At 69.1% G+C, this 57,671-nt stretch carries 43 protein-coding genes and 2 tRNA genes (1 of these 45 only partly in view); 19 read left to right on the top strand and 26 right to left on the bottom strand.

All coding sequences use genetic code 11. The annotated features are described in order from the left end of the window. The 3 genes from J2T21_RS16725 to J2T21_RS16715 form a co-directional block, all read right to left on the bottom strand. Positions 1–685, bottom strand: the 5' portion of a protein-coding gene (locus J2T21_RS16725; RefSeq protein WP_307582868.1) for an ABC transporter ATP-binding protein. Its footprint begins 107 nt before the window's first position; 685 of the gene's 792 nt are visible here — the first part of the coding sequence; the start codon lies at positions 683–685; its stop codon lies beyond the left edge, outside the window. After that, positions 678–1,604, bottom strand: a complete 927-nt coding sequence (locus J2T21_RS16720) for an ABC transporter permease (protein WP_071213137.1) — start codon at positions 1,602–1,604, stop codon at positions 678–680. The genes J2T21_RS16725 and J2T21_RS16720 overlap by 8 nt, the downstream gene beginning before the upstream one ends. 96 nt (positions 1,605–1,700) lie before the next feature. Beyond that, positions 1,701–2,708, bottom strand: a complete 1,008-nt coding sequence (locus J2T21_RS16715) for an ABC transporter substrate-binding protein (RefSeq protein WP_307582865.1) — start codon at positions 2,706–2,708, stop codon at positions 1,701–1,703. 415 nt (positions 2,709–3,123) lie between these two features. Between J2T21_RS16715 and hrpA the strand changes: the two genes are divergently transcribed. After that, positions 3,124–7,146, top strand: a complete 4,023-nt coding sequence (gene hrpA / locus J2T21_RS16710; protein WP_307582864.1) for an ATP-dependent RNA helicase HrpA — start codon at positions 3,124–3,126, stop codon at positions 7,144–7,146. Between the two features lie 147 nt (positions 7,147–7,293). On the opposite strand, the gene J2T21_RS16705 is transcribed toward hrpA, so the two are convergent. From J2T21_RS16705 to J2T21_RS16695, 3 genes are all read right to left on the bottom strand, one after another. After that, the gene (locus tag J2T21_RS16705) at positions 7,294–7,722 is read right to left on the bottom strand and encodes an HIT family protein (protein WP_307582862.1); all 429 of its coding nucleotides are present in this window, start codon (positions 7,720–7,722) and stop codon (positions 7,294–7,296) included. Continuing rightward, positions 7,719–8,879 (bottom strand): NAD(P)-dependent alcohol dehydrogenase, encoded by a 1,161-nt coding sequence (locus J2T21_RS16700; protein ID WP_373458061.1) that lies wholly within the window; start codon positions 8,877–8,879, stop codon positions 7,719–7,721. The genes J2T21_RS16705 and J2T21_RS16700 overlap by 4 nt, the downstream gene beginning before the upstream one ends. Positions 8,880–8,945: 66 nt before the next feature. Further along, entirely contained in the window at positions 8,946–9,803 is an 858-nt protein-coding gene (locus J2T21_RS16695) for a sulfurtransferase (protein WP_307582861.1), read from the bottom strand. Positions 9,804–10,047: 244 nt separating this feature from the next. Between J2T21_RS16695 and J2T21_RS16690 the strand changes: the two genes are divergently transcribed. Then, the gene (locus tag J2T21_RS16690; protein ID WP_307582882.1) at positions 10,048–11,070 is read left to right on the top strand and encodes a PLP-dependent cysteine synthase family protein; all 1,023 of its coding nucleotides are present in this window, start codon (positions 10,048–10,050) and stop codon (positions 11,068–11,070) included. Positions 11,071–11,125: 55 nt separating this feature from the next. Here the strand turns inward: J2T21_RS16690 and J2T21_RS16685 are convergent, their stop codons facing one another. Next, the gene (locus tag J2T21_RS16685; RefSeq protein ID WP_307582859.1) at positions 11,126–11,806 is read right to left on the bottom strand and encodes an MBL fold metallo-hydrolase; all 681 of its coding nucleotides are present in this window, start codon (positions 11,804–11,806) and stop codon (positions 11,126–11,128) included. 241 nt (positions 11,807–12,047) lie between these two features. Between J2T21_RS16685 and J2T21_RS16680 the strand changes: the two genes are divergently transcribed. After that, the gene (locus J2T21_RS16680) at positions 12,048–12,485 is read left to right on the top strand and encodes a Fur family transcriptional regulator (protein ID WP_307582858.1); all 438 of its coding nucleotides are present in this window, start codon (positions 12,048–12,050) and stop codon (positions 12,483–12,485) included. 84 nt (positions 12,486–12,569) lie between these two features. Here J2T21_RS16680 and J2T21_RS16675 read toward each other — a convergent pair whose 3' ends face one another. The 6 genes from J2T21_RS16675 to J2T21_RS16650 form a co-directional block, all read right to left on the bottom strand. Beyond that, positions 12,570–13,073, bottom strand: a complete 504-nt coding sequence (locus J2T21_RS16675) for a cupin domain-containing protein (RefSeq protein WP_307582856.1) — start codon at positions 13,071–13,073, stop codon at positions 12,570–12,572. A 106-nt stretch (positions 13,074–13,179) separates the two neighbouring features. Further along, positions 13,180–14,058, bottom strand: coding sequence for a metal ABC transporter permease (locus J2T21_RS16670; RefSeq protein ID WP_307582854.1), 879 nt, complete (start codon positions 14,056–14,058; stop codon positions 13,180–13,182). A gap of 5 nt (positions 14,059–14,063) precedes the next feature. Next, the gene (locus tag J2T21_RS16665; protein WP_307582853.1) at positions 14,064–14,927 is read right to left on the bottom strand and encodes a metal ABC transporter ATP-binding protein; all 864 of its coding nucleotides are present in this window, start codon (positions 14,925–14,927) and stop codon (positions 14,064–14,066) included. Beyond that, the gene (locus J2T21_RS16660; protein WP_307582851.1) at positions 14,917–15,876 is read right to left on the bottom strand and encodes a metal ABC transporter solute-binding protein, Zn/Mn family; all 960 of its coding nucleotides are present in this window, start codon (positions 15,874–15,876) and stop codon (positions 14,917–14,919) included. Before J2T21_RS16660 ends, J2T21_RS16665 begins: the two co-directional genes overlap by 11 nt. Positions 15,877–15,944: 68 nt before the next feature. Then, positions 15,945–17,012 (bottom strand): hemolysin family protein, encoded by a 1,068-nt coding sequence (locus tag J2T21_RS16655; RefSeq protein WP_307582849.1) that lies wholly within the window; start codon positions 17,010–17,012, stop codon positions 15,945–15,947. Then, positions 17,009–18,388: a hemolysin family protein gene (locus tag J2T21_RS16650; RefSeq protein WP_307582848.1), complete on the bottom strand. Its 1,380-nt coding sequence runs from the start codon at positions 18,386–18,388 to the stop codon at positions 17,009–17,011. The genes J2T21_RS16655 and J2T21_RS16650 overlap by 4 nt, the downstream gene beginning before the upstream one ends. A gap of 482 nt (positions 18,389–18,870) precedes the next feature. Here J2T21_RS16650 and J2T21_RS16645 point away from each other — a divergent pair, with 482 nt between their 5' ends. The 3 genes from J2T21_RS16645 (at position 18,871) to J2T21_RS20890 (ending at position 23,576) form a co-directional block, all read left to right on the top strand. After that, a complete protein-coding gene (locus tag J2T21_RS16645; RefSeq protein WP_307582847.1) occupies positions 18,871–22,650 on the top strand; it encodes a multifunctional oxoglutarate decarboxylase/oxoglutarate dehydrogenase thiamine pyrophosphate-binding subunit/dihydrolipoyllysine-residue succinyltransferase subunit in 3,780 nt (1,259 codons plus the stop codon). A gap of 141 nt (positions 22,651–22,791) precedes the next feature. After that, a complete protein-coding gene (locus J2T21_RS16640) occupies positions 22,792–23,397 on the top strand; it encodes a GDSL-type esterase/lipase family protein (protein ID WP_071213123.1) in 606 nt (201 codons plus the stop codon). Positions 23,398–23,501: 104 nt separating this feature from the next. Continuing rightward, the gene (locus tag J2T21_RS20890) at positions 23,502–23,576 is read left to right on the top strand and encodes a 50S ribosomal protein bL37 (protein WP_370664980.1); all 75 of its coding nucleotides are present in this window, start codon (positions 23,502–23,504) and stop codon (positions 23,574–23,576) included. Positions 23,577–23,740: 164 nt separating this feature from the next. Here J2T21_RS20890 and rsrA read toward each other — a convergent pair whose 3' ends face one another. Together rsrA and J2T21_RS16630 are read right to left on the bottom strand one after the other, a co-directional pair. Then, positions 23,741–24,007, bottom strand: coding sequence for a mycothiol system anti-sigma-R factor (gene rsrA, locus J2T21_RS16635; RefSeq protein ID WP_071213122.1), 267 nt, complete (start codon positions 24,005–24,007; stop codon positions 23,741–23,743). Further along, positions 24,007–24,660: a sigma-70 family RNA polymerase sigma factor gene (locus J2T21_RS16630; protein ID WP_307582844.1), complete on the bottom strand. Its 654-nt coding sequence runs from the start codon at positions 24,658–24,660 to the stop codon at positions 24,007–24,009. Before J2T21_RS16630 ends, rsrA begins: the two co-directional genes overlap by 1 nt. Before the next feature lie 367 nt (positions 24,661–25,027). On the opposite strand from J2T21_RS16630, the gene aroA reads away from it, so the two are divergent. The 6 genes from aroA (at position 25,028) to J2T21_RS16600 (ending at position 30,039) form a co-directional block, all read left to right on the top strand. After that, the gene (aroA, locus tag J2T21_RS16625; protein ID WP_307582841.1) at positions 25,028–26,353 is read left to right on the top strand and encodes a 3-phosphoshikimate 1-carboxyvinyltransferase; all 1,326 of its coding nucleotides are present in this window, start codon (positions 25,028–25,030) and stop codon (positions 26,351–26,353) included. Positions 26,354–26,357: 4 nt separating this feature from the next. After that, positions 26,358–27,461 (top strand): ribosome small subunit-dependent GTPase A, encoded by a 1,104-nt coding sequence (rsgA, locus tag J2T21_RS16620; protein WP_307582840.1) that lies wholly within the window; start codon positions 26,358–26,360, stop codon positions 27,459–27,461. Between the two features lie 116 nt (positions 27,462–27,577). Next, entirely contained in the window at positions 27,578–28,378 is an 801-nt protein-coding gene (gene hisN / locus J2T21_RS16615; RefSeq protein WP_307582839.1) for a histidinol-phosphatase, read from the top strand. Beyond that, entirely contained in the window at positions 28,378–29,019 is a 642-nt protein-coding gene (locus J2T21_RS16610) for a metal-dependent transcriptional regulator (protein ID WP_307582838.1), read from the top strand. The genes hisN and J2T21_RS16610 overlap by 1 nt, the downstream gene beginning before the upstream one ends. A gap of 22 nt (positions 29,020–29,041) precedes the next feature. After that, entirely contained in the window at positions 29,042–29,602 is a 561-nt protein-coding gene (locus J2T21_RS16605; protein ID WP_307582836.1) for a fluoride efflux transporter FluC, read from the top strand. Then, a complete protein-coding gene (locus J2T21_RS16600; RefSeq protein ID WP_307582833.1) occupies positions 29,599–30,039 on the top strand; it encodes a CrcB family protein in 441 nt (146 codons plus the stop codon). The genes J2T21_RS16605 and J2T21_RS16600 overlap by 4 nt, the downstream gene beginning before the upstream one ends. A 67-nt stretch (positions 30,040–30,106) precedes the next feature. Here J2T21_RS16600 and J2T21_RS16595 read toward each other — a convergent pair whose 3' ends face one another. From J2T21_RS16595 to J2T21_RS16575, 5 genes are all read right to left on the bottom strand, one after another. Continuing rightward, the gene (locus tag J2T21_RS16595) at positions 30,107–31,348 is read right to left on the bottom strand and encodes a YrdB family protein (RefSeq protein WP_307582831.1); all 1,242 of its coding nucleotides are present in this window, start codon (positions 31,346–31,348) and stop codon (positions 30,107–30,109) included. 569 nt (positions 31,349–31,917) lie between these two features. Then, a tRNA-Met gene (locus J2T21_RS16590) sits at positions 31,918–31,991 on the bottom strand. Between the two features lie 250 nt (positions 31,992–32,241). After that, positions 32,242–32,315: transfer RNA gene (locus tag J2T21_RS16585), tRNA-Met, on the bottom strand. Between the two features lie 108 nt (positions 32,316–32,423). Beyond that, entirely contained in the window at positions 32,424–35,345 is a 2,922-nt protein-coding gene (locus tag J2T21_RS16580; protein WP_307582829.1) for a UPF0182 family membrane protein, read from the bottom strand. Positions 35,346–35,630: 285 nt separating this feature from the next. Beyond that, complete coding sequence (locus tag J2T21_RS16575) at positions 35,631–36,803, bottom strand: YlbL family protein (RefSeq protein ID WP_307582827.1); 1,173 nt, start codon at positions 36,801–36,803, stop codon at positions 35,631–35,633. Between the two features lie 209 nt (positions 36,804–37,012). Between J2T21_RS16575 and J2T21_RS16570 the strand changes: the two genes are divergently transcribed. Then, entirely contained in the window at positions 37,013–38,533 is a 1,521-nt protein-coding gene (locus J2T21_RS16570; RefSeq protein ID WP_307582825.1) for a zinc-dependent metalloprotease, read from the top strand. A 110-nt stretch (positions 38,534–38,643) separates the two neighbouring features. On the opposite strand, the gene J2T21_RS16565 is transcribed toward J2T21_RS16570, so the two are convergent. Then, positions 38,644–39,351 carry a M48 metallopeptidase family protein gene (locus J2T21_RS16565; RefSeq protein WP_307582823.1) on the bottom strand — a complete coding sequence of 236 codons (708 nt, stop codon included), beginning with the start codon at positions 39,349–39,351 and terminating at the stop codon, positions 38,644–38,646. 215 nt (positions 39,352–39,566) lie between these two features. On the opposite strand from J2T21_RS16565, the gene J2T21_RS16560 reads away from it, so the two are divergent. Beyond that, a complete protein-coding gene (locus J2T21_RS16560; protein WP_307582822.1) occupies positions 39,567–40,625 on the top strand; it encodes a ThiF family adenylyltransferase in 1,059 nt (352 codons plus the stop codon). Positions 40,626–40,723: 98 nt separating this feature from the next. Here the strand turns inward: J2T21_RS16560 and J2T21_RS16555 are convergent, their stop codons facing one another. Further along, on the bottom strand, positions 40,724–42,871 hold the full coding sequence (locus J2T21_RS16555; protein WP_307582820.1) for an ATP-dependent DNA helicase UvrD2: 2,148 nt from the start codon (positions 42,869–42,871) through the stop codon (positions 40,724–40,726). A gap of 3 nt (positions 42,872–42,874) precedes the next feature. Beyond that, positions 42,875–43,840 (bottom strand): NAD(+) diphosphatase, encoded by a 966-nt coding sequence (gene nudC / locus J2T21_RS16550; protein WP_307582818.1) that lies wholly within the window; start codon positions 43,838–43,840, stop codon positions 42,875–42,877. A 223-nt stretch (positions 43,841–44,063) separates the two neighbouring features. Here nudC and J2T21_RS16545 point away from each other — a divergent pair, with 223 nt between their 5' ends. After that, positions 44,064–45,551, top strand: coding sequence for a phosphotransferase (locus J2T21_RS16545; protein WP_307582816.1), 1,488 nt, complete (start codon positions 44,064–44,066; stop codon positions 45,549–45,551). A gap of 145 nt (positions 45,552–45,696) precedes the next feature. Here J2T21_RS16545 and J2T21_RS16540 read toward each other — a convergent pair whose 3' ends face one another. From J2T21_RS16540 to J2T21_RS16530, 3 genes are read right to left on the bottom strand one after another with little or no spacing between them, the layout of a single operon-like run. Beyond that, positions 45,697–49,272 (bottom strand): ATP-dependent helicase, encoded by a 3,576-nt coding sequence (locus J2T21_RS16540; RefSeq protein ID WP_307582814.1) that lies wholly within the window; start codon positions 49,270–49,272, stop codon positions 45,697–45,699. Beyond that, positions 49,269–52,736, bottom strand: a complete 3,468-nt coding sequence (locus J2T21_RS16535; RefSeq protein ID WP_307582810.1) for an ATP-dependent helicase — start codon at positions 52,734–52,736, stop codon at positions 49,269–49,271. Before J2T21_RS16535 ends, J2T21_RS16540 begins: the two co-directional genes overlap by 4 nt. 8 nt (positions 52,737–52,744) lie before the next feature. Continuing rightward, complete coding sequence (locus J2T21_RS16530; RefSeq protein ID WP_307582808.1) at positions 52,745–53,188, bottom strand: MGMT family protein; 444 nt, start codon at positions 53,186–53,188, stop codon at positions 52,745–52,747. 119 nt (positions 53,189–53,307) lie between these two features. Between J2T21_RS16530 and J2T21_RS16525 the strand changes: the two genes are divergently transcribed. The 4 genes from J2T21_RS16525 to J2T21_RS16510 all read left to right on the top strand — a co-directional run bounded on the left by J2T21_RS16525 (position 53,308) and on the right by J2T21_RS16510 (position 57,061). Further along, positions 53,308–53,988, top strand: a complete 681-nt coding sequence (locus tag J2T21_RS16525; RefSeq protein ID WP_307582807.1) for a 3'-5' exonuclease — start codon at positions 53,308–53,310, stop codon at positions 53,986–53,988. Between the two features lie 413 nt (positions 53,989–54,401). Next, a complete protein-coding gene (locus J2T21_RS16520) occupies positions 54,402–55,394 on the top strand; it encodes a methionine ABC transporter ATP-binding protein (RefSeq protein WP_307582805.1) in 993 nt (330 codons plus the stop codon). A 3-nt stretch (positions 55,395–55,397) separates the two neighbouring features. Next, a complete protein-coding gene (locus J2T21_RS16515) occupies positions 55,398–56,078 on the top strand; it encodes a methionine ABC transporter permease (RefSeq protein ID WP_307582803.1) in 681 nt (226 codons plus the stop codon). Positions 56,079–56,209: 131 nt separating this feature from the next. After that, positions 56,210–57,061: a MetQ/NlpA family ABC transporter substrate-binding protein gene (locus tag J2T21_RS16510; RefSeq protein WP_307582802.1), complete on the top strand. Its 852-nt coding sequence runs from the start codon at positions 56,210–56,212 to the stop codon at positions 57,059–57,061. Positions 57,062–57,671: the final 610 nt, after the last annotated feature.

Raw genomic sequence — 57,671 nt, 5'->3', positions numbered from 1 at the left:
GGATGATCTGCCCGTCGTGCATCATGATCAGCCGGGACCCCAGGCGCAGGGCCTGCTCCATGTTGTGCGTGACCATCAGCGTGGTCAGCTTGTGGCGTTCGACGATTTCCTCGGTCAGACGGGCCACCAGGGCGGCACGCTGCGGGTCAAGGGCAGCGGTGTGCTCGTCGAGCAGCAGGATCTGGGGACCGGAGAACGTGGCCATGAGCAGGCTCAGCGCCTGGCGCTGGCCGCCGGAAAGCAGCCCGACCTTGGCCTTGAGCCGCTTCTCCAGCCCGAGTTCCAGGGAGCGCAGCTCCTCGACGAACTGCTCGCGCTTGCGCTTGTTCACCCCGGGGTTCAGCCCGCGGAACTTGCCCCGGCCCAGGGCCAGGGACATGTTCTCCTCGATGGACATGTTCGGCGCGGTGCCGGCCATCGGATCCTGGAAGACCCGCCCGATGTACTTGGCGCGCGCGTGGTCCGGAAGCCGGGTGACTTCCTTGCCGCCGATGCGCACGGTCCCGGAGTCCGGCTGCAGCTTGCCGCCGACCATGTTCAGCACGGTCGACTTGCCCGCTCCGTTGGAGCCGATCACGGTGACGAACTCGCCCGAGGTCAGTTCCAGGTTGATGTCGCGCAACGCCTTGCGTTCGTTGACGGTGCCGGGGAAGAAGGTCTTGTTCAGGTTGCTGATCTCAAGCATTGGTTCCCACCTCTTCCTTCACGCCGTTGGGCTGCACGGCCTTGCCGCGGATGCGGATGCGGTTGGCGAACTTTCCGAAGCCCTTCCATTGCGGCAGGATCAGCGCGACGACCACCAGCACCGCGGAGATCAGCTTCATGTCGTTGACTTCCAGGCCGGCGTTCAGTGCCAGCTGGATGACCAGCCGGTAGACGACCGAGCCGAAGACCACGGCCAGGGCCGCGATCCAGATGAACTTCTGCCCGAAGATGGCCTGGCCCACGATGACCGAGGCCAACCCGATGAGGATCACGCCAATGCCCATGCCGATGTCGGCGAAGCCCTGGAACTGGGCGATGATGGCGCCGGAGAAGCCGACCAGGCCGTTGGAAAGCGCCAGGCCCAGGATCTTCTGGTTGTCGGTGCTCACCCCGAAGGACCGGATCATTTCCTCGTTGTCGCCGGTGGCGCGCATGGCCAGCCCGACGTCGGTGCGCAGGAACCAGACGATGAGCGCCACGGCGACCAGGCATCCGGCGAACATCAGCCCGACGGAGGTCCAGGTGCCCAGCAGCTGGTTTTCGCGCATGAAGGACAGGACGGTGTCCTCGCCCAACAGCGGGGTGTTGGCCTTGCCCATGATGCGCAGGTTGATCGAATACAAGGCGATCATGGTCAGGATGCCGGCCAACAGGCCATCGATCTTGCCCTTGGTGTGCAGCAGACCGGTGATGACACCGGCGAGGCCGCCGATGAAGAAGGCGAGGATCGTGGCAATGAACGGGTTGATGCCATTGACGATCGATATGGACGCGACTGCCGCGCCGGTGGTGAAGCTTCCGTCGACGGTCAGGTCGGGGAAGTCAAGTATGCGGAAGGTCAGGTAGACCCCGAGTGCCATGATCGCGTAGATCAGGCCTAGTTCAACCGCGGTGATCATGGGTGGATCCTTGCGTTTCGAGTGTTGGGTTAATGGCGGTGGCCGGTCGGGGTTGACCGACCGGCCACCGGTGGTTGGACCGTGTTGCGGTCGTGTTTACTTGTAGGTTTCCGCTGCTTCGGAGAGCATGTCTGCCGGGAAGGTCAGGCCGATCTTCTCCGCCGCGGTGGTGTTCAGGTAGAGCTCGACCTTGGTGATGGTCTCCACCGGCATGGTCTCCGGCTTGGCCTCGCCCTTGAGCAGCTTCACGGCCATGGCCGCGGTCTGCTCGCCGAGCTTCTCGTAGTTCAGGCCGTAGGTGGCGGTCGCTCCGCGCTTGACGGACTCGCCGTCGGCGGAGATCACCGGGATCTTCTTGTCCTGTGCGGTCTGCAGCAGGCCTTCGAGTGCCGATACCACGGCGTTGTCGGTCGGGACGTAGAACGCGTCGACGTTCAGGCCCGAGGCTGCCTGCTGGACCTCGGAGGAAGCCGAGATGGCCTTCTCCTCGATGGTCAGGCCCAATTCGGCTGCGGCGTCCTTGGCCCACTGGACCTGGACGCCGGAGTTGACCTCGCCCGAGGAGTAGACGATGCCCACGGTCTTGGCGTCGGGCTTGATCTTCTTGAGCAGTTCGAGCTGTTCCTTGACCGGGTTCTTGTCCGAGGTGCCGGTGACGTTGGCACCGGGTGCCTCGAGGCTGGAGACCAGCTTGGCTTCCAGCGGGTCGGTGACCGCGGAGAAGAGCACGGGGATCTTGGTGATCGACTGGGCGGCGGCCTGGGCCGTCGGGGTGGCGATGGCCAGAACCAGGTCCATGTCCTTGTCGGAGGCGAACTTGCCCACGATCGAGGTGTTGGTGGCCTGGTCGGCCTGGGCGTTGGCGAAGTCGTACTTGACCTTGTCATCGCCCGTGTAGCCGGCGTCCGCCATGCCCTTTTTGAAGCCCGTGACCACGGCGTCCAGCGACGGGTGGGACACGTATTGGGCGATGCCGATCGTGACCGGGCCGGCGGCTTCGGAGGAGCCGGTGGCCTCGGGGGTGGTGGATCCGCCGCATGCGGTGAGCACCAATGCGGTGGCAGCCACCCCGGCTGCGATCTGTACGGACTTGATGAATTTCATTATGTTCCTTTCACGACGTGCGAGTGTCATTCCCGGTGCGCCGTCAGGGCCGCACCAAGGGGTTTTCAGGATTAGCCCAACCTCGGCCGATCGGCAGGAAGTTCTCCTCATGAATTCCTTTGATACTACATGTGAACCTACTCACATTTCTTCCATCTGGTAGGAAATGCAAGACAAACCATCGATCATTCATCTTGTCGTCGTGCATCTTTCATGGAAAGTCCCTGCGAATCAGACAATTGGTATCCCTGTGACTTGAGAATCAGACGGTACCGTGGACAAAGCCGTTTTTTGACACTAGACACACACCGAGATGGCCCGACAACCCGGGATTTGCGGCCCGCCCTGCGCGCCGCGGACACCGGGTCCGCGCCCGGAGGATTCGCCGGTGGCACTGGCATAGACTTGGGTCATCATGGCCCTGACGATTTCCTATCCCGAAGCCCTGCCCGTTTCCGCCCGCCGCGACGACATCATGAAAGCCATCAAGGGCAACCAGGTGGTCATCGTCGCCGGCGAAACCGGCTCCGGCAAGACCACCCAGCTGCCCAAGATGCTCCTGGAGCTGGGCCTTGGCGAGAAGGGCATGATCGGCCACACCCAGCCCCGCCGCCTGGCTGCCCGCACCGTGGCCGAACGCATCGCCGAGGAACTGGGCACGACCATCGGTGCCGAAGTCGGCTTCCATGTCCGTTTCACCGGCGAGGTCTCCCGCTCCACCAAGGTCAAGGTGATGACCGACGGCATCCTGCTGGCCGAGATCCAGCGCGACAAGCTGCTCAAGAAGTACAACGCGATCATCATCGACGAGGCCCACGAGCGCAGCCTCAACATCGACTTCCTGCTGGGCTACCTGCGCCGGATCCTGCCCAAGCGGCCCGACCTGAAGATCGTCATCACCTCCGCCACCATCGATCCGCAGCGCTTCGCCGAGCACTTCGCCGCACCCGGGCCCCAGGGCGAAGAGCCCGTTCCGGCACCCGTCATCGAGGTCTCCGGGCGCACCTTCCCCGTCGAGCTGCGTTACCGCCCGCTGAACCCGGCCGACGGGATGGACGAGGACGAGCTGGACCCGGACTCCCAGGTCGAGGACCGCGACCCGCTGGACGCGATCGCCGAGGCCGTGGACGAACTGGCCAAGGAGGCCCCCGGGGACATCCTGATCTTCTTCCCCGGCGAGCGCGAGATCCGCGACGCCGCCGAGGTGCTGCGGGCCCGCGTGCAAACCAACCGGCGCCTGGCCGGCACCGAGATCCTGCCCCTGTTTGCCCGGCTTTCGCTGGCCGAACAACACCAGGTGTTCAAGCCGGGACGCAACCGGCGCATCGTGCTGGCCACCAACGTCGCCGAGACCTCCCTGACGGTGCCGGGCATCAAGTACGTCATCGACACCGGCACCGCCCGCATCTCGCGCTATTCCCACCGCACCAAGGTCCAGCGCCTGCCCATTGAACGGGTTTCGCAGGCCAGCGCCAACCAGCGCTCGGGCCGCTGCGGGCGCGTGAGTGACGGCATCGCCATCCGCCTGTACTCGCAGGAGGACTTCGAGACCCGCCCCGAGTTCACCGACCCGGAGATCCTGCGCACCAACCTGGCCGCGGTGATCCTGCAGATGAGCTCGATGGGCGTGGTGCGCACCGCGCGCGACGTCGCCGACTTCCCCTTCGTCCAGCCGCCGGATGCCAAGTCGATCAACGACGGCGTGGCGCTGCTGCGCGAGCTCGGCGCCCTGGACACCGGCACCGAGGCCACCATCACCGCCATCGGCAAGTCGCTGGCGCAGCTGCCGGTCGACGTGCGCCTGGGCCGGATGATCGTGGAGGCCGGGAACCGGGGATGCGCCAAGGAGGTCATGGTGCTCGCCGCGGCCCTGTCCATCCAGGACCCGCGCGAGCGCCCCAGCGAGGAAACCGGCAAGCGCGAACGCGCCGCCGAGATGCACAAGCGCTTCACGGACGCGAAGTCGGACTTCTCCTCGCTGCTGAACCTCTGGCGCTACCTGCAGGACAAGCAGAAGGAGCTCTCCTCCTCCGCCTTCCGCCGGCTGTGCAAGAACGAATTCATCAACTACCTGCGCGTGCGCGAATGGCAGGACCTGTTCACCCAGCTGCGCCAGCTCGCCAAGCCGCTGGGCATCACCATCTCCCCCGAGCCGGTGGATGCCGCCGCCAACGAGGACGCCATCCACATCTCGCTGCTGGCCGGGCTGCTGGGCCATGTGGGCTCCTGGGACGAGCGCAAGCGCGAATACGTCGGCGCCCGCGGCACCCGGTTCTCCGTGTTCCCGGGCTCCGCGCTGTCGCGCAAGAACACCGAGTGGGTCATGGCCGCCGAGCTGGTGGAGACCTCCCGGCTCTGGGCCCGCACCGTGGCGCGCCTGGACCCCAAGTGGGTCGAGGAGGTCGCCGGGGAGCTGCTCAAGCGCAGCTACTCCGAGCCGCACTGGTCCCGGAACTCCGGCGCGGTCATGGGATACGAGAAGCTCACGCTCTTCGGGCTGACCATCGTGCCGCGCCGCCGCATCCAGTACTCGCGCGTTGACCCGGAGCTCTGCCGCGAGCTGTTCATCCGCCACGCGCTGGTGGAGGGCGACTGGAAGACCCACCACAAGTTCTTCGCCCGGAACCGCCGGGTGCTCGAGGACATCGAGGAGCTCGAGACCCGGATGCGCCGCCGCGATTTGCGCGTGTCCGACGAGGACCTCTTCGAGTTCTACGATGCCCGCCTGGGATCCGAGGTGCTCTCCGAGCGGCACTTCGACCGCTGGTGGAAGGCCGCCCGGCACGAGGACCCCACGCTGCTGGACTTCAACCCGGAGGACATGCTGGCCGCCGATGCCACGGAATTGGACGAGGCCGCCTACCCGCGCAGCTGGCGCCACGGCACCCTGGACCTGGATCTGGTCTACGAGTACAACCCGGCCGCCCGCGCCGGGGAATCCGACGGCGTCTCGGTGCGCGTGCCGGTGCTCTTCCTGAACCAGCTGGACCCGGTGCGTTTCCGCTGGCTGATCCCGGGGCTGCGCGTCGAGCTGGTCACCGCGCTGATCAAGTCGCTGCCCAAGTCCATCCGGAAGAACTTCGTCCCGGCCCCCGACGTGGCCCGCACCGCCGTGGCCGTGCTGGAGGCCGACTTCAACCCGGAAACCGACGACCTGGCCACCTCCCTGGAGTTGGTGCTGCGCCGGCTCAAGGGCGTGGTGATTCCGCCCGGGTCCTGGAACTGGGACGCGCTGCCGCCGCACCTGCGCTTCACCTTCACCGTCATCGACGCCGAGGCGAAGATCCTGGACGAGTCCCAGGAGCTGGCGGTGCTGCAGCAGACCCTGGCGGCGGCCAACCGCTCGGCCCTGGCCCGCTCGCTGGGCATCAAGCCCGGTGCCGCGCTGCCCTCCGCGGCCGCCTCCGGCAACGCCTCCGGCAACGCCTCGGGCCGCGCCCCGGGTGCTGCATCGGCTCCGGCACGGGGCACGGCCGGCAACGCGAAGGTGCGCGGGCAGAAGTCCGCCTCGCGTCCCGGCGGAGCCACGGCCGTGGCCACCACGGTGTGGGAACGCAGCGGGCTGACCGAGTGGGACACCGGGCTCGGCCTGGCCGGGACCATCACCGAAAAGGTCGTCACCGAGGTCGCCGGGCAACAGGTCACCGCCTACCCGGCACTGCTGGATACGGGCACCGACGTGCGCCTGACGGTCTTCCGCAACCGGGCCGAGCAAATGGCCGCCCACCGCACCGGGGTCATCCGGCTGCTGCTGCTCAAGGTCCCCTCGCCCTCCCGCTACGTCCTTGACCACCTGAACAACACCGAAAAGCTGGTCTTCACGCAGAACCCGCACGGCAGCGTCGAGGCCTTGATCCGCGACTGCACCATGGCCGCGGTGGACAAGCTGGTTCCGGCCGCCCTGCCCTTCACCAAGGTGGCGTTCGACGCCCTGTACGAGAAGGTGCGCGCGGAGTTGATCGACACGGTCTTCACCGTGACCGCGATCGTGGAGAAGGTGCTTTCCGGGACCCGGCGGATCAACAAGGACATCAAGTCCGCCTCCTCGCTGGCCCTGGTCAATGCGTTGAACGACGTGAAGTCCCAGCTCGAGCAGCTGGTCTACCCGGGGTTCGTGGCCAGGACCGGCTACGCGCAACTGGCCCAGCTGCCGCGCTACATCTCCGCCATCGAGAAGCGCCTGGAAAAGCTCGGCACCGGGCACCTGGCGCGGGACAACGCCGCGACCCTGGACATCCAGTCGCTGGAGGACGAATACGATGCGGCCCTCGGGCAGTTGGTCCCCGGTGCCCGCACCCCGGCGCAACTGGCCGCGGTGAAGTGGATGCTCGAGGAATACCGGGTCTCGCTCTTCGCCCAGGAGCTGGGCACCGCCTACTCGGTGTCCGCCAAGCGGATCCGCGCGGCCATGCGCGAGGGGCTGGCCGCGGCCAAGTAACTGCCGGACGGCAAAGCGGTGGACGACAAAGGCTGCCCGGTTCGACCACGTGGTCGAACCGGGCAGCCTCCTGTGCGTTACGGGTGCCGGCCGCAGGAACCAGCCCCGGGCGCCGGTCCCCCGGACATCGGGCCGCGGCCTCAGGCCTCAGGCCTCGGGAACCAGGTCCCCGTGGCCGTCCTCGCGCAGCGCCGCCCGCAGCTTGGCCGCGTTGGCATCCATCCTGGCGGGATCCGGGTTGGTGTCTGCCCGTGCCAGGTCGAAGTCGGCCAGCGAGTTGGTCGGCCACACGTGCACATGCAGGTGCGGGACCTCGAACCCGGCAATCATCAGCCCTGCACGCTCGGAGGCGAAAGCGCGAACCTGGGCGCGGCCGATCTTGCCCGCCACATCGACCAGGTGTGTCATCAATTCGGCCGGGGCCTCGGTCCACTTGTCGAGTTCTTCGCGCGGCACCACCAGGGTGTGCCCGTGCGTGATCGGCCCGATGGTCAGGAACGCGACGCAGTGCTCGTCCTTCCAGATGAAGCGCCCGGGGATCTGGCCGTCGATGATCTTGGTAAACAGCGTGCTCATGCACCCTCCATGTGGTCGTTGCCGCGCAAGGTGGCGGCATCCAGGACAAACCTGTACTTCACGTCGGCTGCGACCATCCGGTCCCACGCCTCGTTGATGTGCTGCGCCCCGGTCAGCTCGATCTCGCACGCCACCTGGTGTTCGGCGCAGAAGTCGAGCATTTCCTGGGTCTGCGCGATCGAGCCTATCAACGACCCGGTGTAGCTCAGCCGTTTGTGGACCAGCTCCCGGGTGTCGAACCCCGGCATCGGGCCATCGGGCAGCGAGAGCTGGACCAAGGCGCCGTCGCGGCGCAGCGCCTTGAGGTAGGGGCCCACCTCGTGCGGGGCCGAGACCGTGTCGATGAGAAGGTCCAGGGTGTCGCGGATCCCGCGCAGCGCGGCCGCATCCAGCGTGTCGATGACCGTGTGTGCGCCCAGGGCCAGCGCCGAGTCGTGCTTGGCGTCCCCGCGGGTCAACACGGTGACCTCGGCGCCCATCGCGACGGCCAGCTTCACGGCCATGTGCCCCAGCCCGCCCAGGCCCAGGACCCCCACGCGGCTGCCGGGCCCCACGTTGTGGTGGCGCAGCGGCGAGTAGGTGGTGATCCCGGCGCAGAGCAGCGGTGCGGCCGCGGCCGGATCCAGCGCCGCGGGGATCCGCAGCACGTAGCCGGCGTCCACCACGATGCGCGTGGAGTACCCGCCTTGGGTGTATTCGCCGGTGCGGGCGTCGTGCCCGCCGTAGGTTGCCACCGACCTGGTGCAGAACTGCTCCAGGCCAGCGCGGCATTCCCCGCATTCGCGGCAGGAATCCACCAGGCAACCGACCCCCACCCGGGTGCCGACGTCCAGGTCGGCGACCGCGTTGCCGGTCTGCGAGACGATGCCGACCATCTCGTGCCCGGGAACCAGCGGCAGCCGCTTGGTGCCCCATTCCCCGCGCCCGGTGTGCACGTCGGAATGGCACAGCCCGCAGAATTCGATCTCGATGACCACGTCGCGCGGACCGGGTTCGCGGCGGTGGATCAGCATGGGCACCACCGGCCCGCCGGCCCGTGCGATGCCCAGCGCCGGCACCGCCTCCGGGGCCATGGCCGCGGCCGGGACCCGGCTGCGTTCGCGCTCGTGCAGCCTGGCGGCGGTGTCAAGGGGCGGGGGCTTCGGTCGACCAATCATGCTTCGAACCTACCGCGGCCCCGGGCCCGGAGCCAGCGGCCGCGCTTCACGCCGGGATCCGGCCGGTCACGGGGTGGTGCCCGTGGCGGCCGGCCGGGCCGGATCGGCGCTGTACTGCGACCATGACCCGGGGTAGAGCGCCGCGCGCACTCCGATGGTTTCCAGCGCGAGGACCTGGTGCGCGGCGGTGACGCCCGAGCCGCAATATGCCGCAATATCCTGTGAGCCGGCACCGGGCTGCACGCCAAGCTCCCCCAGGGCCGCGGCCAGCGGGCCAGGTGCCAGCAGGTGCCCGTCGGCCCCCAGGTTCTCGGTGGCGGGGCGGCTGCGTGCCCCGGGGATGTGCCCGGCGCGCGGGTCGATCGGCTCGACCTCGCCCCGGTAGCGCTCCGCGGCGCGGGAATCGAGCAGGATCCCGTGTCCCGGGAACGCGGCGGCCGCATCGATGTCGATCACCGGCATGTGCCCCCAGCCCAGGCGGACGTTGCCCGGGGCCGCGGTGTTCCTCCCGGTTTCCAGCACGTGCCCGGCGGCTTCCCACCCTTGGACTCCCCCGTCCAGCACCCGGACGTCGGCGGCACCACCGTGGCGCAGCAGCCACCAGCCGCGGGCCGCGGCCAATCCGCCGGTTCCGTCGTAGAGCACCACGGTCGAATCCTCGTTGATGCCCCAGCGGCGGGCGGAGGCGGCAAGGTCGTGCGCCTCGGGAAGCGGGTGGCGGCCGGCTCCCGGCGCGGGAGGTGCCGAGAGCCCGGTTTCCAGGTCGACGAAGAGCGCACCGGGGATGTGCCCGGCCTCGTAGTGTTCCCGGCCGTGCGCATCGCCCAGCGCCCAGCGCACATCCAGCAGCACGGTGTCGGCCCCGGATGCCAGCAGTGCGGCCAGTTCCCCGGCCCGGATCAATGTCTTTCGTTCCTCGCCCATGTGCGGCGGTGTCCCTTCGCTTGCGGCCTCGGCCCGTGGGCCCCTCGTGGGATCCAGCCTAGTTCCCCGCCCGCGCCCGCCGTCCGCCGTCCGCCTTCCGCCACGGGCGCGCGTCGGGCGCCGCGCCACACGGCGGTTCGGTAGGCTTGCTCGGGTGGATACAACGCCTTTGATTTCGCTGCCCCGCCCCTCCGGAACCCGTGACTGGGTCGATGCGGCGGTACGCACCATCGAGGCCGAGTCGATGCGCTCGGCCGACACCCACCTGCACAAGCTCGAGCTGCCCCGGCAGTGGGGCATCGAGATGTACCTGAAGGACGAGTCGACGCACCGCACCGGCAGCCTCAAGCACCGGCTGGCCCGCTCCCTGTTCCTCTACGGCCTGGTCAACGGGTGGATCACCGAGGGCACCACGATCGTGGAGGCCTCTTCCGGGTCCACCGCGGTCTCCGAGGCGTACTACGCCAAGCTGCTGGGCCTGCCGTTCATCGCGGTGATGGCCGCGGGAACCTCCCCGGAGAAGATCGCGCTCATCGAGGCCACCGGGGGCTCCTGCCACCTGGTCGATGACCCCTCGGACGTGTATGCGGAATCCGAGCGGCTGGCCGCGGCCACCGGAGGCCACTACATGGACCAGTTCACCTACGCCGAGCGGGCCACGGACTGGCGCGGGAACAACAACATCGCCGAGTCGATTTTTCAGCAGCTGGCGATGGAGGAGCACCCGGTGCCGTCCTGGATCGTGGTGGGCGCCGGAACCGGCGGCACCTCGGCGACCATCGGCCGCTATGCCCGCTACCACCGCCATGCCACCCGCCTGGCCGTGGCGGACCCCGAGGGCTCGGCATTTCTGCCGGCCTGGAAGGCGGCGGTTTCCGGCGGCGACGCGGGTGCCGCCACCGGCACCGCCAGCCGCATCGAGGGCATCGGGCGGGCCCGCCCGGAGCCCAGCTTCGTGCCGGGGGTCATCGACTTCATGGCCACGGTGCCCGATGCCGCCTCGGTCGCCGCGATGCGCCACCTGCAGGACTTTGCGCACCTGTGCGCGGGGCCCTCGACCGGGACCAACCTCTGGCTGGCCTGGCAGGTCGTGGCGAACATGCTCGCCGCCGGCGAAACGGGGTCGGTCGTCTCGCTGCTGTGCGACAACGGGGAGCGCTACGCGACCTCCTACTACGATGCCGGCTGGCTCAAGGCCGCCGGGCTGGACCCGGAACCCTACGCGGGCCGGATCGAACGCCTCCTGGAAACCGGCCGCTGGGAGTAGCCGCCCCGCGGCCGGACCAAGGGAGCAGCCATCCGGGGACACGGGACTTCCCGGGTCAGCGCCGCCCCAACGCCACCGGGGTCTCGTTGGGGATCCTGCGGTAGCCCAACCCGTGCTCCGCGGCGACCCGGCCCAGGTGCCCGTCCACCAGGGACAGGCCGCGCTCGTTGAGCAGCCCGTCGTGGATCGGGATGTTGTCCGCCGCGTTGACCATGGCCAGGAACTCGATGGTCTCCCCGATCTTCGCCCACGGGGCATGGGCCGGAACCAGCAGCGTTCCCACCTCGATCCCCTCGGGCACCTGGTAGCTGTCGCCCGGGTGGTAGAGCGTCCGGTCGATGAAGTAGCCGATGTTGGCCACGACCGGCAGCGAATGGTGGATCACCGCGTGCATCCCGCCGTGCGTGGAGATCCCCATCCCCGCGGCCTCGAAGACCTCGCCCGGCCCGAGCCCGTGGATCCGCGCCGCGGCATCGGGAACCGACGCCTGGGTGGCGGCGGCCAGCACGGACGCGGCCAGTGCCGCCGGTCCGTGGAAGGCCAGCTTCGCATCGCGGCCCATGGCCGCCACCACGGCTTCCACGTCCAGGTGGTCGGCGTGCACGTGGGTGGCAAGGATGGCCTCGGCCCCCTCAAGCGCCCGCTCCAGCGGCGAGAAGGTTCCCGGGTCGATGAGAAGCGACCGGCCCCCGGAACTGACGCGGATGCATGAATGGTTGAACTTGGTAATCTCCATGGCCCCAGCCTAGGCAGGCTGCGCGGGTGCTGCATAGGGGCCCGTGCTTCGCACCGCGGGACCCGTGGATGGCCGGCCGCCCCGCGGTGCCGGGCGCGGAACCACCCGGCGTGCGGGCCCGCTGGTAAACTCAAGGTGTCCGATCGGGGCGTGCCCCGGGCGCTGTTCTTCAGCCGGTCAGCCGGCCCGAGGCGCGCAGCGTGCGGACGCAGTGCCCATCTTTCAAGGAGTGCTCCAACACATGACGAATCCTGCGACCACGCGGCGAGGAACCGAACAGCGGGTGACCAAGCAGCGCCTGGCAGTGAATGCCGCCCTGGGCCAGGTCGATGACTTCGTGACGGCACAGGAACTGCACCGCTGGCTGCTCGACGAGGGCGACAAGGTCTCCCTGGCCACCGTCTACCGGCTGCTGCTTTCCATGGCGGAGGACGGGTTGGTCGACGTGCTGCGCAACAACGAGGGCGAGGCGATGTACCGCCAGTGCGTCATCGAGCACCACCACCACCACCTGGTGTGCCGGACCTGCGGCAAGGCCGTCGAGGTCGAGGCGCCCGCGGTGGAGAAGTGGGCGGCCCGGGTGGCCGAGGAGAACGGCTTCACCGAACCCACCCACACCGTGGAGATCTACGGGCTGTGCCCGGCCTGCTCGGCAAGCCAGGCTGCCGGGACCAGCTAGCTCCGCAACCCGCCGCCCCGGCGCCGCCGGGGACGTCCCCCGTTGTCGTGCCGGTTCCCGCAAGCCGGGAGACCCGGATCCCGCTCAGGTCTCCGGGGCGGCAAACGGCGAGGGACCGAGGATCTCGATGCCCCCGTTGCGCCGTGCGGATTCCATGACCCTGCCGAAATCGACCTCGCCGGTGCCCGGATCGCCGTCTTGAAGCGGCACGCTGGCCTCCAGGTAGAACGCCTGGCAGACTCCGGGGGTGTGCAGGCACAGCACCCGCGTTCCGTCCCGGGTCACCTTGAACGCATGCGGCATCCCCCGCGGCGCCATCACCAGGCCGCCGGCACCGATCCTCGTTTCCCGGCCGTCCAGGTGCATCACGATCTCGCCGCTGAGCACGATCATCGTTTCATCCGACTCCGGATGCGTGTGCAGGGGCGTGTCCTTGCCCTTCTGAAGCCGGTCCTCAAAGAGCAGGAAGGCGCCCGCGGTCTGCGCCTCGGTGGCCTTCCAGATGTGAACCCCGCCGCCGGAGAACCAACGGCGTTCCCCCTCCCCGGGTTGGCGGATGATGGCTTGCAGTTCCTTGTTCGTGTCCACGGGACTCGCCTCGTTCACTGATGTGGCACCGGATTCGGGGCCCGAATCCCACGACAAGACTGGGGTGCCGCAGCCGCGGAGTCAACACCTCTTCCCTCCCCGGGCCTCAGGCGGCCATGGCCGCCATCTTCTCGGTGTGCCGCACCTTCTCCCGGCGCCAGGCGATGAGCCGGCACACCACGTAGATGAGGAACGAGATCGTGGTGACGTAGGGGCTGATCGGCAGCGACCCGGCCAACGCCAGCAGGATGCCGCCCACCACCGACGTCATGGCGAAGGCCACCGAGAGGCTGACGGTGAGCACTGGGTTGGAGGTCACCCGGATGGCCGCCGCGGCCGGGGTGATCAGCAGGGCCAGGACCAGCAGCGCGCCGACCACCTGGATCGACAGCGCCACGGCCAGGCCGAGGACCACCATGAATGCGACCGAGAGCCGGCCGGCGGGGACGCCGCGGGCCGCCGCCACGGCAGGGTCCACGGAAATGAAGGTCAGCGGGCGCCACATGGCCACCAACGCCACCATCACGATGAGGGAGCACACCGCCAGCACGCCCAGCTGGACGGTGTCGACGGCGACGATCTGCCCGGTGAGCAGCCCGAACTTGTTGGCGCTGCGGCCCTGGTAGAGCGCCAGGAACAGGATCCCCAGGCCCAGCCCGAAGGGCATCAGCACCCCGATGATGGAGTTGCGGTCCTTGGCCGCGGCGCCCATCAGGCCCAGCACCAGCGAGGCCAGCACCGATCCGATTAGGGATCCGACGACCACGTTGGCGCCGATGAGCAGCGCGAACGCGGCCCCGGCAAAGGAAAGCTCGGCGATGCCGTGCACCGCGAAGGCCATGTCGCGCAGCATCACGAAGATGCCGATCATCCCGCCCACCAGGCCCAGCAGGGCCCCGGCGATCAGCGAGTTGGAGACCAGCGGCAGGATCTCGGCGTAGTCTTCGAAGCTGAAGACGGTGCTCCAGATCTCGGATAGGTCCATGGTTCCTAGGCTCCTTGAAGCGGGTGCGCGCGATGCTGCGGGTCGGCGTGGGTGACGGTCTCGGGCATGCCGACGACCACGATGCGGCCGTTGGACTCGAAGACCTCGATGGGGCTGCCGTAGAGCTCGGAGAGCACCTCGCTTCTCATGACCTCCTCGGGGGTTCCCACGTGGAAGCGCCCTCCGGCCAGGTACAGCACCCGGTCCACGTATTGCAGGATCGGGTTGATCTCGTGGGTCACGAAGACCACCGCGGCGCCGTGGTCGCAGGCCTGCCGGTGGATCAGTGAGGAGATGGCCTGCTGGTGGTGCAAGTCCAGCGAGAGCAGCGGCTCGTCGCAGAGCAGCAGCCGCGGGTCGTCGGCCAGCGCCTGGGCGGCGCGCAGGCGCTGCTGCTCGCCCCCGGACAGGACCCCGACCGGGCGCTCGGCGTAGGACGTGGCGCCGACCAGTTCCAGCAGCTCGTCCACGCGCTTGCGCATCTTCGCCCGGCCCAGCCGGATGCCCCACTTGTGCCCGTCGATGCCCAGGGCGACCAGGTCGCGGGCGCGCAGCGGGGTGTTGTCGTCGAAGGATCGCTGCTGCGGGATGGTGCCGACCTGCCGCGACCCGCGGGTCGCGGGCCGCCCGGCGACCTCGACGGTGCCGGAGGACAGTTCCTGCAGGCCCATCAGGGTGCGCAGCATGGTGGTCTTGCCCGACCCGTTGGGGCCCAGCACGGCCAGGAACTCGCCCGGGGCGATGTCCAGGTCCAGCCCGTCCCAGAGCAGGCGGTTTCCGAAGCGCAGTGAGGCGCCGCGCAGGCGCACCACCGGTTCGGGTGCGGGTTTGGCCGGGGCGCCCGGCGCGGGGCTGGGGCTAGCGGCCAAGGGCCACCTCGAGTTGCTGCACGTTCGATTCCATCCAGGTGATGTAGTTGAGCCCGTCGGGCAGGGTTTCGGTCAGATCCAGCACCGGGACCCCGGCGGCCGTCGCCAGCGCGGCCACCTTCTCGGTCTGCGGCCCGGAGGTCTGGGTGTTCAGGGCCAGCACCGCGAACTCGTGCGATTCGAGCCCCTGGGCCAGCTGCCTGAGCAGCAGCGGGGGCACGTCCTCGCCGGCTTCCATCGCGGCACTGACCCCGGCGGGGGTTCCGTCGACCATCCCGGCTTCGGTGAGCAGGTAGAAGCCCAGCGGTTCGGTCATCGCGAACTTCTTGCCCTGGGCGGTGGCCCGCAACGTGTCGATGCGCCCGGCCAGCGCATCGATGCGCTTGTCGAAGGCGTCGGCCGCGGCGGTGAACCGGGCCGACTTGCCGGGCAGGAGCTTGGAGTACTCGGCGGCCAGGCCGCGGGCCAGCGCGCCGACGGTGTGCACGTCGAACCAGACATGCTCGTTGCCCTGCGCGTGGTCGTGCCCGGCATGGTCCTGCGCGGTGGGCGCGGCTGCGCCGGCGGCCTCGCCGTGCCCAGCCTGGAAGTCCACCGCGTGGATCATCGCGCCGTCGGGAAGCGAAAGGCCCTGGGCCAGCGCGTCCATGAACGGGTCATATCCCCCGCCGTTGGCGATGACGACATCGGCCTTGGACACCGCGAGCTTGTCGCGGGCGGTGGCCTCGTAGGAGTGCGGGTCCTGGGAGGTCTTGTCCACCAGGGCGCCCACGTGCACGTCGGACCCGCCGACCGCGCGGGCCACGTCGGCATACACCGAGGTGGATGCCACCACCTCAAGCACCGCCTCGCCGCCGGGTTGCGCGCCTTGGCCCCCCGGCGCGGTGGCGCAGGCGGAAAGCAGCAGGAGGCAGGCGGCGGCGGCGAGGGCGCGAAGTGGTGTGTTCATGCGGTGGGTACGGGACCTTTCGGGGAAAACCAGCAGACCCAGACTATCTCAATTGCGAGTCATTCGCATTATTGGGCGCTGCGGTTTTCCCGGCGGATGCCGCGCTTCTGGTTCTGGTCGTCGATTTCCCCGACCAGTTGCTCCAGCACGTCCTCGAGGAACAGGATCCCCAGGGTGGCGCCGGTTCCGTCGACGACACGGGCCAGGTGCTTGCCGTCGGCGCGCATCTGCTCCATCGCATCCTCGATCTCCGCGTCGCCGGCCACCACGCCCATGGGGCGCAGCTCGATGTCGGTGACCGGTTCGCGGTACCGCTCGTCGGGCAGCGCCATGACGTCCTTCATGTGCCAGTAGCCCACGAATTCCCCGTCCCGCGCGATGACGATGCGCGAGAAGCCGGTCCGGCCCACGGTGCGCTCGAACTCCTGCACCGTGGTCCCCTGCTCCAGGGCGACGACCTGGTCGCGGCCGACCATGGTGCCGGCGGCGGTGAGGTCGGAGAACTCCAGCGCCTTGCGCAGCATGATCGCGTCGTCGGCCTCCAGCGTGCCGTAGCGCGCCGAGGAGGCGATGATCGAGGCCACCTCGGCGGCGGTGAACGCGGAGTTCACCTCGTTCTTGGGCTCGATGCCCATCAGGTGCAGGAAGCGGTTGGCGATCCAGTTCAGCGAGACCACGATCGGGTGCACGCCAACCGAGAGCCACAACAGCGGCCCGGCCAGCAGCAGCACCGCCTTGTCGGCCATCGACACCGAGATGTTCTTCGGCACCATCTCGCCGAAGGTCACGTGCAGGAAGGTGACGATGAACAGGGCCAGCAGGAAGGCGATGGTCCCGGCCAGCGCCTCGGTCAGGCCCAGGAACTGCAGCGGCACCACGAAGAGGTGGTGGATGGCAGGTTCGGCGACGTTCAGGATCAGCAGCGAGCACACGGTGATGCCCAGCTGGCACACCGCGAGCATGATGGAGACCTGCTCCATGGCCTTCAGCGCACGGATGGCACGCTTGTCCCCGGCGTCGGCCAGCGGTTCGATCTGGGAGCGGCGGGCCGACATCACGGCGAATTCCGCCGCGACGAAGAACGCGTTGCCCAGCAACAGGACTATCAGCCAGAGCAGGCCGGAAATATCGCTCATGCCCGTCCCCCCACTGCTTCGTCGGGGCTGGGGGCCGAGGCGGCGCTCGAGGCGCTGGCCGACCTGGAATCCCTGGAAGGCTGCGGCGGACGCGGCACGAAGTGCAGTTCCGCGACGCGGCGCTTGTCCAGCGCGGTGACGGTGAAGGCGCCGCCCTCGGTGTCGACCTCGTCGCCGAGGAACGGGATCCGGCCCAGTTCGGCCATCACGAACCCGCCCACGGTTTCGTAGGCGGCGTCGTCGGGGATCTCGACCTCGCCGATGAGCTCGTTGAGCTGGTCCGGGCGGAACATGCCCGGGATCATCCAGGAGCCGTCGGGCAGTTGGCGCACCTCGGGCCCCGCGGAGTCGTGCTCGTCGGCGACTTCGCCGACGATTTCCTCAATCAGGTCTTCCAAGGTGACCATTCCGGCGGTTCCGCCATATTCGTCAAGCACGATCGCCATTTGCAGGTTTGCGCCGCGCAGCTGCACCAGCAGCGTGTCCAGGTGCACGGTTTCCGGGACGAAGATCACCGGGGTCTTGTTTTCGCCGACCTCCTTGCCGGCCCGCTTGTCGCGCGGGATGGCAATGATGGTCTTGACGTGGCACACGCCCTTGATCTCGTCCGAGGAGCCGTCGGTGACGGGGAAGCGGGAGTACCCGGTCTGCTTGGCCAGCTCGATGACCTCCTGGACGTGGGCGGTGTGGTCGATGGTCTGCATCCGGGTGCGCGGGGTCATCACGTCGGCGGCCGAGCGTTCGGAGAAGCGCACGGTGCGGTCGACGAAGAGCGCCGCATCCTTGTCCAGGGTGCCCAGTTCCGCGCTGCGGCGCACCAGCGAGACCAGCTCGGCCGGGGAACGCGCCCCGGAGATCTCCTCCTTGACCTCGAGCCCGAACAGGTGGAGGACCTTGTTGGAGAAGCCGTTGAGCAGCACGATGGCCGGCTTGAAGACGGCGGTGAAGATCAATTGCGGCCGGGCGAGCGCGCGGCCGATGTCGAAGGCCTTGGCGATGGCCAGGTTCTTCGGGACCAGTTCGCCGATGACCATCGACAGCAGCGTGGCCAGCAGCATCGCCACGACCAGGGACACCGGCACTGCGGAGTCCCCGAGCCCGAGGGCCAGCAGCGGGCCCTGGAGCAGCTTGCCCACCGATGGTTCGATGACGTAGCCGGTCAGCAGCGTCGTCAGGGTGATGCCCAGCTGGCAGGAGGAAAGTTGCGTGGAGAGCGACTTGAGGCAGTGCAGCAAGGCAATGGCCTTGGTGTCCCCCGCATCCACTGCTTCCTGCACGTTGGCCTGGTCGAGGGCGACGAGGGAGAATTCGACGGCGACGAAGAAGCCGGTGCCCAGGATCAGCAGCAGGCCAAGGGCCAGCAGCAACCATTCCATCTAGTGTTTCACCGCCCCGCCGGCGGGGCGGATTCGGGGGGCGGAAACGCCGCGGCCCGGAAACCTAGGGTGTGTGCGCCGGCAACAAGAAGGCTCCGATGGGGAGACCGAACTGGGCGAGCAATGACATGTATGGCCGGCACCGCGTGATTTCACGACTGGCCGGCACAGAGAGTGGCTGTCCATAACAATGCCAGTGTATCTGAACCGCGACTTGAGCACATGCGCCGTTCCCCGGGTCCGGCACCCGCTCGCGCCGTCCCCCCGCTGCCCCGAATCGTGCACCGCGGGCCCCGGGTGTGAGCCCGGTCGCTTGAATCGCCGTTCGGCGCGCCACGCATGTGATAACCGGCTCATTGGTTCCCATCCGGCGCGGATTAGTCACTAGACTACTTAGCAGGTCTAGAACTATGCCCTCGTGACGGGTTTCCGCTCGAAGGCGCTTGGACAAACGGAAATACAGGGAGAAGAGGCGTAATACCGTGCCAGATCAATCGCACCACCGACTCACCGAAGAGTTCGGCGGGAACGAATGGCTAGTCGATGAGCTGTACCAACAGTTCCTCAAGGACAAGAACTCGGTAGACAAGAAATGGTGGGACATCTTCGCGTCCCTCAATTCGGATCAGGCCGCCGCACCCCCGGCAGCGGAGGTTCCGGTCGCTGCGACCCCGGCACCGGCTGCCCCTCCGGCCGCACCGCGCGCCGCAACTCAGGCCCGCGTCGTTGACGTCACCGGCACCATGCCCAGCGCCTCCGCGGAATCCTCCACCGCAGGTTCCGCCGCTGCAGCCGCACCGCGCGTCCCGGCCGACCCGGCCCCGGCCACCAAGTCCCAGCCGATCCCGGCGCAGCTGCCCAAGGGCACCGGCACCTCGGCATCGGGCGAGGAAAAGCGCACCCAGCTGCGCGGCCCGGCCAAGGCCATCGCCACCAACATGGAGCAGTCGCTGACCGTTCCGACGGCCACCACGGTGCGTGCGGTCCCGGCCAAGGCCCTGATCGACAACCGCGTGGTCATCAACAACCACCTCAAGCGCGCCCGTGGCGGCAAGATCTCCTTCACGCACATCATCGGCTTCGCCGTGATCCGTGCCCTGAAGCTCTTCCCCTCGCAGAACGTCACCTACGCCGAGATCGACGGCAAGCCGATGGCGATCCAGCCGGCCCACGTGAACTTCGGCATCGCCATCGACATGCCCAAGCCCGATGGCTCGCGCATGCTCGCGGTTCCCAACATCAAGGCCGCCGAAACCCTGTCCTTCTCCGAATTCTGGGACACCTACGAGGGCCTGATCAAGCGCGCACGCGCCAACAAGCTCACCGCCGACGACTACGCCGGCACCACCGTCTCGCTGACCAACCCCGGCGGCATCGGCACCGTGCACTCGGTCCCGCGCCTGTCCAAGGGCCAGGCCACCATCGTGGGCGTCGGCGCCCTCGAGTACCCGGCCGCCTTCCGCGGCGCCGCCGAGTCCACCGTTGCCTTGCAGGGCGTGGGCAAGGTCATCACGCTGACCTCCACGTACGACCACCGCGTCATCCAGGGCGCCGGCTCCGGCGAGTTCCTCAAGCTCGTCGAGTCTCTGCTGCTGGGCGAGCAGGGCTTCTACGACGAGATCTTCGAAGCGCTGCGCATCCCCTACGAGCCGGTCCGCTGGGCGGTCGACAACCAGGTCGACGTCGAGCTTCAGGTCAACAAGATCGCGCGCATCCAGCAGCTGATCCACTCCTACCGCGTGCGCGGCCACCTGATGGCCGACACCAACCCGCTGGAATACGTCCAGCGCCGCCACCCGGACCTGGACATCCAGACCTACGGCCTGACGCTGTGGGACCTGGACCGCGAATGGGTCACCGGCGGCTTCGGCGGGGCCGACCGTTTGCTGCTGCGCGACATCCTCGGGGTGCTGCGCGACGCCTACTGCCGCACCATCGGCATCGAGTACATGCACATCCAGGATCCGGTGGAACGCAAGTGGTTCCAGGACGAGCTGGAGCACCCGTACACCAAGCCGACCCGCGAAGAGCAGCTGCGCATCCTGGCCAAGCTGAACTCCGCTGAGGCCTTCGAGACCTTCCTGCAGACCAAGTTCGTCGGCCAGAAGCGCTTCTCCCTGGAAGGCGGCGAATCCCTGATTCCGCTGCTCGACGGGATCCTGTCCGACGCCGCGGACGCCGGCATGGACGAGGTCGCCATCGGCATGGCGCACCGCGGCCGCCTCAACGTGCTGACCAACATCGCCGGCAAGACCTACGCACAGGTCTTCCGCGAATTCGAGGGCACCGCGACCCCCGGCTCGGTCCAGGGCTCGGGCGACGTGAAGTACCACCTGGGCACCGAGGGTTCCTTCACCTCGGACCAGGGCAACCAGACCAAGGTCTACCTGGCCGCCAACCCCTCGCACCTCGAAGCCGTGAACCCGGTGCTCGAGGGCATCGTGCGTGCCAAGCAGGACCGCGCCGGATCCAAGGACTTCAACGTCCTGCCGATCCTGGTGCACGGCGACGCGGCCTTCGCGGGCCAGGGCGTGGTCGGCGAGACCCTCACGCTCTCCCAGCTCGAGGGCTACAAGACCGGCGGCACGATCCACGTGATCGTGAACAACCAGGTCGGTTTCACCACCGCACCGACCGACTCGCGTTCCAGCGTGTACGCCACCGACGTGGCCAAGCAGGTCCAGGCACCGGTGTTCCACGTCAACGGCGACGAGCCGGAGTCCGTGGTCCACGTGGCGCAGTTGGCCTTCGCCTACCGCCAGCGCTTCAACAAGGACGTCGTCATCGACATGGTGTGCTACCGCCGCCGTGGCCACAACGAGGGCGACGACCCGTCGATGACCCAGCCGATGATGTACAACCTCATCGAGGCCAAGCGCTCGACCCGCAAGCTGTACACCGAGGCCCTCGTCGGCCGCGGCGACATCACGCAGGACGAGGCCGACCAGGCACTGCGCGACTACCAGCAGCGCCTGGAGCGCGTCTTCGCCGAGACCCACGCGGCGCAGACCTCCCCGATCCCGGTCATCACCCCGGGCACCTCGGCCATCCACGACCTGGAGCTGCCCACGGCCCAGCGCGAGGACGAGGCAGCCTCGATCGACGCCAAGGACACGGCCATCACCGCCGAGACCCTGGCGCACATCGGCGCCGCGCACCTGGCCATCCCGGAGGACTTCACCGTCCACCCGAAGCTCAAGGTGCTCCTGGAGCGCCGCGAGAAGATGAGCCGCGAGGGCGGGATCGACTGGGGCATGGCGGAAATCGCCGCCTTCGGCACCCTGTCCATGGAAGGCGTGCCGGTCCGCCTGGCGGGCCAGGACTCGCGACGCGGCACCTTCGTGCAGCGCCACGCGGTCTTCCACGACCGCCTCAACGGGGACGAGTGGTACCCGCTGCTGAACCTGGCCGAAGACCAGGCGAAGCTGTGGATCTACGACTCGCTGTTGAGCGAATACGCGGCCCTTGGCTTCGAATACGGCTACTCGGTCGAGCGCCCGGACGCCCTGGTGCTCTGGGAGGCGCAGTTCGGCGACTTCGTCAACGGCGCCCAGACCGTCATCGACGAGTTCATCTCCTCCGCCGAGCAGAAGTGGGGCCAGCGCTCTTCCCTGGTCATGATGCTTCCGCACGGCTACGAGGGACAGGGCCCGGACCACTCCTCGGCCCGCATCGAGCGTTTCCTGCAGATGTGCGCGGAAAACAACATGGTCGTGGCCCAGCCGTCCACCGGTGCCAACCACTTCCACCTGTTGCGCCGCCAGGCCTACGCCCGTCCGCGCAAGCCGTTGGTCATCTTCACCCCGAAGCAGCTGCTGCGCCTGAAGGCCGCCGCCTCCGCGGTGGAGGACTTCACCACCGGCACCTTCCAGGAAGTGATTCCGGACACCGCGAACCTGAACCCGGCCGACGTGGACCGCGTGCTGCTGGTTTCCGGGCGCCTGTACTACGACCTGGATGCGGCCCGCACCAAGGCCAACGACACCAAGACCGCAATCGTGCGCGTCGAGCAGCTCTACCCGCTGCCCGCCGAGGCGATTGCGGCCGAGATGGCCAAGTACCCGAACGCCGAGGCCGTCTGGGCACAGGACGAGCCCGCCAACCAGGGTCCGTGGCCGTTCGTCGGCCTGAACCTGCCGGCCGAGCTGGGCAAGGCCGTGCGCCTGGTCTCGCGCAAGGCCTCGGCGGCGACCTCCACCGGCACGCACAAGCGCCACGAGGTCCAGCAGGCTCGCCTGATCACCGAGGCGTTCACCCGCTAGGGCGGCGCCGGGCGGTCCGCACCCAAAGGGTGATGTGACCGCGGAAATTGCCCTCGGGGCGGGACATCGACGGTGTCCCGCCCCGAGGTCGCTTAACCGACTGCTAATGTTGGTGCGTACGCGCCCTGAGAAAGGTCTTTCGTGGAATACCGCACTATTCGACTTACCGCCATCGGCGACGAGCTCCTGGCCGGTCACGGGGATCCGCGGGCACTGGGCTGGTATGGACGGGTGCTGGCACGCACCTCCAACACCGAGGTCCGCATCGAGAGCTACACGCTGGCCGCACCCGGGGAAGGCACCGAGGCCCTGAGCACCCGCTGGTTCGACGAGGCTTCCCGCCGCTTCGGCGAGAACGTCGACAACCGCCTGGTCATCGCGCTCTCGGACCGCGACCTGGACCTGGGCCTGTCCACCGCCCGTTCCCGGCTGAACCTGGCCAACATCCTGGACTCCGCCTCGCAGATGAGCATCAAGGCCCTGGTCGTGGGCCCGGCCCCCGGGCTTGACCCGGAACGCAACGCGCGACTGGCCGAGCTCTCCCACGTCTACGCGGATGTGGCCACGCGCCGCAAGCACCACTACGTGGACACCTTCACGCCGCTGCAGAACCACGCACAGTGGCGCAACGACCTGTCGGTGAACGGCGGGCTGCCCGGGCAGGCCGGATACGGGCTGATGGCCTGGCTGGTGCTGCACCGCGGCTGGTACTCCTGGCTGGGGTTGCCCGAGCCAGGGGCCGGCTGACACATTTTTCTCGCGGCGTACTTGTATTCTTGGGTCCGGCCGGGTGTCTATGACAGACTGGGGAAAGTCCAACTTGGGACCAGGAATTGCAAAGGAGTCCTCACATGAGCAAACGTGCACGTAAGCGTAAGGATCGCAAGCGCGGCGGAGCCAACCACGGCAAGCGCCCCAACACCTAGTCCGGACGCGGCGGCGTTGCCGCGGGCACAGACCGCAGGAACGCCGCACCCGGAAAGACCAGAGGGCCGGAGCCCGTTGATCGTCAGCTGACGATGAAACGGACTCCGGCCCTCTTGCGTGCCCCGTGCCTGGTGGCGGGCTTTCCTGCGTGGCCCCGATGTTTCTAGGCGTGGCCCGATTCGACCCGGATCTCGGAAATCCGCGTGATGATCTTCGACTTCAACGTGTCCGGCGCGATCTCCTGGCAGCTGCGTCGCACGACCGAGCGGATGATGCACTCCAGGTCATATTCCTCGGTGCATTCGGCACAGTGCTCCAGGTGGGCCTTGACCTCCGAGAGGTCCTGCAGCGACAACGCTCCGTCAAGGTACTCGTACAGACGCACGATGCGCTTGTCGTCGCAGTCTCCCAATGACTGGCAGTCCCCCATTATTTCTTCTCCGCTCCGGGCGTGGGTGCCCCTTGGGTCCTTTTTGCCGCACCGATCCCGCGCTCATGCGCATAGTCGGCGAGCAATTCTCGCAATTGTTTTCGTCCCCGGTGCAACCGCGACATCACCGTGCCGATCGGCACACCGAGGATCTCCGCGGCATCCTTGTAGGGGAAACCCTCGACGTCCACGAAGTACACCGCCAACCGGAATTCCTCGGCTATGGACTGCAGCGCGTTTTTCACGTCCGAGTCCGGAAGGTGGTCCAGGGCCTCGACCTCGGCCGAACGCAGCCCCGCGGGCGTGTGCTCGGCGGCCTTGGCCATCTGCCAATCCTCGACGGTGTCCGTCCCGGTGCGCAGCGGCTCGCGCTGGCGCTTGCGGTAGAGGTTGATGTAGGTGTTGGTCAGGATCCGGTACAGCCAGGCCTTCAGGTTGGTCCCGGGCTTGTACTGGTGGAAGGCCGAATACGCCTTGGTGTAGGCCTCCTGGACCAGGTCCTCGGCATCCGCGGGGTTGCGCGCCATGCGCATGGCCGCGGAATAGAGCTGGTCGACATATTGCAGTGCGTCGCGCTCGAAGCGCTCGCGGCGTTGTGATTCGGTCTCATCGGCTACCGGTACAGTGTCGGTGCCCTGTATATTCTCGGTCATCACGGCCAAGTCTACGCGTAGCCGCGATGCACTCGGGGCCGGGGCTTCGAGCTGCAGTACTCCCATATGTCCTCCGCCTCTTGCCTAGGAATTCCTGTACGGTGCCGGCGCAACCGGCCCCGCCAGCGGTTCTTGCCCGTTGCGCGGTTCACGCCATACAGGGGTAACACGCAAGCCCGCGACTCTATTCCACGCCCGGGCCCCGCCTGCGGCTAGAATTGGGGCCACGAGGGCACACCGATCGCCGGCCCACGGGCCCGGCCCCCAGCGGCAACGGCGCCGCCACCGCCCATGACCCACATTCCCGACCCCCCACCCCCGCCGCGGGCCAATCTCCCGCGGCGCACCCGAGACCCGGAGGCAGCCGTTGAGCACCCAAGACACCCTGGACACCGCGTGGGACGCCCCGCACCCCGAACTCCCCGTTGACGGAACCGTCGTCGTTCCGGCGTCCAAGTCGTTGACCAACCGGTATCTTCTGCTTGCCGCCCTGGCCGAGGGCCCCTCGCGCATCTCCAACGCGCTGGCCTCCCGCGACTCGGACCTGATGATCGGCGCCCTGCGCGCCCTGGGCACCGGCATCGAAACCCGCCAGGTGGCGGACGGAACCCTGGAGCTGCGCATCACCCCCATGGATCTGGGTGCCGACCTGGGACACGTCGACATCGACTGCGGGCTGGCCGGGACCGTTATGCGCTTCGTTCCCCCGCTGGCCGCGCTGGCCCGCGGTTCCTTCACCTTCGACGGTGACCCGCACGCCCGGCTGCGGCCCATGGCCCCGGTGCTCAACGCGCTGTCCGACCTCGGCGTCCCGCTGGCCGAACACGGCGAACCCGGCCTGCTGCCGGCCACCGTCACCGGCACCGGGTCCCTGGCCGGGGGCCGGATCACTGTCGATGCCTCGGGTTCCTCGCAGTTCATTTCCGCCCTGCTGCTGGTGGCCGCGCGCACCGAGCACGGCCTGGAAATCACCGCCGCCGAGGGCCGCATCGCCAGCCCCGACCACATCGAGATGACCGTGGCGACGCTGCGCGAGCTCGGCGTGGTGATCACCCGCCCCGACGAGCGCAGCTGGAAGGTCGAGCCCGGAAACATCAGCGCCTTCGAGCGCACGATGGAACCGGATTTGTCCAACGCCGGCCCCTTCCTGGCCGCCGCCATGGTCACCGGCGGAACGGTCCGCGTCCCGCACTGGCCCGCCTCCACCACCCAGGTCGGCGACCAGTGGCGCACCATCCTCACCCGCATGGGCGCGAGCGTCACGCACCACGCGGACGGCACCCTGGAGCTCACCGGCCCGGCGGAGATCTCCGGCATCGACTACGCGGACGCCTCCGAGCTCGCCCCGACGCTGGCGGCCATCTGCGCCCTGGCCTCGGGCGAGTCCCGGCTCACCGGCATCGGGCACCTGCGCGGGCACGAGACAGACCGGCTCGCCGCGCTCGTGACCGAGATCAACAACCTCGGCGGCCACGCCACCGAGCTGGACGACGGGCTGCTGATCGAACCGGCCCCGCTGCACGGCGGGGCGTTCGCGACCTACGCCGACCACCGCATGGCAACCGCCGGGGCCGTCATCGGCCTGGCCGTGCCCGGGGTGAAGGTCCTGGACATCGGGACCACCGCCAAGACCATGCCCGACTTCCCCGAACTTTGGACCACGCTGGCCGCCAGCGGAAAGGCCGCACACTAAGCACATGACACGCAGCACACGGGACTGGGACGAATCGGATGTCCGCATCCGCCCCAACAAAAAAGGCACACGACCCCGCACCAAGGACCGCCCCGCCTACGAGGACGCTAGAATCGGGCGGATCATCACGGTGGACCGCGGCCGCTACCGCGCCATCCTCGACGAGGACACCCCCGAGGAACGGATCGTGATCGCCGCCCGCGCCCGCGAGCTGCGCCGCAACCCGGTGGTCCCCGGGGACTTCGTGGCCCTGGTCGGCGACACCTCCGGGGAGCCGGACACCCTGGCCAGGCTGGTGCGCATCCAAGACCGTTCCACCTTGCTGCGCCGCAGCGCGGACGACACCGACCCGGTCGAGCGCGTCGTGGTGGCCAACGTCGACCAGCTGGTGATCGTGGTGGCCGCGGCCAACCCGGAGCCGCGGACCGGATTCATCGACCGTGCCATCGTCGCGGCCTTCGACGCGGGCATCGCCCCGCTGCTGTGCATCACCAAGGCCGACGTGCGGGACCCGGAACCGTTCCTGGAGAACTACCGGCACCTGGACATCGACATCGTGGTCTCGCGCACCACCGACGAGTCGGCCACCGGCATCGACGCCAGAAGCGCCGACGGGCTCTCGGCCCGGCTGGCCGGCACCCCGGTGGAGGAACTGCGCGAGATGCTCGCCTCGAAGGTCTCGGTGGTCATCGGGCACTCGGGCGTGGGCAAGTCCACGCTGGTCAACGCGCTCACCGGCGCCCAGCGGGCCACCGGCAACGTCAACGCCGTCACCGGGCGCGGGCGCCACACCTCCTCCTCGGCCCTGGCGCTGCGCATCGACGACGCCCCGGCCGGCTCGTGGATCATCGACACCCCAGGCATCCGCTCTTTCGGGCTGGCGCTGGTGGACCCGGAGAACATCCTCAACGCCTTCGACGACCTGGTTCCGGTCGCCAACCGGTGCGCCCGCGGCTGCACGCACAAGGCCACCGAGCCCAGGTGCGCGCTGGATGCGTGGGTGGCCTCCGGGGAGGCCGGTCCGGTGGGCATTGCCCGGCTGGAGTCCTACCGCCGGCTGCTGGGCCAGGACGAGACCGCCGAGGCCAAGGAGCTCGGGGCGCCCTGAGCATGCGGTGCCCGGGCGTCCCTCCGGGCCCGGGCACCGGCCGTTCGCCGCAGGTGCGGCCGCCCCCGGTGGCATCCTGCGAGGCGGGCGGGGCTCGGTGGGATAGGTTTAAGCCTATGAACACCGACGTGATGACCTATAACGATGACCTGCGCCTGGCCCACGTCATCGCCGACTCGGTCGATGCCCTGACCCTCTCGCGCTTCAACGCCGTCGACCTGGTCGTGGAGACCAAGCCGGACTTGACCCCGGTCTCGGACGCGGACAAGGCGGCCGAGGAAGCCATCCGCTCGCACATCTCCCGCGCCCGGCCCCGCGATGCGATCACCGGCGAGGAATTCGGCACCACCGGCAAGTCCAACCGGCACTGGGTCATCGACCCGATCGACGGAACCAAGAACTTCGTGCGCGGGGTGCCGGTCTGGGCCACGCTGATCGCGCTGATCGACGACGGGGAGCCGGTCGTCGGGCTGGTCTCCGCCCCGGCGCTGAACCGCCGCTGGTGGGCCGCAAAGGACATGGGCGCCTACACCGGCCGCTCCATGGCCAGCGCCCACAAGCTGAAGGTCTCCTCGGTGGCCAAGCTCGAGGACGCCTCGCTGTCCTACTCCTCGCTGACCGGTTGGAAGGAACGCGGGCAGCGCGAGAACTTCATCGAGCTGACCGATTCGCTGTGGCGAACCCGCGCCTACGGGGACTTCTGGTCCTACTGCATGGTCGCCGAGGGCGCCGTGGACCTGGCCGCCGAGCCCGAACTGAACCTCTACGACATGGCCGCCCTGGTGCCGATCGTGCGTGAGGCCGGGGGCCGCTTCACCTCGGTGGAGGGCGTCGATGGCTGCAACGGCGGCAACGCCGTGGCCAGCAATTCCCTGGTCCACGACGCCGCACTGGAAATCCTGAACGCCGGCCGCTAATGCTTCCGGCACCGCTGACCTCGAGCGAGGAAAACTACCTCAAGGCGCTCTACGCGCTGACCGAGTGGGAGAACGACCCGGTGACCACCGGGAACATCGCCGCGCAGCTGGGCGTGGCCCCGGCGTCGGCGACCTCGATGGTCTCCAAGCTGGCCGGCAAGGACCTGCTGGTCCACCCGCCCTACGGTGCCATCACGTTCACCGAGGCCGGACGCCTGGCCGCGCTGTCCGTGGTGCGCCGGCACCGGCTCATCGAAACCTTCCTGCTCAACGAGCTGGGCTACGCCTGGGACGAGGTGCACGAGGAGGCCGAGCAGCTCGAGCACACCGTCTCCACCCGCTTCATCGAGGCCCTGGCAGCACGCCTGGGCCACCCGGCCGCCGACCCGCACGGGGACCCGATCCCCGGGCCCGACGGCTCCCTGGCGATGCCCCCGGCGATCCGCCTTGACCGCTTCCAGGCGGCCGGCGCGGCCACCGCCGCCGTCGTGTCCCGGATCAGCGACGAGGACCCCGCGTTCCTGCGCCTGTGCACGGAGCTGGGCATCTGGCCGGGGGCCACCATCGAGCTCCCGCATCCGCGGATCAGCGAGATCGACGCGACCATGCTGTGGGTGCTGCCCGTGCCCAGCAACACCTAGGCAGCGGTACCGGGCGCCGGGAATGGACGAACCGAAGACACCGGGCGGGCAAGGGGCCCACGGCAGCGCAAGGCCGTGCCGCGACGCGACGCCCAACGCCATCCCGCCCCAGGCAACCCCGCCAAGGCCCGGACCGCGGATCACCGGCCGGAACCTGGCCGCGGTCGCCGTCGGAGGCCTGTGCGGTGCCGGCCTGCGGGTCGGCCTGGGCCTGTGGTTCCCCGACGGCCCCGGCTTCCCGGCCGCCACCCTGGCCATCAATGTCGCGGGCACCGCCGCCCTGGGCGCACTGACCAGCTACTGGCAGGTGACCGGTCGCGGGCCAGGCTGGCTGCGCGCCGGCGTCGGCACCGGCTTCCTGGGCGCCTTCACGACGTTCTCCGCCCTGGTCCTCTTCGCCCTCGGCGCGGCCCCGGGTGCCGCCGTGCTGGATCTGGCGATCTCGCTGGTGCTGTGCGTGGCGGCGGCCTGGGCAGCCATGGCCGTCGTTGAACGGGTGCTGGACCGCGGAGCACCGCCGGGTCCGGCGCCAGCGGCCGGCACCCGGCACCCCGGAACCCCGGACGCGGGCGGGACCACATGAATGCACTTGGCCCCGCCGGCTTCCTGCTCATTGCCCTGGCCGGGGCGTTCGGGGCGTTGCTGCGCTACCTGCTGGATGTCTTGCTCTCGGCCGCGCAGCACCGACGCGCCGCCGCGGGCACCCGGATCTTTCCGCTGGGCATCCTGCTGGCAAACACCCTGGCTTGCCTGCTGGTCGGCGGGGGCGCGGCATGGGCCGCGGGCCACGGAATCGCCTGGCACCCGGGCGACCTGGACTCCTGGCCGGGGCTGCTGCTCCTGGCCTTGGTGCTGGGCGTCGGCGGGGGGCTGAGCACCATGAGCACTTTCATCGTGGCGGCCGTGTCCCTGTGGCGCTCCGGGGCCCGGGCGATGGCGGCGTCCTACACCGGGCTGACCCTTGGTGCCGGACTGGCTGCCGGGCTTCTCGGCGGACTGCTGGCATCCGTACTGCCCTAGCCAGCACGTCGGGGCCGGCGATTCCCACGAATGGCGGGCACCGGATGCGGCACCGGCCGGCGGCGTCCTAGCGCGCGGCGCGGCGCCCGGTGGCCTTCTTGCCGCCGGCCACGTTCTGGCCACGGACGGCAACGGTCAGCGCCAGGCTGATGGCGGTCAGCACTCCCATGCACACCGCCAGGACCGGTTGTCCGGCGACGGCCAGCAACCCCGCACCGGTGGCAAACAGCAGGTGCGCCAGGATCGCGTGGTAGGGCTGGGGCAAGCGCAGGCTCGCCTTGGGCGACATGAAGACGGCCCAGAAGACCAGCAACGGCACGACGGTGACGATCAGTGACATCGCGGTGCTCAGCGGCAGTACCACCAGGCCCCAAATTCCAAGCGCACCGAGCAGTGCAACTTCGAGGATGAACGACACGACCATCAGTGCAACCACGATGCCACGGGAGGCGCCGCCCCGGGGCGTTCCAGCCGCCGGGGAGGGCACTGCCGCGTCCCGGGCAACAGCCGTGGGCTGCTCCCCCGCGGGTTCCTCGGCAACCGGGGTCTCGGTTTGCGGGATCTTCTTGTCCGTTGGGGTGGTTTCCCGGTTCCGGGGCAGGCCCGCGGCATCGGGTGCGGCCACGGTTGCGGAAGCGCCCTCCGGTTCCTCCGCGGGTGCATCCGGTGCCCGGGCCGGGCCGGCTGCAGGGGTTGCGGCGTCGGAGGCTGCTGTGGCTGGCGGTTCCGGCGCGGCGGCCCCGGATTCCACCGGGACCGGCTTGAGCGCGGAGGCCTTGGCCGGCCGTGTGGCCGCCGCCGGGCGCGATGCCGCCTCTGTCGCGGACGATGCTGTGGCCTGGAACGGGCTTTTTGCGGGTTCCTCGCGGGCTGCCGGATTCTTCACCGGGCCGTCGAAGACCCCCGTCCGTGCCGTGCCGGCTTGCTTATTGCCTGCTGCGGGACGAGCTGCCGGGGACGCGGCCTGGCTGGTTGCCGGGGCGCCGGGCTTGCCCTGCGCGGGGGAAGCAACCGGGCCGGGTGCAGCGGCCTTTGGGGCCTGCTTCGGAGCCGGGGGCTTGGGACCCGGGACGCTCTTTGCCGAGGGCACGTTTGCCTTCGGTGCGGGCGCCGGAGCCTCGTTGCCCTTCTCCGCCTGGGCGGGAGCAATCGGTCCGGGCTTGGGCGCCGCGTCGGTCTTCGGAGACGGCGTCCTTGTGGCCTGCGGGGCGGGGACCTGGTCCTTGTTGCCCGGCTTTGTCGCCTGGGCGGCATTTTCCGGCTTGGGCTTGGCGGCAACGGGGGTTCCGGGCTTCGGGGGCTTCGCCACAAAGCCGGCAGGCTTGCCGAAGGTTGCCGGGCTTGGCTTCGTCTTCGTATCCGCCGCGGGCGACCGGGGCGTTCCGTTTGTCGATTTCGCCGACGCGGGTGCGTTGTTCACGGCAGAAGCCGGCTTGGTGGTTCCGGCAGGCGGCGGTGTCTTCCCGGCCGCGGGTCCGTTTGCCGCAGCTGCGGCCTTGGCAGGCGTTGGGCGCACGGCGTCAGCTGGAACGGCATTCTTCGCCGGAACACCTTTTTTCGATGCTGGCTGCTTCGGCATGTTGGCTTTACCTCGTATGGACTCGACAATGCTCGACATATGCCAAGCCGACAACTTACCGATCAAGTCTATGACGCCAGCCCGGGTGTACGGCAAAATATCAGGTCAATTGGCATTTCACCGCATTTTAAGGGGCCCGGCGCAGGGACCCGGGGACCGACGGCACCCGCATCCGGCTGCCCTCGGTGACATTTCGTGCGCGTGCCCGGTTGTGTCCCGCGGCCCGCATCCGGGCCGGTTGTGTGCGCTCAAGACAAATGATCCGCGGCCCCTGTAGCAGGACCGCGGATCATTTTTTGTGGCGGGGACAGGATTTGAACCTGTGACCTCCGGGTTATGAGCCCGGCGAGCTACCGAACTGCTCCACCCCGCGTCGGTAGATACAACAGTACCAGCGCCCCCGCGTCACGCCTAATCGACCCGTGGTTTCGTCGGTTTTTCGCGTTTCCCCGGCGAATGCCACCGAGACGCACGCCAACTTCAATGGATTGCTGCATCGAAAAGCGGCTTCAGCGAAATTTACCAACGTGACGCCTCCCACCACCCAGGCCGGAGCCCGCAGCCCCCGGGCGCAGACAAGGAAAGACCCCGACCGGATTTCCCCGGTCGGGGTCTTTCTTTCGTGGCGGGGACAGGATTTGAACCTGTGACCTCCGGGTTATGAGCCCGGCGAGCTACCGAACTGCTCCACCCCGCGGCGATATGTCAATCATCGCGCACGGGGCCGCGCCGGAGCAAATCCTGGCGGTGTCGCCCTGCTCACATGCCCGGCAGGGCGACACCGGACTGCTCCGTGGCCGGTGCCTTAAGGCGCCGGGGACTCGGACGGTGCCGGGGTTTCGGACGGCGCAGGGGTCTCGGTGGGAGCCGGGGCGCCCGTCAATTCGTCCTGTGCCTCGGTGGCGCGTTCCAGTGCATCCTGCAGCTTGGTCTGCTCCGCGCCGTACTTGGCGAAGTCGCCCTCGGCCAGTGCGGCCTGTCCGGCCTTGATCGCCGCGTTGGCGTCGCCCAGGGCATCGGTGAGCTGCTGCTCTGCGGTCTGCGTGGCCGGAGGTGTTCCGGGCTCCTCGTCGCCGTCTCCGGTTCCGGTCCCGGTTTCGCTGGTGACCGCGCCGCTGGTCCCCTGGAACACCTGGTCCAGGGCCTCGGCGAGGGTGTCCGCGAATCCGACCTTGTCGCCGAAGGCAACGAGCACCTTGCGCAGGGTCGGGTACGAGGTCTGTCCGGAGGACTGCACGTAGACCGGCTGGACATAGAGGATGCCGCCGCCCACGGGCAGCGAGAGCAAGTTGCCGTTCTTCACTTCCGAGGCGCCCTGGCGCAGCAGGTTCAACGCCTGCGAGACCGTGGCGTTGGAGTCGAAGTTCTGCTGTGCCTGGCCGGGGCCGGGCACGGAGAGCTCACGCGGGATGGCCAGCAGGCGGAGCTTGCCGTAGCCCTCGCCCTTGACTCCGGCCTTGGTGCCGGCATCGGCCTCGGCCGCCAGGAAGCCGAACAACACGTTGCGCTGCTGGCCGCCGGGAGCGGTCTGCGGGATGAACGTCGAGGTCAGCGAGAAGGCTTCCTTCTCCTGCTTCGGCATCTTCAGCGACAGGTAGTACGGGGGCTGCTTGACGCTCGCGTTGGACTGCGTCGGGTCGGAGGGGACCGACCAGGCATCGTTGGAGTCGTAGAATCCGCCGGGATCGGTCACGTGGTACGTGGCCAGCAGTTCGCGCTGGACCTTGAACAGGTCCTCGGGGTAGCGCACGTGGCTCATCAGCTCGGCGGACATGTCCTTGTAGGACTTGATGTTCGTCGGGAAGACCTTCTGCCAGGCCTGCAGCAGCGGTTCCTCGGGTTCCCACGCGTAGAGCGTGACCGACCCGTCGTACGCATCCACGGTTGCCTTGACCGAGTTGCGGATGTAGTTGATCTGTCCCGTCGCGGCCACCGCGCGGGTCCCGCCGGTCAGCGAGTCGGTGACCGCCGAGTCCAGTGCCTGCTGCTTGGAGTACGGGTAGTTCTTCGAGGTCGTGTAGGCATCAACGATCCACTGCACGCGCCCGTCGACGATCGCCGGGTAGGCGTTGGAGTCCACGGTCAGGTACGGTGCGACCTTCTTGACGCGATCCTTGGGGTTGCGGTCGTAGAGGATCTGCGACTCGGAGTTGATCGCATCCGAGAGCAACAGGTCCGTGGAGGCGAACTTCAGCGAGTAGACCAGGCGGTTGAAGAAGTTGCCCACCGAGGGCCCTCCGTCGCCCTCGAAGGTGTTGCGGGTGTCCTGGCTGCCCGAGCCGGAGGCCGGGCGGTCAAGCTCGCGCGGCTCCCAGTCCTCGGGGCCGCCGACGATCGAGTAGTCGGGTGAGGTTTCGCCGAAGTAGATCCGGGGTTCGTAGGTGTCGTCGTTGCCCAGCACGCCGTTGGTCGGGATGCCCGACAGCATGAAGTCCGGGCGCCCGCCGGCTGCCACGCGGTTGCCATAGGCGGCGACCACGCCGTAGCCGTGGGTGTAGGTGATGTGCTGGTTGACCCAGGTGTCACCCGGGTCGACGTTGAGCTCGCGCACGCCGATGACGGTGTCCTCGGTCTTGCCGTCGATCTCGTAGCGGTCCACGTTCAGCGTCTTGGTGAACTTGTAGTACGTGCGGAACTGCTGCAGCTGGTCGAACGCGGCCGAGACCAGGTTCGGGTCCAGCAGGCGGATGTTGGTGGTCGTTGCCGAGTCCTTGGCCAACGCGTTCTTCTGCGGGTTCAGCTGGACGTCGTACGCGGTTTCCTCGACCGAGTCCAGGCCGTAGGCCTTGCGCGTCATCTCGATGTTCTTCTGGATGAATTCGCGTTCCAGCGTCTTTTCCGACGGGACGACCTGGTACTGCTGCACGATGAACGGGTAGATGCCCCCGGCGACGATGACCGTCACCAGCAGCATCGCGGTGCCGATGATCGGCAGGCGCCAGCGGCCCATGATGGCCCCGACGAGGAAGGTCACCGCGACCAGCACGGCGGCGATCGCCAGGATCGTCTTGGTCGGGATGACCGCGTGCACGTCGGTGTACAGGGCGCCGGCCACGCGGCCGTTTTGCGAGAGCAGCGTCGAGTAGCGGTCGACCCAGAAGTTCACGGCCTGCAGCAGCAGGAAGGCCACGGCGAAGACCGCGATGTGCATGCGGGCGGGCTTGCCGATGACGACGCCGCCGCGCTCCTCGATGCGGATGCCCCCGTAGAGGTAGTGGGTCAGCAGGCCGGCGATCCCGGCGATGAGCACCACGGAGATCAGGTAGCCGGTCAGCAGGCCGATGAACGGCAGCGAGAACATGTAGAAGGCCAGGTCCATGCCGAACTGGGGATCGGCCTCACCGAAGTCGACCTGGTTGAAGAAGAGCAGCACTTCCTTCCACTGCGAGGTGACCGCGGTGGCGGCAAAGATGCCGATCACCACCGGCACGCCGATCATCAGCAGGCGGCGCATCGGCTCGAGCTGCGACTGGTACTTGGACATGTTGTCCTGGCGCTGCCCGTCCGGGGCGTAGACCGGCCGCGAACGGTAGGCCAGGCGCAGGGAGAGCCAGGTGGCGAAGCCCATGAGCAGGAAGGCGACCACGAAGATCGCCGCCTTGGACAGGTACTCGGTCCAGAACACGCGTTCAAAGCCGAGCTGGTTGTACCACAGCACATCCGCGTAGACGCTGGAGATGAACACGAAAACGGCGACGAGGATGCCGATCACGATGATCGTGGGCATCAGCGGGGATGGGCGTCGCTGGTGCGGCTGCGGGTCGGGACGTCCTTCGGGACCCCGTGGGGGCCCTCCGAAGGGGCTGCCGGTGCCAAAACTCAATTTATACCTCTACCGTTGGAACGATTGGCGCGCACAAAGCGCACCGGAAGTGTGTCTTTGTTCTCTATTCTGCCTTGCATGGGCGCCCGGCGGGGCACCCCAAAGGATGATGTCGCACAAATGTGAGCCGATTGTGATCCGGCCCCCGTTGGTGCCCCGTCCGTTCCCCGCACGGGGGAACCGCCGGCGTTAGCCGCAGCCGGGGAAGGACCCCGGGTCCTTGCCCGCGCCGATCCCCTCGACCGCCGCGCGTGCCTCGGAGAGCGTGGCCACCTTGATGACATCGAGCCCGTCGGGAATCCTGCCCACCACGTCGGGGCAGTTCTCCGCCGGGGCCAGGAAGTACCTCGCGCCCTGGTCCCGGGCGCCGACGAGCTTCTGCGCGATGCCGCCGATCGGCTCGACTTTGCCGTCGGCAGTGATGGCCCCGGTCCCGGCAAAGTGCTTGCCCCCGGTCATCTCGCCTTCGGTGAGCGTATCGACGATGGCCAGGGCGAACATCATCCCGGCGCTGGGACCGCCAACGTTCTCCAGCCCGAACTTGGCCTCCAGCGGGAAGTCGAAACTGCCCGAGAGCAGGATCCCCAGCTGCCGCTGGCCCCCGGCCCCCTCGGTGGTGGACACCGTGACGTCGGCCCGCTTCCCGTCGCGCAGGATCCCCAGGACGCTGGGCTTCGCGCCGGCGGCATCGAGCTGCTTCTTGAGCGCATCCAGGTCGGTGATCTTGTGCCCGTTGATGGTTTCGAGCCGGTCGGAGATCTTCAGCACGCCGGAATTCTGCTGGGTCGCGAATCCCACGACGCCCAGGTGGCTGGAGAAGGGGATGTCCAGCTCGTGCAGGGCAGCGGCGGTGGACAGCTGCTGCGAGTCGTCCATCATCACGGTGTTCTGTTCGCTCTGCTCGGATGTGGTGGTGCCCCGCGGCAGCACCGTTTCCTCGGGGACCACGTCCTGGGCCGGGTCGATCCAACCCCAGAGCACGTTGAAGAACGGCAGCCGCGCCTGGCCCCCGCCTTGGACGTACACCGTGGTCATGTCCAGCGCGCCGGAGGTCGGGTAGGTCTGCTCGCCGCTGATGCTCAACAGCTTGGTCCCGTTGACGGACCCGATGGTGTTCAGCGCCGGGCCGGCGGATTCGACCACGAAGTGGGTCGGCAGCAGCGTCGCGGCCGCGATCAGCACCATCGTGATCCAGCCGGCGACCGCGCGGTTGCGCCGCATCCGTGCAGTCCCGGGGGCCGGTTCGGGCCACCGGTGCAGCAGCGGGCCGTGGTCGGCGCCGTCCGGGCCCGGGTGCGTTGATTCGGTCCCCCCGGCGTTCCGGCCGGCCCGGTCCCCGGCTTCTTCATGCGCTGCTGGCACGATTCCCTCTTTCATTGCTGGTCTCTGCGCCCGCGGGGCGAGGCGTGCGCCGCGCGCCACGCGCAGCCTCAAGCCTACAAGCCCGGGCCGCGGCGGCCGGAAGCGGCACGGATGCGGGGCGCTGCTTCACAGCAGGTTCCGATGTGCCCACAGCGAACTGGCAACGCGGAGCTTGGGCCGATGCCCTGGCCCGGGGGTACCGTTGAACCATGGCTGAGAATCCCCCATCAAACCGACCCGACGACTCCGGCAACGACGACGAGAACCCGAAGGATCCGTTCTCCGAGATGTTCGGCTCGCTCTTTGGCGGCGCCGGCGGATTCGACCCGAAGAACCTTCCCGAGGGCCTGGGCGAGGCCATGGGCCTGTCCAACAACCCCGAGGCCATGGCGCAGATGATGGCGCAGGCCCAGGCCATGATGTCCGCCATGTCTCAGGGCGGCTCCGGCCCGGTGAACTGGAAGATGGCCACCGATGCGGCACGCCAGGCCATCGCCAAGGACGACCCCTCGGTTTCCGCATCCCGCGCCGCCGCCGTGGCATCCGCGGCCCGGCTGGCCGAGATGTGGCTCGATGCCGCCACGGTGTTCGAGGCCGACGGCAGCGAATGCCGCGCCTTCTCCCGCGCCGAGTGGGTCGAAAAGACCATGCCGGTGTGGAAGTCGCTGACCACGCCGGTCGCCGAGTCCGTCGGCAAGGCCATCACCTCCGCGCTCTCCGAGCAGATCCCCGAGCAGATGCGCCCGATGATGGGCGGGGCGCAGGGCATGCTCCAGTCCCTGGGCGGCACCATGTTCGGCATGCAACTGGGCACGGCCGTCGGCGGCCTGGCCAAGGACGTGCTGGGCGCCACCGACATCGGCCTTCCGCTGGCCGGGTCCACCCCCGCGCTGGTGCCGACCAACCTCGCCGCGTTCGGCGAGGGCCTGGAGGTTCCCGAGCAGGAGATCCTGCTCTTCGCCGCGTTGCGCGAATGCGCCCACGCCCGGTTGTTCAACCGCGTGCCGTGGCTGCGCTCCTCGGTGATCTCCTCGGTGGAGGCCTACGCCCGCGGCATCCACATCGACATGTCGCGCATCGAGGAAGCCGTGCGGGACATCGACCCGGGCAATCCCGAGTCCTTCCAGTCCCTGATGGGCGAGGGGCTGTTCATGCCCCAGCGCACCGCGGCGCAGGAAACCGCGCTGGCCAAGCTCGAGCTGGTGCTTGCGCTGATCGAGGGCTGGGTCGACGAAGTCGTCGCCGCGGCCGCGGTGAACCTGCCCCAGGCAACCCGGCTGCGCGAGACCATCCGGCGCCGCCGGGCCACCGGCGGACCGGCGGAGAACGCGTTCGCCTCGCTGGTGGGACTGGAATTGCGTCCGCGGCGCCTGCGCGAGGCGGCGGCCCTTTGGGCGCACCTGTTGACCGAGCGCGGGCAGGAGGGGCGTGACGCCGTGTGGGCGCATCCCGACCTGTTGCCGACCGAAGAGGACCTGATGGACCCGACCGGGTTCACCTCGCGCCGCCAGCTGGCCGAGGCCAGCATGGATGACATCGACGCCGCGCTGAGCAAGCTGCTCGACGGAGGGTTCGACGAGCCCGCCGGCGGCGACGAGACCGGCGATGCCGACGGAACCGCGGAAACAGACGGAACCGACGGTACCGGGGAAACAGACGGAACCGACGGAGACGGAACCGACAAGGGTCCCGAAGCGGGCAATCCCACGGACGGCTCCACCGACAAGTAGTCCACCGGCGGTCGGTCCGCCGGCAGTGGTGGTTTTTGGACAAGGGGTGCCGGCGCATTGCGCGCCGGCACCCCTTCGCGTTTCCCGGTGGCTACGGCCACCGGGCCGGCCTAGCCGAACAACCGGTACGGATCGTCCGCTTCCCCGCCGTGGACACCGCCGCCGAAACCGTCCGGGGCCCCGGGGCCACCGAGTTCGTCGAGGTCCCCGAAGTCGTCGAAGTCGTCGTCCGCCTCCAGCACCTGTGCCGGTTGCGCCGCGGCGGTCTTGGCCGCGTGGAAGCCGTGGCTGGCCCCGGACAGGAAGATGTTGGCATCGTGCACCCGCGGGTAGCGCGACAAGGCGGCCTTGAACCGCGGGCCGTGGCCATCGCGCGGCTCCACCAGGTGGGCCAGTTCGTGGGCCAGCACGTAGTCCTGCACCCACTGCGGCATCGACCGGAGCCGGTCCGAGAGCCGGATCCGCCGGGTCTGGAGGCTGGCCGAACCCCAGCGCGAGTTCTGGTTCGAGACCCAGCGCACCGAGGCCGGTGCGGCAAGGCGTCCGAAAAGCTCCGCGTCCATGGCGTGTGCCCGGGCCAGCAGCACGGCATCGGGGTCCGTCCCGGTGCCGCGGACGACCTTGCGCATGACCTTCTTGACCATGTCGGCCACCAGCATGCGCTCGGCGTGCTCGGTGAGGCCCGCGGGCACGGAGACCACCATGGTGTCCTGCTTCCACGCCCCGGAGATCGTCTTCTTGCGCCGGGCCGAGCGCACCACGCGGATGGGGGTGCCCGTTTCGTCCACGTATTCGATGGTGGATGGTTGGGTGCGCATGTTGTGTCCTTTCCGCCGTGCATGTGCTGCCGTGTTCCTGCCGTCCGCGGACCTTGCCCCGGTGCCGCAGCTCCGGTGCCGCCGCCGCGCCGCTTTCCCGCTCCGGGGTGTGGATAACCACGGCGGCGTTCGCGGCCCGGTGCCACGATGGGTTCATGCAGGGCACCGGCCACGAGGATTCGCGCCGGGGCCGCCGTTCCCGAAGGAGCAACATCATGAGGATCAACCCGGGCTTGCAGGTACTCAGCCTAATGGAGGGCGTGGTGCAAATCGGCACCGGGCAGCGCGCCCGGTGGATAACCGGGCTGAGCGCCGCCGAAAAGCGGTTCGTGCTCTCCCTGGGCGATGACGGGCACGGCCCCTCGGCACCCACGGACCACACGGCGGACCACGCGAAAGGCCAGCCGAAGGAGCAGGGACCCGATGCCGCCCGGCGCAGCGAGATCCTGGCGATGTTGGCCCCGGTGCTGCTGGACACCCCGGCCCAGGTGCCGCCCGGAGCCCGGCCGGGATCCGGCCACGGGCTCGGGGCGCGGCTGGTGCCCGATGTGCGGCAGTGGAGCGCGGCCTACCAGATGGACGCGGCCGAGGTGCTCGCACGCCGGGCCGGTGCCCGGGTCGCGCTGCAGGGATGCGGGAGGATGGGCCAGCTGTTGGCGCACATCCTGGCAGCAGCGGGCGTCGGTTCGCTGATGCTCAGCGATGCGACGTCGATGGATGCCGGGGACCTGGGCGCCGGGACCACCGGCATCGGCAGCGTCGGCACCCCGCGGGCCCGCGCCACGGCGCGGGCGCTGGCACCCCTGTACCCGCATCTGGTGGTGGCCGAGACCGGGCACCGGAGCCCCGCCGCCCCGCCGCTGGACATGGCGGTGGTGATCTCCGGCGGCATGCTCCCGCCGCTGGAATCGCTGGCCACGGATGCCGCGATGCTGCCGGTGCTGTTCACCGATTCGGGGATGAACCTCGGCCCGCTGTGCCTTCCGGGGCTGACCATGTGCGAACACTGCGTGTGGGAACAGTGCGACCCGACGCTGCGGATGCTCGCCGACACCGGGGTCGGCGCGCGGGTCCCGGGGCTGCGCCCGGAGGCGTCGCTGGCCGCCGTCGCCGCGGGGATGGCCGCGATGCAGGTGCTGATGGTGCTGGACCGCATCAACATCCCCGCCGCCGCCGGCTCGATGCTCGTGTGCGACCTGCCCACCGGGTCAACCACCATGGTTCCGGCCAAGGCGCGGCCGCGCTGCAACTGCCTGGACTCGCTGGCCGCCTGAAGCCCCGCTCCCCCGCACGGTCCGGAATCCTGCGTTGCACCGGAGCCCGGCCTAGTCGGTCGGTCGATTCCGGGAATCCCGGCGGATCGCGAGGCCGGTCAGTCCAGGCTTTCCCCGCCCAGGATCGCCAGCACCGCCTCGCCGTAGCGCTCGAGCTTGCCCTTGCCGACCCCCGAGACCCGGCCCAGGTCCGAGAGCCCGGAGGGCTTCGCCTCGGCAATCGCCATCAGCGTCGCATCGGTGAAGATCACGAAGGCCGGCAGCGAGTTGGCCTGGGCGACCGACAGCCGCCAGGCGCGCAGGGATTCGAACACGGCCTCGTCGTAGCCTGCGGGGCAGTTCCCGCAGCGGCCCAGCTTCCGCTCGGTGGCGGAAGTCAGCAGCGTGCCGCAGACCCGGCACATCGGCGGACCGGCCGGGGCCCGCCGCCGGGTGGCCCGCGGGGCCGCGGCCGTCGAGGAGGTTCCCGCCGGGCGCAGCCCGTCCAGGAAGCGCGAGGGCCGCCGGTTGGCCCGTCCCCCGGGGGTGCGTGCCAGGGACCAGGACAGGCCCAGGTGCATCCGGGCACGGGTGATGCCCACATAGAGCAGCCGGCGTTCCTCGTCGTACCCGGCCTGGTCGTCGGCGAAGGAGATCGGCATCAGCCCCTCGGAGAGCCCGACCAGGAACACCGCGTCCCATTCCAGGCCCTTGGCCGCATGCAGCGAGGCCAGGGTGACGCCCTGCAGCGTCGGTGCGTGCTGGCTGGCGGCGCGCTCCTCCAGCTCGGCGACGAAGAGCCCCAGGGTGAACGGGGTCTCGGCCCCGGCGCGCGCCTCGGCCATCTCGTCGGCGAGCGCCACCAGGGCGGAGAGCGACTCCCACTTCTCGCGCACCGCGCCGGAGGCGGCCGGGGCCGTGGCGCTGTAGCCCAGGGAGACCAGGATGTCGCGGGTCAGCTTCGGGACCGAGTCGCCGTCGGCCCCGGTGGTGGCGTGGCGGGCGGCGGAGCGCAATTGCAGCATCGCGTCGCGGACCTCGCGCCGGGCGAAGAAGCGTTCCCCGCCGCGCAGCAGGTAGCCGACCCCGGCGGAGGCCAGCGCCTGCTCGTAGGCGGCGGACTGCCCGTTGGTCCGGTACAGGATCGCGATTTCCGCCGCGGGGGTCCCGGCGGCGATGAGCTTCTTGATCCGCTGCGCGATCTCCGCGGCCTCGGCCTCGTCGTCCTTCGCCTCGAAGAAGCTGGGCTCCGGGCCGTTCTCGCGCTGCGCGATCAGTTCCAGCGGCGTGGGCCAGGGGTGGTCGCGGTCCGGGACCCCGGCCTCGGGGCGGCGGGCGGCCAGCACCCGGTTGGCCAGGTGCACCACCTGCGGGGTGGAACGGTAGTCGCGCACCAGCTTGACCACCGGGGCGTGCTCGTAGCGCGCGGTGAAGTCCAGCAGGTGCCGCGGGGTGGCGCCGGTGAAGGAGTAGATGGTCTGCGAGGCGTCTCCCACCACGCACAGCTCGTCGCGCCCGCCGAGCCACAGATCCAGCAGGCGCTGCTGCAGCGGGGAAACGTCCTGGTACTCGTCGACCACGAAGTGCCGGTACTGGCCGCGCACCGAGGCCGCGACCCGCTCGTCGTCCTCCAGGATCGCGACGGTGAGCAGCAAGACGTCCTCGAAGTCGATGTACTGCCGATCGGTCTTCACGTCCTCGTAGGACTGGAAGATCCGCGCGACGGTGGTCGGGTCCAGCCCGCCGGGTTCCCCGCGGTCGGCGGCCGCGGCGGCGGCGACGTAGGACTCGGGGGTCAGCATCGAGACCTTCGCCCATTCGATCTCGCTGGCCAGGTCGCGCACCGTGGCGCGGTCCGCGTTGGAGCGCAGCCGGCGTGCCGCCTCGGTGATCAGCGGCGCCTTGTAGTCGACGATGTTGGGCAGGTTCCCGCCGATGGCCTGCGGCCAGAAGTACTGCAGCTGGCGCAGCGCGGCGGCGTGGAAGGTGCGGGTCTGCACGGCCCCGGCGCCCAGTTCGCGCAGCCGTGAGCGCATTTCCGCCGCCGCCCGGGCGGTGAAGGTCACCGCGAGCATCGAGGAGGGCTTGTACACCCCGGTGTGCACGCCGTAGGCGATGCGGTGGGTGATGGCGCGGGTCTTGCCGGTGCCGGCCCCGGCCAGCACGCACAGCGGGCCGCGCAGCGTCGTGGCGACCATGCGCTGTTCATCGTCCAGCCCGCCGAGGATCCTCTCCTCCAGGGCGCTGGTTCCGGTTGCTTCGTCCATGTCCTAGTTTTCCAGGCGTTCGGGTTCGGGCAGCACGCCGCCGAACCAGTGTTCGATCAATGCGCTGGCGATCGAGGCGCCCGAGGGCACCGCGATGGCGCCGGAGCGGACCTCGGCGGCCAGCTCCTCCCGGGTGAACCAGCGCAGGTCGATGATCTCCACCCCGTCGGGCACCAGCTCGGTGCCCGTCGCGGTGGCGGTGAACCCGAGCATCAGCGAGCGCGGAAAGGGCCAGGGCTGGGAGCCCATGTAGCGGGGGTTCTGCACGATCACCCCGGATTCCTCGGCGACCTCGCGGATGACCGCCGATTCCAGGGATTCCCCGGGCTCGACGAACCCGGCCAGGGTGGAGAAGCGGGTGCCGCCCCAGGCCTTGTTGGCGCCCAGCAGCAGCCGGTCGTCCTCGTCGGTGATGGCCACGATGACGGCCGGGTCGGTGCGCGGGAAATGCTCGAGGCCCTCCGCGGCGCAGTGCTTGACCCAGCCGGAGTCGCGCAACTGCAGCTTCCCGCCGCAGCCCGGGCAGAAGTTCATCGAGTGGTTCCAGTTGGCGATGGCCACGGCCTCGACGAACATCCCGGCATCGCGCGCGCCGAGCCCGGCGGCGACATCGCGCAGGCCCAGCCACTGCTCCGGGTGGGTGGCGGCAGTGCCGGCCGCACCGTCGCCGGCGGCCGGGGACTCGGGGAAGGAATGCAGCACGATTTCGGTGCTGCCGTCGGAGCCCAGGTAGATCTCGGTCCCCCCGGCCGGGACCTGCGTGCCCTCAAGCAGCACCAGTTCACCGTCGAGCACCCGGGCGCGGCCGCCGATCATCACCAGGTGCCGGGTCCGGGGGTCCGCGCGCAGCGCATCGAGCCAGCCGGCCTGGGTGCGCCGTTCGCAGCCGCGGTCGATGGCGGTGCGGGCCAGGGGCAGGGCCCCTAGCTCGGGGTGGCTGGTGACGGGTTGCTGCACGGTATCGCTCATAGCATCAACCGTACTGACCCGACCGCCACAACGCATACTTCGGGGCCCCGGTTGTGGCTATCGGCGCACCCTCCGCGGCGGGCGGGCCGGCGGCCGGTGCAGCCGCCTGGCCCGGCCCCGGGGATGCACGAAAGCCGGCGGCGGGCGGGGAATGGGCGCAAAACACGCGACTCGCCGCCGCACGGCAGGACTCGAACAGCCCTCGCGGTCTACGGTGGAGGATGTGAAACGCTCTCCCATGGAACTCGCTGCCATCGCCACCGCTGCGGTCCCCGGCTTGGCGCCCACGGGCGTGGCCTCGTTGCCGGACGACGGCAATGACTTCGACTCGGTGCTCATCGTCGACGCCGCCAAGAACCGCTGGCGCGTGCGCTCCCCCCGCCACGAGGAAGCGTCGATGCGCCTGGAATCGGAACTGGCCGCGCTGCGCGCCTTCTCCGCCGGCATCCGCGCCTCGCTGCCCTTCCAGCTGCCCTCCGTCGCCGGAACCGTGCGGCAGGGCCCGCTGCGCACCTTCGTCTACAACCACCTGCCCGGCAAGCAGTTCTCCCTGGAGGACCTCGTGGCGCAGGGTTCGCGCTGCGCCCGGGACCTGGGCACCGTGATGGCCGCGATCCACTCGATGCCTGCCTCCGCCATCGACCGCGCGGATTTGCCCTCCTGCACCGCCGAGCAGGTGCGCCAGCGCCGGCTCAACGAGCTGGACGCCGCGGCCACCACCGGCATGATCCCCTCGCGGCTGCTGCGGCGCTGGGAACACGCGCTGGAGGACGTGGCGCTGTGGCGCTTCAACGCCACCGTTATCCACGGGGACCTGCACGAAGACCAGCTCCTGGTCCAGGACGCCAAGGTCGTGGCGGTCACCGGGTGGACGGACCTGCAGGTCGGGGACCCGGCCGACGACTTCGCCTGGCTGGCGGCGGTGCACGAGCAGTCCTTCGCCGAGGCCGCCTTCGAAAGCTATGTCGCGGTGCGCGGGGACCGCGCCGATCCGCACATCATGCGCCGTGCGGCGCTGGCCGCCGAGTTCGCCCTCGCCCAGTGGCTGGTCAAGGCCATTGCCGGGGGCGACGCCGAGCGCATCGCCGAGGCCAAGGTCATGCTCGAGGAACTGGATTCGGACATCGCCGAATACGGCGGCCAGCCCATCTCCGTGGTGGAGCCCCCGCGGGCGGCCAAACCCGAGCCCGCGAACGCACCGCCCGAACCGGTTCCCTCCAACGAACGCGTCACCGTCACCGGGATTGACAGCGCCGACGACGCGAAGGACACCGCCGAGGACAAGGAACCCGCCGGGAAACCCGCAGAGCCGGAAACCTCCGCGATGCGGATCCTGCCCTCCCCCGTGAGTGCCGCGCCGGCCCCTCCGGCATCCCCGCCGATCCCGACCGCAGCCCCGATGCAGCCGGCCAGCGCGCCGGTGGCATCCAAGGAACCGGTGCCGGCACCCGAGACCTCAGCGGCCACGGGATCCGAGGTTTCGGCAGCCGAGGCTTCTGCACCCGGGTCCGCGAACTCCGATGGCCCGAAGGCGCCTGTTGCCGCGGATCCTTCGGACAACAAGGCGGGCGGCGAAGCCGGCAACCAGGAACACCCGGACAAGGACACGGCGGGAACGAACGCGGAGGATGCCCCGGCATCCGGAGGTTCGGCAGCGGCAGCGGAACCCGAGACCTCCGCGATCCCGATCCAGAAGCTCGACAAGCAGTAGGCGGCAGCAGCCCGCGCCTCGATGGCGCCGGACCGCCCGTGGCTTCAACTTCGGCCTCGGCTTCGCACGCGGCAAGGCGCCGACCCCCAACGCGGGGGGCGGCGCCTTGCCGCTTGCCGTGTCCGGCCTCGGTCGTGTGCCGTGTCTAGCCCCCGGTGGCCGGGACCCGTCCCAGCTGGGCCATGGACGCGGTGATCAGTTCCTCGAGCTCGGCCTCGGATGCCAGGTCGTGCGGCCTGATGGTGGTGCCGGAGCCCACGTAGTAGAACGCCGCCCGGACCTGGGAAACGTCGATGCCGCGCAGGCGCGCCCAGCCCAGCCGGTACACCGCCAGCTGCAGCGCCTTGATCCGCAGTTCCTCCCCGCGCGGCACCCGCCCGGTCTTCCAGTCCACTAGCAGCCAGGCCCCGTCGGGCTCCTGGAAGATCGCGTCGATGCGCCCGCGCACCGACACCGGGCCGATCCGGGTCTCGATCGCGGCCTCCACGAACGCCGGCTGCCGGTTGGCCCATTCGGAGTCCAGGAACGCGGCCTTCATGTCCTCCAGGTCCAGCGCGTCGTCGATGTACGCGTCGGCGGCCTCCAGGTAGTCGCCCAGTTCCAGCATCCCGGTGGAATCGAAGTACTCCTCCAGCCAGGCGTGGAAGGCGGTGCCGCGGCGGGCGGCGGTGCCCGGGCGGCGCGGGACCGGGCGGCGCAGCTCGGCCAGCACCGCGGCGGCATCGGTGGCCAGGTCCACGAAGACTGAGGCACGCACGTGCTTCGGGATCGCGGTGGTCCGCTCCTCGGCGGCTTCCCGGGCCTTGCGGGCCAGCAGCAGCTCCGCCTCGTGGAACCAGGCCTTGCCGGTCGGGGTCAACCAGGGTTCCTGCGTCGCGGGCCCCTGGCCGCCGGCTGCCGGTTCCCGGTGCCCGGCGCCGGAATCCCCGCCGGAACCGTCGCGGGTCTCTTCCCTGGCCAGCGCGGCGGCTTCGAGCACCGCCGCCGCCGAGGCCTCCAGCTTGGCGCGGCGTCCGGCCGGGCGGGGACGGAGAACCCCGCCGCCGGAGACGACCGGGCCTTCGAGCGGGTCGTACGGCCAGCGGGCCTCCAGCGGCGCCTCGCGGAACGGGTTGGCCTCCGGTGCGTCCTCGTCGGCCACCCACAGGGTGGTCGTCGCCGACGGTGCCGGCCCCTCGGACAGCGGGCGCATGTCCAGCAGGAAGCTGGAGGGTTCGGTCAGCTTGGTGCGCGTGCCCGTCCAGGCGGTCGCCGAACAAACCAGCAGCGACTTGGCGCGGGTCAGCGCGACATAGGCCAGTCGGCGTTCCTCCAGCTCGGCGTGCGCGAGCACCTCGGACTTGAACATCGCCTCGGCCTTGACCACGTCGAAGAGCGACTCCTGGTCGGTGTCCCACTGCGGCAGGTCGTGCTTGTCCCCGCGCAGCGGCCACGGCAACGCCGCATCCCCGCTGGTCCAGCGCGAATCGCTGGCGCTGGGGAAGATGCCCTCGTTCATCCCGGTCACCGCGACCACGTCCCACTCCAGGCCCTTGGAGGCGTGGATGGTCAACAACTGCACCGCATCCGGGTTCGGCTCCCCGGGCACGATCGCCAGCCCGCCCTCCTTCTCGGCCGCGGCCTCCAGCCAGGTCAGGAACCCGGCCAGGTCGACCCGGGTGGAGGTGGATGAATAGTCCTGGGCGATGTCGGCGAAGGCGTCCAGGTGGCGGCGGGCCTCGTGGATGCCCACCCCGGGCTTGGCGGCCACCTCGATGTCCAGGCCCATCGTGCGTTCGGTCTCGCGCAGCAGCGTCTCCAGGTCGTCGTCGATGAACCCGCGCAGGTAGCGCAGCTCGTCGCGCAACTTCCGCAGCCTCCCCAGCGCCTCGGCCCCCAGCGCGCGCCCGTCCCCGGAGACCCAGTCGGGGTGCGGCAGGTGGTCCAGCGCCTCGATGAGGCTCGCGGCGTCGTTGAGCTCGGCCCGGGCCTCGCCGCGGGTGACTTCCTCGGTGCTTTCGGGGGCGTCGAGGTTTTCGGCCACACCGTCCTTGAGCGCGAATTCGCGGCGGCGGGCCAGGAAGCGCGACCAGTCGGCGAAGGCCATCAGGTCCGGCGGGCCGATGCGCCAGCGTGCCCCGGCCAGCAGCCGCAGCAGGTGGTCGGAGCGGTTCGGGTCCACCAGCACGTTGAGCGTGGCAACGATGTCGGCGACCTCGGGCATGCCCAGCAGCCCGCCCAGGCCCAGGATCTCGTACGGGATGCCCGCGTCCTCCAGGCCGCGGGCGATGGGCATCAGCGCCGAGCGGGTGCGGCAGAGCACCGCCATCGACGGGTTCCGGCCGTGCGCGGCGGCAAAGGAACGGCGTTCGGCCAGGAAACGCGAGGCCAGGGCCGCGGCCTCCTGGGAGCCGGTGGCGTAGCGGGCCAGTTCCACCGCTCCTGTCCCGGCGAAGGCGCTGGGCTTGAGCGAGGGCACCGAGATGCCCGAGGGTGCGACCGAGTTCAGCTTCGCGGAGACCGCGTTGGCCGCCGAAAGCACGTTGACCGAGTTGCGCCAGGCGGTGGACAGGTAGGCCACCGAGGCCGGACGCAACCGCCCGGGGTCCTGGCTCCCTGCGGCGTCCCCGGAACCCGGGCCGCCGGTGCCGTCCCCGGACCCCGGGCCGCCGGTGCCGTCGAGGCGTGCCGGGAACTCGGTCGGGAAGCGGAAGAGCTGCCCGGCGCTGGCCCCGCGGAACCCGTAGATGGACTGGTTGGGGTCCCCGACGGCGGTCAACGCGTGCCCGTCGCCGAAGATGCAGGAAAACAGCACCATCTGGGCGTGCGAGGTGTCCTGGAACTCGTCGAGCAGCACCACCTTGAACTTCGCCCGTTCGCTGTGCGCGGCCTCCGGGATTTCCCGGGCGATGCGGGCGGCCAGCGCCACCAGGTCCCCGTAGTCCAGGGCGCCGCGGGCGGCCTTGGCCCGTGCGTAGTCCACGGCCAGTTCGGCGATGGTGGCGCGGGTGCGCAGCTTGTCCAGCAGCTTGCGTGCATCGAGCGAGGGCGCTGCCTGCTTGTCCATCCGGTAGGGCAGTGCCTCGAGCCGGCCCACCAGCGTATCGATCCATTCCTTGGCGTACACCGGGTCCACCAGGTGCTCGGCGCATTCCCCGGCGAAGGTGACCACCGCATCGATGAGCGTGTTCTTGGAGGAGGCCAGGTGCTCGTAGTCCCCGGCGTAGCCCTCGACTACCGCGGCGGCGACCTGCCAGGCCTGGGCGGTGCCCAGCAGCGCGGTGTCCGATTCCACGCCGATGCGCAGCCCGTGCTCCTTCACCAGCGTGTTGGCGTAGGAGTGGTAGGTGGACACCGAGGGATCCAGCAGGCCCTCGTCCTCGAGTTCAAGCAGCCCGGAGCGGGCCAGCTTTTCCAGCTGCCCGCGGATGCGCTGGGCCAGTTCCCCGGCGGCCTTGCGCGTGAAGGTCACCCCGAGGATCTCCTCGGGGCGCACCTTCTGGTTGGCGACCAGCCAGATGACCCGGTCGGCCATCGTCGCGGTCTTGCCCGACCCGGCTCCGGCGATGACCAGCAGCGGCTCCAGCGGCGAGGAAACGATCGCCGACTGCTCCGGGGTTGGCTGGTGCTGGCCCAGGATCTCCGCCAGCTCCTCGGGCGAATACACCCGCGGCGGCTCCGTGCGGCCCAGGCCCGGTGCGGACACGGCCTCCGCCTGGCCGGCTTCTTGGGTGCGGCTCATGGCTCGGTGACCTGCCTTCCTTCGGAACATAGTGGACAAATCCCCGGCAGCCGGCAGTTGCTTCCGCTGCGCCCGCCGCGGGCCGGGTCGTGGCGCGAGAGGAAGTCCGCATCGCCCATCAACTGCGCGGCGGCCAGCACCATCGGCGTGGCCCAGTCCGTCTCGGTGATGGCCGGTTGGGCCTGCTCGCGCGGGGTCTTGGTGCTGGTGCCCAGCTGCACCAGCGACGCGCCGGCGGGCACGGTCGTGAGCTCCTCGGTGGTCTTCCCGGCCAGTGCCCCGTTGATGATCGCGGCCTGGTAGGCGCCCAGTTGCGGGTGGCGTTCGACGTCCTTGCCGCTGGGCTGGGACTTGCCGGTCTTCAGGTCAACGACCCACGGGTTGCCCTGCGCATCGGCTTCCACCCGGTCCACGACGCCGCGCAGCAAGGCGGCACGCGGAGCCCGCGGATCGGCCGGCGTCTGTGGCGCGTCGGATCCGGGCACGTCCACGGGTCCCGGCACGTCCACGGACCCGGGTGGCTGGATGAGAACCTCGAAGGGGATTTCCCGGCCGATCAGGCGCCGCTTCTCGGTGCTCATCATCACGTTGTACTGCGCCAGTTTCTTCAGCATCGACTCGGCCCGCTCGCGGTCCCGGGCACCCTCCCAGTTCTGCGGCATTTCCAGCTCGCCCCAGCGCTCGTCAAGCACCCGCTGGTACTCCCCGCCGCTGGCCTCGGGGTGCTCCTCGGCGATCGAGTGGACCAGGGTGCCCAGGGACCGGGCGAAGTCGGTGGCCGCCTCTCCCCCGGCGGCCTGGACAAACCAGTTCAGCGGGGAGTTCATCACGGACTCGACCTTCGACGGGGAGACCTTCACCGGCTCCCCCGGCGGGACCACCGGCCCGTGGGAGGTGGACTCGGCAAGCCCCCACCAGCTGGCCGGGTGCGCCCCGCGGATCGGGTGCGGTGCGGCCACCAGGGCGCCGAGCACCGCGGTGGCGTCGCGGTGCAGCGGCCCGCGGGCATCGTCCAGCGCCGTGGCCTCGGCCGCCTGGCGCAGCTCCGCCACCAGCGCGCCGAGCGTCCGGGGCCGGGGCACGAAGGCCGCGGCGCGTCCCTGGACCGCGCCGACGGGGTCCACGATGTCCAGGAACGATGAGGGTGCCGTGTCCTCGGAGGCCACGGCGATGGCGATGACCTTCTCCCGGGCGCGGGAGATCGCGTTGGCGAAGGTGCGCAGCTCGTCGGCCCGGGTCTCGCGGATCAGCGAGGCGATGTTGCGCACCGGCAGGATCTCGGGGCCGTGCTCGATGACGTCGCTCAGCGCACCGCCGCCGAGCAGCTCGCCGCGCAGCTTGGTGTTGGGCCAGATCCCTTCCTGCATCCCGGGCACCAGCACCAGGTCCCATTCGCGCCCGGCGGCCGCCGCGGTGGTGAGCACCTGGACGGAGGCGGTGGACCCGCCGCGGCTGGCCAGCGTGTCCATGGGCAGTTCCTGGCCCAAAACGTGCTCAACGAACTGGGCGACGGAGGAGCCGGGCAGCTGGTCCACGAAGCGTTCGGCGGACTGGAAGATCGCCAGCATCGCATCCAGGTCGTGGTCCGCACGGGTGCCCAGGATGCCGCCCTCCAGCGCTGCGGCGCTCCATTTCTCCCCCATGCCGCTGGCTGCCCACAGGGCCCACAGTGCTGTTTCGGCGTTCACGTTGCTGCCGGCCAGCTCCTCGCGCAGCGCGCGGTACATGCGGGCCAGGCGTCGGGCGCCGGCGGCCTCCCGCCCCATGGTCTCGAGCAGTTCCAGCTCGTCGAGCATTCCGGCCAGCAGCTCGGCGCTGGAGCGGTTCCCGCCCTGGGCGACCTCGTGGCGGCGCAAGCCCTGGCGCAGCCGGCGCACGTCCAGTGCCGAGGCGTTGGCGTAGCGGGACATCAGCAGTTCCTGCAGCAGCAGCGGGTCCGCCGGCGCCCCGGGCGCCAGCGCCAGGGACATCAGATCCAGCAGCGGGCGCACGGCGGGTTCCTCGCGCAGCGGGGTTTCGGCCGGAGGGGTGTTCACCGCGATCCCGGCCCCGGCCAAGTACTTGGCCATGGACCGGACCTGGGACCCGTTGCGCAGGATCACCGCCATGGACTCCAGCGGACGGTGGTTGATCAGGTGTTCCTCGAGCAGGCGCTGGGCCACCAGGCGTTCCTCGTGGATCGGCGAATCGACCAGCAGCACCTCCAGGCAGCCAGATTCCGGGGCACCGGAATCGTCGTTTCCGGAGACCTGCCCCTCGGTTTCGGTTCCCTCGTCCGCGGCCGTCTCCAGCACCTCGGCGGCGGCCGGTGCGTCGGCGGCGGCCGGTGCGTCGGCGGCGGCCGGTGCGTCGGCGGCGGCCGGTGCGTCGGCGGCGGCCGGTGCGTCGGCGGCGGCCGGTGCGTCGGGGAATTCCAGCTTTCTTCCGGCGCCTCCGGCGGCAACCGGGATGCGCCTGGCGACCTTGCCCCAGGCCTCGGCCAACTCCGGGTTCAACCGGTAGGAAGTGCGCAGTTCCAGGGTGCGCGCCGGCGTGTTCCCGGTGCCCAGCCGTGCCTCGAACTCGCCGAGCATGTCGGGTCGGGCACCGCGGAAACCCTGCACCACATTGTCCGGGACGGCGAAGGCCACCAGGTCCCGGCCCCGGGCCAGCAGCGAGAGCAGGTGGTGCTGCGCGGGGTTCGCCTCCTGCAGGTCATCGACCATCACCAGGTGCAGGCGCTCGTGTTCCGCTTCCAGGAACTCCGGGTTCTCCTGAAGGATGTTTGCGGCGGCGGCCAGGAGCCCCGCCGGGTCGAACGCCTCGGCGCTGCCCAGGTCCAAAAGGTCCCGGTATTCCTGGTAGAACTGTGCCGCTGCCACCCATTCGGGACGGCGCAGCGACTCCCCCAGATCCTGCAGCGCACCGGCCTCCAGCCCATGCTCCGAGATCCGGTCGAAGAGTTCGCGCAGCTCCTTGCGGAAGCCGCGGGTGCCGATGGCCTCCCCGAGGGACTCGGGCCACTCCGGCCCGGGGGTGATCCCCAGGGCGTGGCCCTCGAGCAGGTGCCCGATCAGGGTGTCCTGCTCCGGCCCCGAGAGCAGCCGGGGCGGCCGCTGCAGCGCCGGAAGCAGACCGTCGAGCCGGGCCCTGCGGATCAGGTCGAAGGCGTAGGCCGACCACGTGCGCACGGCAGGTTCGGAGAACGTCTTCTCGGTGCCGGCGGACAGGTCGTCGCGCAACGTGGCCGCGGCGGCACGCGTGGGGGAAAGCACCAGCACGTGCTGCGGGTCAAGCCCGGCATCCAGCCGGTGCGTGAGCACCCGCAACAGCGTGGTGGTCTTCCCGGTGCCCGGTCCGCCCAGGACCAGCACCGGTCCATGGCCGGGTGCCAGCTCCAGGAGTTCTTGCTGGTCCGGGTCGGCAGCCAGGGAATCGACCGGGGCGGTTGCCACGGTCTCCGGGGCGGATGCGAGGGTGTCCATGTGCTCCATCAGATCATTCGGGGGCGACGTTTTGTAACCGGGAGCGCTTCGGCCACCCGGCCGATGCGCGCATGGTCTGCCTCGGTCGGCACCCAGCGAGCGAGACTCATCCGCACCCGGGCCTCGGTGCGCGGGGTCGCTTCCCGCACCCAGTGCCCGGCCGCAACCGGTTGCAAGGCGGCCGGCAGGGTCCCGTCGGAGCGGATGACCCGCCACCAGGTGACCTCCGATCCCCCTCGCCCCATCACTTTGCCCACCTGTCGCGGGCCACCGGACCCCAGGAGTTCGGCGATGTCGCCGTAGGAGAGGACCTTCCCCGTGGGAATCATGGCGACCACCGCAAACACCGCTTCGTCGTACTCCAGTCCCGCCTCGGCAGCAGCTCCTGTCGCTCCCGGGGGATCCAATGCTCCCCCGGTCTCCGGAACCGGTGTCCGTGCTGACTGGTCCAAGGTTGTCTCCTCACGTGCCGTGCCCATCCACACCCATTATCGGGGGTCGGGCCCGCTGTTCATCCACAAGCGCGCTGCGGATCGCCAAAGTGTCTCAGGTTCCCGGTAGCGTTGAGGCCATGACTTCCTGGCATACTCTCCCCCGCGCCGCATTCGATCTCGAAACCACCGGCCGCGACCCGCTCGATGCACGCATCGTCACCGCCTCCATCCTTGTGGTCAACGGGCGCTCCGAAATCCTGCAGACCAGGGAATGGCTCGTCAACCCCGGCGTGGCCATCCCGGAAGAGGCCGCGGCCATCCACGGCATTTCGACCGCCAAGGCGCAGGCCGACGGCATGGATGCGGCCACCGCAGTCGCCGAAATCTCGGCGTTCCTGGCCGACCTGTTCCTCACCATGCCCGTCATGGCCTTCAACGCCGCCTACGACTTCACGGTGCTCGACCGCGAAGCCAAGCGCCACGGCCTGGCCCCGATCGTCCCGGCCCCGGTCATCGACCCCTACGTCCTGGACAAGCAGGTCGACAAGTACCGTCGCGGCAAGCGCAACCTCTCGGTGATGAGCGAGTTCTACGGCGTTCCGCTGCTCAACGCCCATACCTCGGAGGCCGATGCCGCCGCCACCATTGGGATTGCCGACGCACAGGCCGCGAAATACCCCCAGCTGCAGGCCGACCCCGCCGCACTGCACGCGCAGCAGATCAAGTGGGCGGCGGAGCAGGCAGCAAGCCTCCAGGAATACTTCCGCCGCAAGAACCCCGACGCCGTCGTCGACGGCCAGTGGCCGGTCAAGTCCTAGCAAGGCACCGCACGCCGTGCTCCGAAGGGATCCCCCAGGGGGTCCCTTCGGCGTTTCCGGGGCGAAGCCCAGGCATGCGGCACCGTTGTCACCGGCGCACCCCCGACCGGCACGTCTCGGAGCCAATCCCGCCGGCGTCCACGCAACATGAAGCAATATTTCCCCGCCGATCGCACCGGGTGGGCCAGCTCACCCTACGCTTCGGTAACCCCAAGCACCTTTTTACGCCCGCCTCACCAGCGAATTATTCGAAAAAACCTCCGCTCCCCCAAGGAAACGGCAGCCAAACCCGGTACCGTTGAGAGCCGTTGCGAAGAAAGTCGAGAAACGGCCACGATTGCGCTGCAATCGTTCGACAGTGATTCAATGTCTGGTACCCCCTTTACTTTTTGATTGCTAAGGACATCCCCCTTTTGATCACAGTCACTGACCTGCGCAAGGTCTACCAGCAGGGCGACCGCACCGTCGTCGCCCTGGATGGAGTCTCCTTGCACGTCGATGCCGGCCAAATCCACGGCATCATCGGCCACTCCGGCGCCGGCAAGTCAACACTTGTCCGTTGCCTGACCTTGCTTGACCGCCCGACCTCCGGGTCCGTTGCCGTGAACAACCAGGAACTGGCCAATGTCTCCGACTCCGACCTGCGCACCGCACGCCGGCGCATCGGCATGGTCTTCCAGCACGCCAACCTGATGGATTCGCGCACCACCGCGCAGAACGTGGCCTTCCCGCTGGAACTCATCGGCACCCCCAAGGCCAAGATCGCCGAAAAGGTCAACGCCCTGCTGGAACTGGTCGGACTGACCCAGTTCGCCGATGCATACCCGGCCCAGCTTTCCGGAGGGCAGCGCCAGCGCGTCGGCATTGCCCGCGCCCTGTCCTCGGATCCCGATGTACTGCTGTGCGACGAACCCACCAGCGCGCTGGATCCCAAGACCACCGATGAGATACTCGAGCTCATCAAGTCCGTGCGTGACCGGCTGAACCTCACGGTGCTGATCATCACCCACGAAATGAACGTCGTGAAGCAGGCCTGCGATTCGGTCTCGCTGCTCGAAGCCGGACGCATCGTCGAACACGGTGCCATTGCCACGGTCGTCGCCGACCCGGCCGGGCGCCTCTCCCAGGCCCTGCTGCCGATGCCCGGCAAGCTTCCTGTGGATCTTCCCGCCGGAGTCGTCCTGGATCTGCTCTACTCCGGTTCCCAGGCCACCGAACCGGTGATCTCCTCGATCGCCCGCACCTTCAATGTGGACGTCAACGTGCTTGCGGGTTCCGTGGAGACCCTCGGGGAACACCAGTTCGCGCACCTGCGCATCCAGCTTCCCGAGGGCTCGGACATCACCGCCATCACCAACCACCTGCTCGCCAACGGTGTTGCCGTGACGCCCAAGGAGGCCAAGTAGTCCATGGACTTCTTCAACGATCTTGTCACCAACCCCGGCATCACCAAGGCCATGTGGCCGGCGTTCCTCGAGACCCTGCAAATGACCGGCATCTCCGGCTTCTTCACGGTCCTGGTTGGACTGCCACTGGGCGTCCTACTGCTGAACACCGCCAAGGGCGGGCTGACCCCGATCCCCTGGCTGAACGTTGTGCTTTCGGGCATCATCACCAACATCACCCGCTCCATCCCCTTCGCCATCCTGATGCTGTCCCTGATCCCGTTCGCCACTCTGCTGGTCGGCGTCTCGCTGGGCCCGGTCGCCGCCTCGGTGTCGCTGACGATCGGCACCATCCCGTTCTTCGCGCGCTTGGTGGAATCCGCGCTGCGCGACGTCTCCACCGGGAAGATCGATGCGGCCCTGGTCATGGGTTCGACGAAGATGCAGGTCACGCGCAAGGTCTTGGTGCCCGAAGCACTGCCCGGCATTATCGCGGCAACCACCACGACGGTGGTCACGCTTATCGGGTACTCCGCGATGGCTGGACTTGTCGGCGGTGGCGGCCTGGGCCGCCTGGCATACAACTACGGTTTCCAGCGTTATGACGGCACCGTGATGATCGTGACCATCGTGATCATGGTCGTCCTGGTCCAGCTGGTCCAGATCCTTGGCGACTGGCTGGCCCGACTCGTCGACCACCGCTAACCGCCCGGGAGAAATCCCGGCACCAAAGAATTCCGACGGTTCATCCCGTAGGTGCGCAGCCAGTAGCCGCTAGCTGCGTTTGTTATCCGATGTCGCCGACAACGGAACTTGATGAAAAGGAAGCGCATCACATGCGTAAGAAACTCGCACTTGCCCTGACCGGTGTCGCCACGCTGTTCGCACTGACGGCTTGCGGAGGCGGCACTGCCACCACCCCCAGCGCGGAAGCATCCCTCGACCCGGCCAACCCGACCGTTGTGAAGGTCGGCTCCAGCCCGATCCCGCATGCCCAGATCCTCCAGTACATCGATGAGAACCTGGCCAAGGATGCGGGCATCGACCTGGAAATCACCGAGATCGACGACTACCAGACGCCGAACATCGCCTTGGCCGACAAGACCCTGGATGCCAACTACTTCCAGACCGAGGCGTACCTCGCCGACCAGGTCAAGTCCAAGGGATACAAGTTCGAGCACGGCGCGGGCATCCACGTCGAGCCGCTGACCGTCTTCTCCAAGAAGTTCAAGGACATCGCCGACGTCACCGAAGGCTCCGTCGTGCTGCTGAACAACGACCCGGTGAACCAGCTGCGCGGCCTGCGCGTCCTGGAAAGCGCCGGCGTGCTCACCGGCCTCGAAGACACCGATTCGGCCCTGACCCTTGAGGGCGACGAAGCCAAGAACCCGAAGAAGCTCACCTTCAAGGAAGTCAACTCCGAGCAGGTTCCGAAGTTCTACGCCGAGGATCCGACCATCGGACTGTCCATCATCAACGGCAACTACATCGCCCAGGCGAAGCTGAACCTGGACGAGGTCGTTGCCCAGGAATCGGCCGTCAACAACCCCAACGCCAACTTCCTCACCTGGCGTGAAGGCGAAAAGACCCCGGCCATCGCCAAGCTCGAAGATCTGCTTCACTCCCCCGAGGTTGGAGACTACATCAAGAAGACCTGGACCGACGGAAGCGTCATCCCCGCCTTCTAATCCAGCACCGCCAGGCTGCCATCGGCTCGCCCGGCAACTTTTCCGTTAGCGCGGAGCACCGACGCGGTGCGTGGCCCACCCCGGATTTCCGGGTGGGGACCACGCACCGCGTTTTCGTTGGAACGCGGACCGCGCCCGCGCCCGCGTCTATTGGTGCGCCCCCGATTTTCCGGCGGCGGGTTCCGCCGGCCCGCAGCCCGTGGCCGCTGGCTGCACTTGTTGCCCAGTGACCGTTCATTGGTTTTGAAGATCAGACGAAGTATCACCTGCGTCAAAAACTCGCACTTGCCCTCACGGGCGCCGCCACGCTGTTCGCCTTGGCCGCCTGCGGCGGCGGCTCGTCCACTGCACCCAGCGCACAGGACACCCCGGACGCGGCGAACCCGGTAGTCGCCAAGGTCGGCGCCAGCGCCATCCCGCACGCAATGATCCCGGAATTCGTCGACGGGAACCTGGTCCGGAGGGCCTGCATCGACCTGGCTATCACCGGGATCGACGACCAGCAGAACCCGAACATCGCACTGACCGACGGCAGCGTCTTCCCCGCCTTCCAGGTTCCGCCCCCACAGCCGGCGGCTTTTCCGGCCGCCAGTGACCCCGGGGACCCGCA

This window comes from Paeniglutamicibacter psychrophenolicus, assembly GCF_030812255.1.
In the GTDB taxonomy this organism is placed as follows: Bacteria; Actinomycetota; Actinomycetes; order Actinomycetales; family Micrococcaceae; genus Paeniglutamicibacter; species Paeniglutamicibacter psychrophenolicus_A.
This window is presented reverse-complemented; position numbering and strand designations above follow the sequence as displayed.

Coding starts and splice junctions, on each gene's coding strand:
- J2T21_RS16560 (WP_307582822.1), top strand. CDS start 39,567: ATGAGGATCAACCCGGGCTTGCAGGTACTCAGCCTAATGGAGGGCGTG.
- J2T21_RS16705 (WP_307582862.1), bottom strand. CDS start 7,722: ATGAGCACGCTGTTTACCAAGATCATCGACGGCCAGATCCCCGGGCGC.
- J2T21_RS16535 (WP_307582810.1), bottom strand. CDS start 52,736: ATGGACACCCTCGCATCCGCCCCGGAGACCGTGGCAACCGCCCCGGTC.
- J2T21_RS16720 (WP_071213137.1), bottom strand. CDS start 1,604: ATGATCACCGCGGTTGAACTAGGCCTGATCTACGCGATCATGGCACTC.
- J2T21_RS16700 (WP_373458061.1), bottom strand. CDS start 8,879: ATGATTGGTCGACCGAAGCCCCCGCCCCTTGACACCGCCGCCAGGCTG.
- J2T21_RS16650 (WP_307582848.1), bottom strand. CDS start 18,388: ATGGAATGGTTGCTGCTGGCCCTTGGCCTGCTGCTGATCCTGGGCACC.
- J2T21_RS16510 (WP_307582802.1), top strand. CDS start 56,210: ATGCGTAAGAAACTCGCACTTGCCCTGACCGGTGTCGCCACGCTGTTC.
- J2T21_RS16695 (WP_307582861.1), bottom strand. CDS start 9,803: ATGGGCGAGGAACGAAAGACATTGATCCGGGCCGGGGAACTGGCCGCA.
- rsrA (WP_071213122.1), bottom strand. CDS start 24,007: ATGGGGGACTGCCAGTCATTGGGAGACTGCGACGACAAGCGCATCGTG.
- J2T21_RS16600 (WP_307582833.1), top strand. CDS start 29,599: ATGAATGCACTTGGCCCCGCCGGCTTCCTGCTCATTGCCCTGGCCGGG.
- hisN (WP_307582839.1), top strand. CDS start 27,578: ATGAACACCGACGTGATGACCTATAACGATGACCTGCGCCTGGCCCAC.
- J2T21_RS16580 (WP_307582829.1), bottom strand. CDS start 35,345: ATGCCCACGATCATCGTGATCGGCATCCTCGTCGCCGTTTTCGTGTTC.
- J2T21_RS16605 (WP_307582836.1), top strand. CDS start 29,042: ATGGACGAACCGAAGACACCGGGCGGGCAAGGGGCCCACGGCAGCGCA.
- J2T21_RS16670 (WP_307582854.1), bottom strand. CDS start 14,058: ATGGACCTATCCGAGATCTGGAGCACCGTCTTCAGCTTCGAAGACTAC.
- J2T21_RS16685 (WP_307582859.1), bottom strand. CDS start 11,806: ATGGAGATTACCAAGTTCAACCATTCATGCATCCGCGTCAGTTCCGGG.
- J2T21_RS16680 (WP_307582858.1), top strand. CDS start 12,048: ATGACGAATCCTGCGACCACGCGGCGAGGAACCGAACAGCGGGTGACC.
- J2T21_RS16610 (WP_307582838.1), top strand. CDS start 28,378: ATGCTTCCGGCACCGCTGACCTCGAGCGAGGAAAACTACCTCAAGGCG.
- nudC (WP_307582818.1), bottom strand. CDS start 43,840: ATGAGCGATACCGTGCAGCAACCCGTCACCAGCCACCCCGAGCTAGGG.
- J2T21_RS16690 (WP_307582882.1), top strand. CDS start 10,048: ATGCGCTCGGCCGACACCCACCTGCACAAGCTCGAGCTGCCCCGGCAG.
- J2T21_RS16630 (WP_307582844.1), bottom strand. CDS start 24,660: ATGACCGAGAATATACAGGGCACCGACACTGTACCGGTAGCCGATGAG.
- J2T21_RS16565 (WP_307582823.1), bottom strand. CDS start 39,351: ATGCGCACCCAACCATCCACCATCGAATACGTGGACGAAACGGGCACC.
- J2T21_RS16715 (WP_307582865.1), bottom strand. CDS start 2,708: ATGAAATTCATCAAGTCCGTACAGATCGCAGCCGGGGTGGCTGCCACC.
- J2T21_RS16525 (WP_307582807.1), top strand. CDS start 53,308: ATGACTTCCTGGCATACTCTCCCCCGCGCCGCATTCGATCTCGAAACC.
- J2T21_RS16570 (WP_307582825.1), top strand. CDS start 37,013: ATGGCTGAGAATCCCCCATCAAACCGACCCGACGACTCCGGCAACGAC.
- hrpA (WP_307582864.1), top strand. CDS start 3,124: ATGGCCCTGACGATTTCCTATCCCGAAGCCCTGCCCGTTTCCGCCCGC.
- J2T21_RS16540 (WP_307582814.1), bottom strand. CDS start 49,272: ATGAGCCGCACCCAAGAAGCCGGCCAGGCGGAGGCCGTGTCCGCACCG.
- J2T21_RS16555 (WP_307582820.1), bottom strand. CDS start 42,871: ATGGACGAAGCAACCGGAACCAGCGCCCTGGAGGAGAGGATCCTCGGC.
- J2T21_RS16660 (WP_307582851.1), bottom strand. CDS start 15,876: ATGAACACACCACTTCGCGCCCTCGCCGCCGCCGCCTGCCTCCTGCTG.
- rsgA (WP_307582840.1), top strand. CDS start 26,358: ATGACACGCAGCACACGGGACTGGGACGAATCGGATGTCCGCATCCGC.
- J2T21_RS16655 (WP_307582849.1), bottom strand. CDS start 17,012: ATGAGCGATATTTCCGGCCTGCTCTGGCTGATAGTCCTGTTGCTGGGC.
- J2T21_RS16515 (WP_307582803.1), top strand. CDS start 55,398: ATGGACTTCTTCAACGATCTTGTCACCAACCCCGGCATCACCAAGGCC.